The sequence below is a fragment of the Mycobacterium angelicum genome, assembly GCF_002086155.1.
GTDB classification, from domain to species: Bacteria; Actinomycetota; Actinomycetes; order Mycobacteriales; family Mycobacteriaceae; genus Mycobacterium; species Mycobacterium angelicum.
This window is the reverse complement of record NZ_MVHE01000013.1, coordinates 57,672-112,480: the sequence shown is the minus strand read 5'-3', so window position 1 is coordinate 112,480 and position 54,809 is coordinate 57,672. Positions and strand designations below refer to the sequence as shown.

General features: G+C 64.6%; 62 protein-coding genes (1 of these 62 only partly in view). 41 read left to right on the top strand and 21 right to left on the bottom strand.

What is annotated here, in order from left to right; genetic code table 11:
• Positions 1-226: 226 nt before the first annotated feature.
• The 3 genes from BST12_RS11710 to BST12_RS34235 all read left to right on the top strand — a co-directional run bounded on the left by BST12_RS11710 (position 227) and on the right by BST12_RS34235 (position 2,722).
• Positions 227-1,120 (top strand): hypothetical protein, encoded by an 894-nt coding sequence (locus BST12_RS11710; protein ID WP_139801625.1) that lies wholly within the window; start codon positions 227-229, stop codon positions 1,118-1,120.
• Complete coding sequence (locus BST12_RS11705) at positions 1,117-2,055, top strand: hypothetical protein (RefSeq protein WP_083113280.1); 939 nt, start codon at positions 1,117-1,119, stop codon at positions 2,053-2,055. Before BST12_RS11710 ends, BST12_RS11705 begins: the two co-directional genes overlap by 4 nt.
• A gap of 82 nt (positions 2,056-2,137) precedes the next feature.
• Entirely contained in the window at positions 2,138-2,722 is a 585-nt protein-coding gene (locus BST12_RS34235) for an NHL repeat-containing protein (RefSeq protein WP_083113279.1), read from the top strand.
• A gap of 74 nt (positions 2,723-2,796) precedes the next feature.
• Here BST12_RS34235 and BST12_RS11695 read toward each other — a convergent pair whose 3' ends face one another.
• The 5 genes from BST12_RS11695 to BST12_RS11680 form a co-directional block, all read right to left on the bottom strand.
• Positions 2,797-3,165 (bottom strand): sensor domain-containing protein, encoded by a 369-nt coding sequence (locus BST12_RS11695; protein ID WP_170062104.1) that lies wholly within the window; start codon positions 3,163-3,165, stop codon positions 2,797-2,799.
• Positions 3,166-3,354: 189 nt separating this feature from the next.
• Positions 3,355-4,230: an NHL repeat-containing protein gene (locus BST12_RS11690; protein WP_245850259.1), complete on the bottom strand. Its 876-nt coding sequence runs from the start codon at positions 4,228-4,230 to the stop codon at positions 3,355-3,357.
• A gap of 428 nt (positions 4,231-4,658) precedes the next feature.
• Positions 4,659-5,183 carry a hypothetical protein gene (locus BST12_RS11685; RefSeq protein WP_083113276.1) on the bottom strand — a complete coding sequence of 175 codons (525 nt, stop codon included), beginning with the start codon at positions 5,181-5,183 and terminating at the stop codon, positions 4,659-4,661.
• Positions 5,119-5,565, bottom strand: coding sequence for a hypothetical protein (locus tag BST12_RS30805; RefSeq protein ID WP_139801624.1), 447 nt, complete (start codon positions 5,563-5,565; stop codon positions 5,119-5,121). Before BST12_RS30805 ends, BST12_RS11685 begins: the two co-directional genes overlap by 65 nt.
• A 2-nt stretch (positions 5,566-5,567) precedes the next feature.
• Positions 5,568-5,870: a WXG100 family type VII secretion target gene (locus BST12_RS11680; RefSeq protein ID WP_083113275.1), complete on the bottom strand. Its 303-nt coding sequence runs from the start codon at positions 5,868-5,870 to the stop codon at positions 5,568-5,570.
• 176 nt (positions 5,871-6,046) lie between these two features.
• Here BST12_RS11680 and BST12_RS11675 point away from each other — a divergent pair, with 176 nt between their 5' ends.
• The 13 genes from BST12_RS11675 (at position 6,047) to BST12_RS33370 (ending at position 24,092) form a co-directional block, all read left to right on the top strand.
• A complete protein-coding gene (locus tag BST12_RS11675; RefSeq protein ID WP_083113274.1) occupies positions 6,047-7,885 on the top strand; it encodes an AAA family ATPase in 1,839 nt (612 codons plus the stop codon).
• A 20-nt stretch (positions 7,886-7,905) separates the two neighbouring features.
• The gene (eccB, locus tag BST12_RS11670) at positions 7,906-9,492 is read left to right on the top strand and encodes a type VII secretion protein EccB (RefSeq protein ID WP_083113273.1); all 1,587 of its coding nucleotides are present in this window, start codon (positions 7,906-7,908) and stop codon (positions 9,490-9,492) included.
• Complete coding sequence (gene eccCa, locus BST12_RS11665; RefSeq protein ID WP_083113272.1) at positions 9,492-13,670, top strand: type VII secretion protein EccCa; 4,179 nt, start codon at positions 9,492-9,494, stop codon at positions 13,668-13,670. Before eccB ends, eccCa begins: the two co-directional genes overlap by 1 nt.
• A gap of 313 nt (positions 13,671-13,983) precedes the next feature.
• Entirely contained in the window at positions 13,984-14,280 is a 297-nt protein-coding gene (locus BST12_RS11660) for a PE domain-containing protein (protein ID WP_170062102.1), read from the top strand.
• Between the two features lie 8 nt (positions 14,281-14,288).
• The gene (locus BST12_RS11655; protein ID WP_083113270.1) at positions 14,289-15,629 is read left to right on the top strand and encodes a PPE family protein; all 1,341 of its coding nucleotides are present in this window, start codon (positions 14,289-14,291) and stop codon (positions 15,627-15,629) included.
• Positions 15,630-15,740: 111 nt separating this feature from the next.
• A complete protein-coding gene (locus tag BST12_RS11650) occupies positions 15,741-16,055 on the top strand; it encodes a hypothetical protein (protein ID WP_139801623.1) in 315 nt (104 codons plus the stop codon).
• A 30-nt stretch (positions 16,056-16,085) separates the two neighbouring features.
• Positions 16,086-16,379, top strand: a complete 294-nt coding sequence (locus BST12_RS11645; RefSeq protein WP_083113268.1) for a WXG100 family type VII secretion target — start codon at positions 16,086-16,088, stop codon at positions 16,377-16,379.
• A 63-nt stretch (positions 16,380-16,442) separates the two neighbouring features.
• Complete coding sequence (locus BST12_RS11640; protein ID WP_083113267.1) at positions 16,443-17,291, top strand: ESX secretion-associated protein EspG; 849 nt, start codon at positions 16,443-16,445, stop codon at positions 17,289-17,291.
• A 42-nt stretch (positions 17,292-17,333) separates the two neighbouring features.
• Entirely contained in the window at positions 17,334-18,695 is a 1,362-nt protein-coding gene (locus BST12_RS11635; protein WP_139801622.1) for a CpaE/TadZ family protein, read from the top strand.
• A 23-nt stretch (positions 18,696-18,718) separates the two neighbouring features.
• Positions 18,719-20,278: a type VII secretion integral membrane protein EccD gene (eccD, locus tag BST12_RS11630; RefSeq protein WP_083113265.1), complete on the top strand. Its 1,560-nt coding sequence runs from the start codon at positions 18,719-18,721 to the stop codon at positions 20,276-20,278.
• A gap of 4 nt (positions 20,279-20,282) precedes the next feature.
• Positions 20,283-21,710: a type VII secretion-associated serine protease mycosin gene (gene mycP, locus BST12_RS11625; protein WP_139801621.1), complete on the top strand. Its 1,428-nt coding sequence runs from the start codon at positions 20,283-20,285 to the stop codon at positions 21,708-21,710.
• Positions 21,707-23,701, top strand: coding sequence for a type VII secretion protein EccE (gene eccE / locus BST12_RS11620; protein WP_083113264.1), 1,995 nt, complete (start codon positions 21,707-21,709; stop codon positions 23,699-23,701). The genes mycP and eccE overlap by 4 nt, the downstream gene beginning before the upstream one ends.
• A gap of 70 nt (positions 23,702-23,771) precedes the next feature.
• Positions 23,772-24,092: a helix-turn-helix domain-containing protein gene (locus tag BST12_RS33370; RefSeq protein ID WP_245850252.1), complete on the top strand. Its 321-nt coding sequence runs from the start codon at positions 23,772-23,774 to the stop codon at positions 24,090-24,092.
• A 6-nt stretch (positions 24,093-24,098) separates the two neighbouring features.
• Here BST12_RS33370 and BST12_RS11610 read toward each other — a convergent pair whose 3' ends face one another.
• From BST12_RS11610 to BST12_RS11590, 5 genes are all read right to left on the bottom strand, one after another.
• The gene (locus BST12_RS11610; RefSeq protein ID WP_083113263.1) at positions 24,099-24,737 is read right to left on the bottom strand and encodes a maleylpyruvate isomerase family mycothiol-dependent enzyme; all 639 of its coding nucleotides are present in this window, start codon (positions 24,735-24,737) and stop codon (positions 24,099-24,101) included.
• Positions 24,734-25,222, bottom strand: coding sequence for an SRPBCC family protein (locus tag BST12_RS11605; RefSeq protein ID WP_083113262.1), 489 nt, complete (start codon positions 25,220-25,222; stop codon positions 24,734-24,736). Before BST12_RS11605 ends, BST12_RS11610 begins: the two co-directional genes overlap by 4 nt.
• Positions 25,219-25,542 (bottom strand): ArsR/SmtB family transcription factor, encoded by a 324-nt coding sequence (locus tag BST12_RS11600; protein WP_083113261.1) that lies wholly within the window; start codon positions 25,540-25,542, stop codon positions 25,219-25,221. The genes BST12_RS11605 and BST12_RS11600 overlap by 4 nt, the downstream gene beginning before the upstream one ends.
• 40 nt (positions 25,543-25,582) lie before the next feature.
• Complete coding sequence (locus tag BST12_RS11595) at positions 25,583-25,879, bottom strand: DUF3349 domain-containing protein (protein ID WP_083113260.1); 297 nt, start codon at positions 25,877-25,879, stop codon at positions 25,583-25,585.
• Between the two features lie 133 nt (positions 25,880-26,012).
• Positions 26,013-26,303 carry a type VII secretion target gene (locus BST12_RS11590; protein ID WP_264063306.1) on the bottom strand — a complete coding sequence of 97 codons (291 nt, stop codon included), beginning with the start codon at positions 26,301-26,303 and terminating at the stop codon, positions 26,013-26,015.
• Between the two features lie 101 nt (positions 26,304-26,404).
• Here BST12_RS11590 and BST12_RS11585 point away from each other — a divergent pair, with 101 nt between their 5' ends.
• The 12 genes from BST12_RS11585 (at position 26,405) to BST12_RS11530 (ending at position 36,511) form a co-directional block, all read left to right on the top strand.
• A complete protein-coding gene (locus BST12_RS11585) occupies positions 26,405-28,228 on the top strand; it encodes an alpha/beta hydrolase (RefSeq protein WP_245850251.1) in 1,824 nt (607 codons plus the stop codon).
• Between the two features lie 77 nt (positions 28,229-28,305).
• Entirely contained in the window at positions 28,306-29,142 is an 837-nt protein-coding gene (locus BST12_RS11580; protein WP_083113258.1) for a DUF3097 family protein, read from the top strand.
• 574 nt (positions 29,143-29,716) lie between these two features.
• A complete protein-coding gene (locus BST12_RS11575) occupies positions 29,717-30,241 on the top strand; it encodes an OsmC family protein (protein WP_083113257.1) in 525 nt (174 codons plus the stop codon).
• A 14-nt stretch (positions 30,242-30,255) separates the two neighbouring features.
• The gene (gene cynS / locus BST12_RS11570) at positions 30,256-30,711 is read left to right on the top strand and encodes a cyanase (protein WP_083113256.1); all 456 of its coding nucleotides are present in this window, start codon (positions 30,256-30,258) and stop codon (positions 30,709-30,711) included.
• Positions 30,708-31,781, top strand: coding sequence for an acyl-CoA dehydrogenase family protein (locus BST12_RS11565; RefSeq protein ID WP_083113255.1), 1,074 nt, complete (start codon positions 30,708-30,710; stop codon positions 31,779-31,781). The genes cynS and BST12_RS11565 overlap by 4 nt, the downstream gene beginning before the upstream one ends.
• Before the next feature lie 19 nt (positions 31,782-31,800).
• The gene (locus tag BST12_RS11560; RefSeq protein WP_083113254.1) at positions 31,801-32,424 is read left to right on the top strand and encodes an RNA polymerase sigma factor; all 624 of its coding nucleotides are present in this window, start codon (positions 31,801-31,803) and stop codon (positions 32,422-32,424) included.
• A complete protein-coding gene (locus tag BST12_RS11555) occupies positions 32,421-32,690 on the top strand; it encodes a hypothetical protein (RefSeq protein ID WP_083113253.1) in 270 nt (89 codons plus the stop codon). Before BST12_RS11560 ends, BST12_RS11555 begins: the two co-directional genes overlap by 4 nt.
• Positions 32,683-33,240, top strand: a complete 558-nt coding sequence (locus BST12_RS11550; protein ID WP_083113252.1) for a flavin reductase family protein — start codon at positions 32,683-32,685, stop codon at positions 33,238-33,240. The genes BST12_RS11555 and BST12_RS11550 overlap by 8 nt, the downstream gene beginning before the upstream one ends.
• The gene (locus BST12_RS11545; RefSeq protein ID WP_083113251.1) at positions 33,240-34,100 is read left to right on the top strand and encodes a formate/nitrite transporter family protein; all 861 of its coding nucleotides are present in this window, start codon (positions 33,240-33,242) and stop codon (positions 34,098-34,100) included. The genes BST12_RS11550 and BST12_RS11545 overlap by 1 nt, the downstream gene beginning before the upstream one ends.
• A 178-nt stretch (positions 34,101-34,278) precedes the next feature.
• Positions 34,279-35,175: a universal stress protein gene (locus BST12_RS11540; RefSeq protein ID WP_083113313.1), complete on the top strand. Its 897-nt coding sequence runs from the start codon at positions 34,279-34,281 to the stop codon at positions 35,173-35,175.
• A 74-nt stretch (positions 35,176-35,249) separates the two neighbouring features.
• Positions 35,250-35,606 carry a ferredoxin gene (fdxA, locus tag BST12_RS11535; RefSeq protein ID WP_083113312.1) on the top strand — a complete coding sequence of 119 codons (357 nt, stop codon included), beginning with the start codon at positions 35,250-35,252 and terminating at the stop codon, positions 35,604-35,606.
• Between the two features lie 5 nt (positions 35,607-35,611).
• Positions 35,612-36,511 carry a universal stress protein gene (locus BST12_RS11530; protein ID WP_083113250.1) on the top strand — a complete coding sequence of 300 codons (900 nt, stop codon included), beginning with the start codon at positions 35,612-35,614 and terminating at the stop codon, positions 36,509-36,511.
• Between the two features lie 9 nt (positions 36,512-36,520).
• On the opposite strand, the gene folE is transcribed toward BST12_RS11530, so the two are convergent.
• Positions 36,521-37,198, bottom strand: a complete 678-nt coding sequence (gene folE / locus BST12_RS11525; protein ID WP_245850249.1) for a GTP cyclohydrolase I — start codon at positions 37,196-37,198, stop codon at positions 36,521-36,523.
• A gap of 288 nt (positions 37,199-37,486) precedes the next feature.
• Here folE and BST12_RS11520 point away from each other — a divergent pair, with 288 nt between their 5' ends.
• Positions 37,487-37,675: a hypothetical protein gene (locus tag BST12_RS11520; RefSeq protein ID WP_083113248.1), complete on the top strand. Its 189-nt coding sequence runs from the start codon at positions 37,487-37,489 to the stop codon at positions 37,673-37,675.
• A 6-nt stretch (positions 37,676-37,681) separates the two neighbouring features.
• On the opposite strand, the gene BST12_RS11515 is transcribed toward BST12_RS11520, so the two are convergent.
• Together BST12_RS11515 and BST12_RS11510 are read right to left on the bottom strand one after the other, a co-directional pair.
• The gene (locus BST12_RS11515; RefSeq protein ID WP_083113247.1) at positions 37,682-38,374 is read right to left on the bottom strand and encodes a PAS and ANTAR domain-containing protein; all 693 of its coding nucleotides are present in this window, start codon (positions 38,372-38,374) and stop codon (positions 37,682-37,684) included.
• Positions 38,375-38,482: 108 nt separating this feature from the next.
• Positions 38,483-38,941, bottom strand: coding sequence for an Hsp20/alpha crystallin family protein (locus BST12_RS11510; protein WP_083113311.1), 459 nt, complete (start codon positions 38,939-38,941; stop codon positions 38,483-38,485).
• 142 nt (positions 38,942-39,083) lie between these two features.
• Between BST12_RS11510 and BST12_RS11505 the strand changes: the two genes are divergently transcribed.
• Positions 39,084-39,449: a MerR family transcriptional regulator gene (locus BST12_RS11505; protein WP_083113246.1), complete on the top strand. Its 366-nt coding sequence runs from the start codon at positions 39,084-39,086 to the stop codon at positions 39,447-39,449.
• A 16-nt stretch (positions 39,450-39,465) separates the two neighbouring features.
• Here the strand turns inward: BST12_RS11505 and BST12_RS11500 are convergent, their stop codons facing one another.
• Positions 39,466-40,926, bottom strand: coding sequence for an aminotransferase class I/II-fold pyridoxal phosphate-dependent enzyme (locus BST12_RS11500; RefSeq protein ID WP_083113245.1), 1,461 nt, complete (start codon positions 40,924-40,926; stop codon positions 39,466-39,468).
• A 64-nt stretch (positions 40,927-40,990) separates the two neighbouring features.
• Between BST12_RS11500 and BST12_RS11495 the strand changes: the two genes are divergently transcribed.
• From BST12_RS11495 to BST12_RS11480, 4 genes are all read left to right on the top strand, one after another.
• Positions 40,991-41,632, top strand: a complete 642-nt coding sequence (locus tag BST12_RS11495; RefSeq protein ID WP_245850247.1) for a flavodoxin family protein — start codon at positions 40,991-40,993, stop codon at positions 41,630-41,632.
• Between the two features lie 126 nt (positions 41,633-41,758).
• Positions 41,759-42,199: an oxidoreductase gene (locus BST12_RS11490; protein ID WP_083113244.1), complete on the top strand. Its 441-nt coding sequence runs from the start codon at positions 41,759-41,761 to the stop codon at positions 42,197-42,199.
• A 21-nt stretch (positions 42,200-42,220) separates the two neighbouring features.
• On the top strand, positions 42,221-43,711 hold the full coding sequence (locus BST12_RS11485; RefSeq protein WP_083113243.1) for a molybdopterin-dependent oxidoreductase: 1,491 nt from the start codon (positions 42,221-42,223) through the stop codon (positions 43,709-43,711).
• Between the two features lies 1 nt (position 43,712).
• Positions 43,713-44,006 carry a hypothetical protein gene (locus tag BST12_RS11480; RefSeq protein ID WP_083113242.1) on the top strand — a complete coding sequence of 98 codons (294 nt, stop codon included), beginning with the start codon at positions 43,713-43,715 and terminating at the stop codon, positions 44,004-44,006.
• Here BST12_RS11480 and BST12_RS11475 read toward each other — a convergent pair.
• Positions 43,972-44,319 carry a hypothetical protein gene (locus BST12_RS11475; protein ID WP_083113241.1) on the bottom strand — a complete coding sequence of 116 codons (348 nt, stop codon included), beginning with the start codon at positions 44,317-44,319 and terminating at the stop codon, positions 43,972-43,974. The two genes, BST12_RS11480 and BST12_RS11475, sit on opposite strands and share 35 nt — an antisense overlap.
• A 42-nt stretch (positions 44,320-44,361) precedes the next feature.
• On the bottom strand, positions 44,362-45,444 hold the full coding sequence (locus BST12_RS11470) for a YncE family protein (RefSeq protein ID WP_372511109.1): 1,083 nt from the start codon (positions 45,442-45,444) through the stop codon (positions 44,362-44,364).
• A gap of 128 nt (positions 45,445-45,572) precedes the next feature.
• Between BST12_RS11470 and BST12_RS11465 the strand changes: the two genes are divergently transcribed.
• From BST12_RS11465 to BST12_RS11455, 3 genes are read left to right on the top strand one after another with little or no spacing between them, the layout of a single operon-like run.
• Positions 45,573-46,112, top strand: coding sequence for a DUF1360 domain-containing protein (locus BST12_RS11465; protein ID WP_083113239.1), 540 nt, complete (start codon positions 45,573-45,575; stop codon positions 46,110-46,112).
• Positions 46,113-46,127: 15 nt separating this feature from the next.
• Positions 46,128-46,541: a ChaB family protein gene (locus BST12_RS11460; RefSeq protein ID WP_083113238.1), complete on the top strand. Its 414-nt coding sequence runs from the start codon at positions 46,128-46,130 to the stop codon at positions 46,539-46,541.
• A complete protein-coding gene (locus BST12_RS11455) occupies positions 46,525-47,187 on the top strand; it encodes a UdgX family uracil-DNA binding protein (protein ID WP_083113237.1) in 663 nt (220 codons plus the stop codon). Before BST12_RS11460 ends, BST12_RS11455 begins: the two co-directional genes overlap by 17 nt.
• A gap of 26 nt (positions 47,188-47,213) precedes the next feature.
• On the opposite strand, the gene BST12_RS11450 is transcribed toward BST12_RS11455, so the two are convergent.
• A complete protein-coding gene (locus BST12_RS11450; protein WP_245850257.1) occupies positions 47,214-48,233 on the bottom strand; it encodes an SDR family oxidoreductase in 1,020 nt (339 codons plus the stop codon).
• A gap of 310 nt (positions 48,234-48,543) precedes the next feature.
• Between BST12_RS11450 and BST12_RS11445 the strand changes: the two genes are divergently transcribed.
• Together BST12_RS11445 and BST12_RS11440 are read left to right on the top strand one after the other, a co-directional pair.
• Positions 48,544-48,927 (top strand): hypothetical protein, encoded by a 384-nt coding sequence (locus BST12_RS11445; RefSeq protein WP_083113235.1) that lies wholly within the window; start codon positions 48,544-48,546, stop codon positions 48,925-48,927.
• 71 nt (positions 48,928-48,998) lie between these two features.
• Positions 48,999-49,691, top strand: coding sequence for an HAD family hydrolase (locus BST12_RS11440; RefSeq protein ID WP_083113309.1), 693 nt, complete (start codon positions 48,999-49,001; stop codon positions 49,689-49,691).
• An 84-nt stretch (positions 49,692-49,775) separates the two neighbouring features.
• Here the strand turns inward: BST12_RS11440 and mbp1 are convergent, their stop codons facing one another.
• The 3 genes from mbp1 to BST12_RS11425 all read right to left on the bottom strand — a co-directional run bounded on the left by mbp1 (position 49,776) and on the right by BST12_RS11425 (position 53,060).
• Positions 49,776-50,009 carry a microaggregate-binding protein 1 gene (mbp1, locus tag BST12_RS11435; RefSeq protein WP_083113234.1) on the bottom strand — a complete coding sequence of 78 codons (234 nt, stop codon included), beginning with the start codon at positions 50,007-50,009 and terminating at the stop codon, positions 49,776-49,778.
• A gap of 177 nt (positions 50,010-50,186) precedes the next feature.
• Entirely contained in the window at positions 50,187-51,989 is a 1,803-nt protein-coding gene (locus tag BST12_RS11430) for a thiamine pyrophosphate-requiring protein (RefSeq protein WP_083113233.1), read from the bottom strand.
• A 126-nt stretch (positions 51,990-52,115) separates the two neighbouring features.
• Positions 52,116-53,060, bottom strand: a complete 945-nt coding sequence (locus BST12_RS11425; protein ID WP_083113232.1) for a fumarylacetoacetate hydrolase family protein — start codon at positions 53,058-53,060, stop codon at positions 52,116-52,118.
• A 160-nt stretch (positions 53,061-53,220) separates the two neighbouring features.
• Here BST12_RS11425 and BST12_RS11420 point away from each other — a divergent pair, with 160 nt between their 5' ends.
• Complete coding sequence (locus BST12_RS11420) at positions 53,221-53,871, top strand: TetR/AcrR family transcriptional regulator (RefSeq protein WP_083113231.1); 651 nt, start codon at positions 53,221-53,223, stop codon at positions 53,869-53,871.
• Between the two features lie 40 nt (positions 53,872-53,911).
• Positions 53,912-54,736, top strand: coding sequence for an alpha/beta fold hydrolase (locus tag BST12_RS11415; RefSeq protein WP_083113308.1), 825 nt, complete (start codon positions 53,912-53,914; stop codon positions 54,734-54,736).
• 9 nt (positions 54,737-54,745) lie between these two features.
• Here BST12_RS11415 and BST12_RS11410 read toward each other — a convergent pair whose 3' ends face one another.
• On the bottom strand, positions 54,746-54,809 hold the final stretch of the coding sequence (locus tag BST12_RS11410; protein WP_083113230.1) for a universal stress protein. The gene runs 815 nt beyond the window's last position; the window shows 64 of its 879 coding nt (coding positions 816-879); its start codon lies off the right edge, out of view — the gene reads right to left on this strand; it ends in the stop codon at positions 54,746-54,748.

Genomic DNA, 54,809 nt, shown 5'->3' with positions numbered 1-54,809 from the left:
GCCTGCTGCACCGGCTCAGTCCGGGACGCACATGCCCGCGTCCGCCTCATCGGGTGCGCCGACTGCCATACCGGGCACACCAGGGCCGCATTCACCCTCAGGGCAGCATCCATCGACATCGTCGAGTGTTTCGCCGGCGTCGCACGAGACCGATGGTGCCGCTGACAAGTATGGGGCGGGCCCCGTGCCGCTGTGGGCGCCCGTTGACGACGCTGCGATTGTCCCAGTGCCACTGATAGTTCGGGGCGCTGACGATTCGCGAGCGCAGCTCGTGGACATGGATCTGGCGATGGTGCGCACCGTGCTCGAAACTGCTGGTGGTGGATCCACGGTGCGGTGGGCCGCCGGAATGGTTGTGACGGGAGGTCGGCGCCAGGTCGTCATCACGACCGACCGCGGCCGTAGCTGGCTTCCGCCGAACGTGCTGCTGCCAGAAGATGCCGTATTGCCGTGGAAGCACGAGGATTCCGCGCGCTGGGAAGGTCTATTGGATCCCGCCCGGGTGATCGTCGAGTACGCTGCTGCGACCTCGGGGACGCTCACGGCGCTGGCATCGACGCACAGCAGTGCGCCCGGCGTAGCTGCGGGGGTGCCCTTCGTGTTCGCGGATGCGGTGCAGCGGCCACGACCCGATCTATTGGCTGGGCCCGGCGCCAGTCGTGAGGCGTTCGCAGTGTCGGCCACCCGGCTGGCCGCAGCCGACGAAATCACCGATGCCGCCGACCAGCGGCGTCAGGCATTGTGGATCGCCCATGATGCGGTGGAGAAGGCCAACGATGCCAGCGCGGTAAGGCGGTCAATTCTGGCGGCTCTGAATGCGGACCCAAAGTTGTTGGAAGCTGGAAAGATTGACCGTCTGGGCTGGGACGCGTTGGCGAATGAGAACGAAGTTTTGTGGGAAAAGGACTTCGCTGCCAGAATCGACGTACGCAACGTCGATATCGGCCGGTTAGACACTGGCGGGGGAGCGTGTCGGCCGTTCTTGATTCAGTCTTATGCGACCGAGACGGTATTGGCTTTGCGCAACGCATCACCGCGTCAGGCTCTGCTGGACGCCGTGTATTCGTGGTCGATGTTGCTGGAACTTATCGATACCGATAGGGAGGCGGTACCCGCATGAACCAGCCAATGCATTTCGACGTCCCGATGTTTCGAGACTTATCGGGTCAGTTGGCCGAGAACGGATTTGAGGCCGGCAACATCGCCGAGGACGTCACCTTCGGGTTTGTGCCGGTGCCGGGTGACAGTCCGTTCGGAGGGGCGCTCGGGCCTCGACTGACGGGGCTACACGGCGGCCTGGCGCTGACGCCTCCGCAGCTCACCGGAGGAGCCACTCAGACTGACCAAAACGTCCAAACGGGTTTGTCGAACATCGAGAGCCGAGATCAGGTCAATGCGGGGCGAGCCCGTCTCGCCAAGAATCCAGGTGACCCGGAGTCGCTCGAGCAGCAGGCCCAGGACAAGGCCAAGCAGGGCGCCGAAAAGCCCGAGCAGATGATGCAGCAGATGATGCAGCAGATGCTGCAGATGGCTGCTCAAATGGGCGGACAGTTCGGTCAGCAATTTGGTCAGCTCAGTCAACAGTTCAGCCAGCTGTTCGGTCAGGCAACGCAGCAAGTGAGTCAGCTCTTTTCCCAGGCCGGTAAGGCAGGCGCCAGCAGCATCGAGCCCATGGCGGGCACCGCTGCGACGGGACTAGATGCCGCTGGAGGTGCGGGTGCTGGTGGTGGCGGCCTGGGCGCGACGATGCCCGCCGGTCTGGATGAGCCAGTAACCCCGATGACGACCTCAAGTGCGTTGGCGCCTAGTGCCATCCCGGCTGCGGCTGCGGGGACGTCGACCTCAGCCGCGGCAGGACGAGGCACAATGCCGATGATGCCGGTGATGCCGATGGCGCATCGCGGGAGCGGTGAAGGCGGCGCGTCGGTCAAGCGGAATCCAAAGATCTTCCCGGAAAGCAAGATTTACGATCCGCCGAAAGGCACCGAACAGAACTTTGGGGCGAACCCCGAAATAGAGGCCGAAGAGCCACCGTTCGGCACAGCTAAGCCCTAGGTTTGCGCGGCAGAATTTGAGACGATCGCGAGAACCTGGCACGGCGGCACCGCAGCGATTCCGCCGGGTTCACCAGAGATACATGTTGGCCTTCGTTGGGATCGTCATAGTGGTCGCCGCTGTTCTCGTGTGTGAGCACTATCCACAACTATTGGTCCGCCACCGCCCAGTATCCGGGACCCGTGAACCCAACCAACCGTGGACGCCCACCCAGACCGTAATCCCATTCATTGGCCTGTCCGGTCCGGAAGGCGTCGCCGTCGATTCTGCGGGCAATGTTTACGTCGCCGACAGCGGAAATAGCCGGGTAGTGAAGTTGGCCCCTGAATCGGGCACCCAGCAAGTGGTTGGTTTCACCGGTCTCAATAGGCCCCTGGGAGTGGCGGTCGATTTAGCAAACAATGTGTATACATTTGACCAAGAAAATCGGGTGGTGGAACTGGTAGGAGGGCGTAGTGCACAGCGTGTGTTGCCGTTTTCCGGCTCGCCCAGCGGGATGGCGGTCGATTCGGGGGGGAACTTGTATATATCCCAATGCGTTGATCATCGAGTAATAAAGCTAGACACCAGGTCGAATGCCCAGCAAGTACTGGCATTTTCCGGCCTCGCGTGCGCCTCCTGCCCAACCCCCTGCCCACGCTCCGGCAAAGCCGCCGGCAGCTTTTGATCCAATTCCGACAACGAATCCCAATGCCGCTGAGGTAACGAGCATAATCAGCGGTTTGCCAATCACGGGAGCCACTATCTAATGCGATCGGTAATCGTTCGAAGCACTGCGCTGGTCACCGCGTCTGAATCTGGATAACCCAGAGTCTTAACAGCAACGAATACCGAGGATTTTACGCCATAAATGACTTTCCATCGATCAGAATTGGGCACCACCGTGCCAGGATCCTTTGTATTCACGGCGAAGTCATAGTTCTCAGCATGTAGGGCGGAGCACGCCTTCAGCTCGGGGATGAGACGATCGAATACGGCGCGTGCCGCAATGTCATTCCGGTAGACGCCGACGCCCTGGATGATGTCGCCTGCGGGATATGAGTTGAGCCCGTTGACGTTTGTGATTCGGCGGGCGTCGTCCAGGCTGACGATCAACGATTCGGCACTCACGTCGGACACCGGCGCGCCAGTTGAGTTGAGCGGTGCGTCCCTGTGGGTGCACGCCGATAGCAGCGAGCACGACGCTACATCCGATGGCGAATAACTGGCGGGCCCTGATTGGGCTTGGACGCGCCGACTGGAGGTTTGGCCCCGACCGTCGCTCCAATGACCAATCGGTCCCGAACACCGAAGTATCCCCTAAGCTTTCGCGAATTTCATCACCAGATTCTGGTCCCTGTCGGTGACATAGAGATTGTCGGCCTGATCGACTGCTAATCCGCCGGGACGCCGAACACCGTTTAGGGGCACCACTCGCTGTGCCCTGGTTCCCTCGGGCAGTACCAATACCTCTCGAATCAAGTGATCAACGATATAGACATTGCCGCGCGAGTCAACCGCCACATTGCCAGGATCTGTCATATCCGTGGACAGGTCGCCTCTGCGGGCGAACGGTACGATCCGTTGGGTGTTTGACGCCAAATGCAGCTCAACTACTTGACCTTTTACTAGGTCTACGACGTAGACACTTCCCGCAGAATCAACCGCCACGGGGCCGGGGACCTCAAGACTCCTGAAATCAAGTACTTGCTGCGTGTTCGACCCTGCGGCGATCCTCACCACTCGTTTGCTGAGTTGTTCAGAGACGTACACATTCCCAGCTGAATCCACCGCCGCCGCGACTGGCGACTCTTGGTGCGGAAACGCGATCACCCGCTGAGAGTTGCTGGCGGCTACCCACTCGACCAGCCGATCATCGAAGTCGACGACGTAAACGTTGCCGGCTGAGTCGACTGCCAGGTCGAACGGGTGGTTGAGGCCGATGAACCCAATCACCTGTTGCGCCGCTGATTCGGGCGCCAATTTCACCACTCGGTTGTTGCCCGTGTCGGCCACGTAGACATTCCCCGCCGGATCCACCGCGACCCCGCCAGGATCGGACAGGCCAACGAAGGGAATTACCATCTGAGCGGCCGGTGCGGGCCGCCGACCCGCGCCGCCCGCGGTGTGGAAGGCCTGCCCAGGTAACCGTGGGTTCGGGTAGTGCAGGTGGTTGACCATTGCGATGCCCAGCACCAAGATGACGCATGTAAGGACCAGTGCTGCCTGTCGACGCGAATGCCGCGATTTCCACGAACTTCGACCAGGGCGTAAGGGCAGTGAGATTCGCCCCATCATTTTAAGAGGATCACAGTATGGGGGGATCGAATCGCTACGCCGATGCATCCGTACAGGAGAAAACTTAGAATTCCACCCAGGAATGTCACGACGAATTTGGTGGCCTGGGGCCGGAGTCGTCGCGTCCGCAGATATACCAGTGGCGTTCCGGCGAGCGCGATCCCTAGACCCAAGAAGAGCCCGGTGGACGGTGCGTAAAAAGCTAATCCCGCTATGAATAATACGAACCCCGATACGGTCCAAATGGCAACTCCCACAACAAAGCCCAGCACCGCTGAGATGACGTATCCGAATCCCGTTTTGGTCATCACGCTGCGGTCTGACGCTCAGCGGGCCGGCGTCGGTGTCGGGATCGGAGTGGGCGTCGGGGTCGAGGTAGTGGCCCCATCCGGGAGCTGAAGTTTGCCATCGACGATCTTTGCTCCGCACTGCACGGCATCGTTAATGAGCGTTCTTCGGTCTTCAACCAATTTGTTCTTTTCGGCTCGAAGACGGTCCTCTTCGGCTTGGTATTCGATTGCCTGGGCTAACTGATCTGGGTCTTTGAGGTTGAAATCACGTTTCTTGCGGTTGTGTTCAAGTATTCGACGGGTGAGGTCCCGGTCCCGACTATTCCACTCCTCAATTTTTTTCATCAACTTTGCTATGTCTTCGGATTTGCATTCGGGCGGGGGCGTCGTGGTCGTTGTCGTTGTGGTCGGGTCTTGCTTCCAGTGATGGTCGACCAACTGGATGCCGCTGCTCTTAGCCGGGGTGTTAGCCGTCAGCGCCGCGCTGAGCGCGCCATCAACCCGGTTGGCGTCGGCGACGGCGGCGACGAGCTGAGTTTGGAGTCGTAGCGCCGCCGCCATGAGCAGAGGAGACCGCATTCCCCCGGGGCGGCAAGGTGACCTGGTTGGTAGCTGGATTGATCACCAGCCCCAATTGTGCTGCGGCGCTGCGTAAGTCTGCGATGCGTTGCTTGATCTGGTCAATCCCGCCGGCTGCCGCATCGGTTGCTCCGGCGACATTGAGTGCTTGCCCGTGGTGTTGCAGCAGTGCCGAGCGGGTCTGGCCGATCGACTCATGTGCAGCATCGCGCACGACGCCTTGCCAGGTCGCGAACGTGGGCAGGGTGGCTAACGTTTCCGCGCTGGTTTGAGCGGCCGACGCGCGCTGGCGTGCCGCGGCTGCCACTTGGCGCACCGCAGCCGAGGACCATCGGTCGATGTCTGCGAGCGAAGCCACTGCCATGGCTACACCGTGATCGTGGTCAGCGGAGCGGCATTCTTGGCATCCGTGCTCGCCAAGGCCCGACCAGTGGTAGCCAGCCCAGTGCCGTCGGTGGCAAGCCGGCCGCCAAGAATCGCGGCCTCGGCATCCCATCCCTGAATCAGCGCGGCCAGCGCCGCGGCCGAGGTGCCGATCCATCCTGGTTGCGCGGCTTCCATCTGCCCTAGCGAGCTAGTGTGCGCGGCCACAAAAGCCGCATGTTGGTCCTGAACCTGTCCCGCCGAGGTGGCCAGATCCGCAAGATTGACGCGAAGCGGCGTTGTCATAAGTAAACCCCCTAACTAAGTGCATTAGGACGAGCTTAAGGCCGATGTGGACCCCCGTGCCATTCATGCCGTCGGCCCCACCGCGGAGGCCAGCTAGTATCGCAACATAGCTGCGCCCCAGCGTGCGCGCACGATCCCGGCTGCCAGCAAAGGATCGGACAGAGGATTGGTGAGGTATGTCCACAGGTGTCGCCCGGCCGCTCGACGTGTTCACGATCGGGCTGCGGCACCTGCGTAACCGTGAGACGCAGCAGGCCCGGGCGGCCTTCGCGCACGCGACCGAGGGCGACCCGACCATGTGCGACGCCTGGCTGGGCCGGATGGCCGCCGGTGAGCAAACCGTGGAGGTCACTGCCGGCGCCTACAACAACCGCGGCAACCTCGGCGCCGCACTTCGGCACGCGCAGATGCGTGTCGACCAGTTGGGCGTCCAGATCACCCTGACCCTGGGCACCATCGCCTTGCGGCTGCCGCTCAACGGGGATTCTGATCTCGCCATCGCTTATGCCGTCGCGCTGGCCGAAAGTAACCCGCCGCGCCTAAGCGCGGCCAACGAGGTCGTCGAGCGTCAGCTGCGCCGCTCTACCTCGACGGCCTTCGAACTCGACATGCTCGACTACGTGCGCCTGGGTCTGCTTGGTTTGGCGCGGCGCTGGCCGGATGTGCTCAGTTTCGAAAACTCGCAGCAGTGGCGCTCGGATCGCCCGGACCTGGTCAAGTTCCTCAACGCCGGAATGCTGGTCTGGAAGGTCTGGGCGCTGATCGGCATGGGAAATCCGGTGGAGGCGCAGCGCTTTGCCGAAAGCGGTCTCGAATCACAAGGCTTGCCAACGGATATGCACGCCAAACTCCGCCTGGCCCGTGGCTATGCGCTGCGCGCACAAGGTCAGCGCGAAGCGGCGATGACGGCGTTTCGCGAACTCAAAGCCTGGATCGCCTCACCGGAGGTCGACGCCGCCATCGCCGACCCGGACAAGGTGGTCGACCTCGTCACGGCCGAATCATTGGCTACCCGCACCGACATCTGGGACCCCGAGTCCGGCGAAACCGCTGCCGCGCTGGAAACCGCGGAACGTGACCGCAGCCGAGACGCGGTGCGCCAAGAAGCAATGGCATTGCTGGGCAAGCAGATTGGCATGGAAGGCGTCAAGAACCAGATCCGGCGCCTGGAAGCCAAAGTGGCGATGGATCAAAAGCGCGCCGAGATGGGTGTGGGCAGCAAGAAGGAGTTGGCGCTGTCCTACGTCTTCGTCGGGCCGCCGGGCACCGGCAAGACCACGATGGCGCGAGTACTGGCGAAGCTATTCTTCGGGCTCGGCCTGATTGCGAGACCCGACGTCATCGAGGCATCACGCCCGCAGTTCGTCGACGAATACCTGGGTAAGACCGCGCAGAAGACCAACGCCGTCCTTGACAAGGCGCTGGGTGGTCTGTTGTTCATCGATGAGGCTTATTCTCTTTATGCGCGTGGCTATTCCGACGGTGATGCCTACGGCGAGGAGGCGGTCAACACGTTGTTGGCCCGGCTGGAAAACGAGCGCAAAGCCGATCCCAACAAGAAGCTGGCCATCGTGATCGCAGGTTACGAACCCGACATCGACCGGCTGCTGTCGATGAACGAAGGTCTTGCGGGCCGGTTCACCACCCGGATCAGGTTCGAGTCCTACAGTCCCGCGGATCTGGTCAAGATCGCCGATTTGATCGCCATCGAGGAAGACGCGCTGTATTCGGCGCCGGCCCAGGATCTGTTGCTGGGCCACCTATCCAAGCTGGCCGAGGTCCAAATCGCCGACACCGACTCCGACGGACGGCCCCGGATGGTTCCCGCCCTGGACAAAGCCGGCAACGCCCGCTTCGTCCGCACCATCACCGAAAAGGCCGCCGAATATCGCGACTACCGCCTCAACACGTCCGGGGCGGCGCCCACCAAAGAGGCGCTGGTAACGCTAGAAGCCAGCGACGTCGACGAAGCGTTCCGCGAAGTCTGTGTCACCCAACGGATTTCGTTCGAATGAAGTAGTGGGGGTTGGGGGTAATGGCAGAGTTAGCAGGGCCTGAGCACCGGCGGCGCCGGCGCGGATTCCGGATGACCGCGAAGTATCAGGTCTCCGGTCTGCGTTTTCTGTACCGGCGAATGGCGCACGCGCTGGTCCGTCGCGACACCCGAATGATCGACGATCCGCAGCGGGCCCAGGCCGCACCGCTGATCCTTGGCCTGCTGCTCGCAGTCATCCTCGCCGTTGGCACCATCGTCTGGGGGTTGTTCTCGCCGGCCGGACTGGTCAGCAACGCGCGCATCGTGGTCGACCGCGACACCGGCGCAATGTATGTCCGTATCGGTCCTCGGCTGGACCCGGTCACCAATCTCACCTCCGCCCGGCTCATCCTGGGTTCTCCCGAAAATCCGGTGCGGGCCAGCGGTGCCGAAATCGCGAAATATCCGCGCGGCTCACTGGTTGGCATCGTCGGGGCGCCCACCGACATCCGCGACAGCACCGACCCGTCGTCGATCTGGACGGTATGTGACACGACCATGACCGGCGCCGCAGTCCCCTTGGACCCGGTGTCGGGTCTGCCGACCACGGCGATGTCGCCGGTCACCACCACCGCGATCGGTGGAAAGCTCGCAAAAAGCAATGACATCAACAAGCTTTCGGATAATCAGGCCCGATTGGTCAGCTACGACAAGCGGACCTGGCTGATCTATGCGCGCCCCGACGGCGAAGTCGTCCGCGCTACCGTCGAACTCACCAATTCGGTCGTTGCCGACGCGCTCGGCCTACGGGCGAACGACCTGATCCTGCCGATCTCGCAGGGCTTGTTCAATGCGATCCCGGCCGAGCCGCCGTTGGTGGCGCCACCTATCGCCGAGGTCGGCACGCCGCCGAAGTTCCCGGTCAATCGCCCGCTGACCGTCGGAACCATACTCAACGTGCGTGAATTATCCGGCGGGACAAAGTATTACGTAACATTATCCGACGGTGTACAGGAAGTCGGGCTGGTGCCCGCGACCATGATCCGGGCCGCCAACACCCAGGTGGGCACCAAGCCGGTGGAAATCGGGCCAGACGAGTTGGCGTCGCTGCCCAAGTCCCACCAGCTGGAGGTGTCCTACTATCCAGCCGCGCAAGTGCGGTTGGTGTCGGCCGCTCATGAACCGGTGACCTGCTGGTCGTGGTCGCGCGTCGGTGAGGAACCCACCGCCCGCACCGAGGTCATGGTCGGCCGGACGTTGCCCTTGACCGACAAACAGAACGCCGCGCTGACGCCGCTCGTCTCGGCGCCCAGTTCGAAGGGGATGACCGCCGATCGGGTCTATATGCCCTCAGGCGGTGGACGATTCGTTCAGATCACCGGCGCGGCAACCGATTCCAAGAACCGGGAAAGCTACTTCTGGATCGCCGACAATGGGGTGCGGTTCGGTCTGGACACCACCGACTCCAAGAGCGGGGACACGACGCTGTCGGCGCTTAATCTGCGCCACCCGGTGCCCGCGCCGTGGGTGGTGGTTTCGCTGTTCGCCCCGGGGCCGACGCTCTCGCAGCGCGACGCGCGAATCAAACATGACGGTGTGCCCGCGGATCGGGTGGTATCCAAGATCGACGACAAGGAGATGAAGTAGTGCGCATCAGCTTCTTGCGACCGGCCAACCCGGTGCCACCGCCCCGGATCATCCGCGATGAAATCGAGGTTCCGCCGCCCAAAGAGATAGAGCAGGGCGAGCCGGCCTCGCGGATCCGCACGGTTGGTCTGCCGATTCTGCTGATCGTTCTCATCGTCGGCATGGTCGCGTTGATGATCCGGTCCGGGCGCGCCTTCAGCCCGCTGATGATCCTCTTCCCGCTGATGATGCTTGGGGGAGTGGGCGGTATGGCGTTCGGCCAGCGCGGCGGTACCGGCACCTCGCGCGCTCAGGTGCTCGAGGACCGCAAGGCCGCCACCCGCGGGCTGGGAATGATCCGGGAGAAGGTGTTCGACCGTGGCCTGAGCATGCACGCCGGGCTGCAAAGCTCCTACCCAGACCCGCAGATGCTGGCCAGTCGCATTGGCGGCGAACGGATGTGGGAAGTCGTGCCGACCGGCGACGGCTTCACCGCGCTGCGCTACGGGCTGGGCGACGTCGAGTTGGCCGCGCGCATCGTCGCACCCGAAGCGCCGCCGGGGGAGTTCCTGGAACCGGTCAGTTGGGTGTCCACGGTGCGCTTTTTGCGCCACCACTCCACCGTGTCGTCGATGCCCGTGGTGGTGACGGCAGCGCGCTTTCCGGTGATCGGCTTCACCGGCGACCGCGACGGGACGCTCGGCATGGTCCGGTCAATGCTGTTGCAGGCGGCCGTTACGCACGGCCCGGACAACCTGGCCATGGTGGTGCTCACGGACAACCCCGATGCGCCGGAGTGGAGCTGGATGAAGTGGCTGCCCCACACCCAGCATCCTTACGAGCTGGATCGGCTGGGCAGCGCCCGGATGATGTACCGCGACTGGTCCACCCTGCAGACCAGTCTCGGCGGTGACGACGCCGATCCCGACGACCCCAACAAAGTCATCGACTTCACGATGAACTTCAACCCCGACCCAGAATTCAGCACCGACAACTACCGCCACGTGCTGGTGGTGGTGGATTCGGCCGTCACCGACAAGCTCGTCGACTCGGTGATCGCCCCCCGCGCCGGCGTTACCTGGCTGCTCATCGGCCCACCCGAGAACGCCCTCAACGCCGAAGAAGGCATCACGTTGCGCTGCGATCCAGACGGCAGCGTGTGGCGCAGTGAGGCGGATCGGCCGCTGGCCGATCCAGTGAAAGTCGCTGTCGCCGACAATGTTTCGTTGATCGACGCGCGGACCGTAGGCCGGCAACTGGCCCGCTACGAAGTCGCCACCCTGGCCAACATGGGCCGCCAAGCCAAACAAGCCGAACGCGGCCGGGACTGGCAGACGCTGATGCGGGTGCGCGACCCGGGCACCTTGGAACCGCTGGATTTGTGGTCGGTCATCAACCGCTACGACGACAAGCGGCGGCTGAAGATTCCGATCGGGTTCCTGCAGAACGGCGACCGTCTCGAACTGGACATCAAACAAGCGGCCGAAGGCGGCACCGGGCCACACGGACAGCTGCTGGGCACCACCGGTTCGGGAAAGTCGGAATTCCTGCGCAACCTGGTGATCAACGGCTGCGTCACCCATTCTCCCGATGTGCTCAACTGGTTGCTCGTCGACTTCAAGGGTGGCGCCACCTTCAACGGTCTCGATGAGCTGCCGCACGTGAGCGCGGTGATCACCAACATGGAGCAGGAAGCCCACCTGGTGGCGCGGATGAAGGAGATGATCAACGGCGAGATCGACCGCCGCTACCGCATCTTCCGCGAGGCCAAGGAACTCAACGCGCGCTACGACGTCAAGGACCTGCGCGACTACGAGAAGCTACGGGAACGCGGTGTCGATTTGCCGCCGCTGCCTTCGCTTTTCATCGTGATCGACGAGTGGGCCGAGTTGCTGCAGATGCACCCCGACTACGGAGAACTGTTCCGGCGCATCGGCCGGGTCGGGCGATCGGTCGCCCTGCACCTGCTCTACGCGTCGCAGAACCTCGACAATTCCGGACGCGCCAGTGGTCTGGAAACCAACATCGGCTACAAGATCGGCCTCAAGACCCAAACCGCGTCGGATTCCCGTGCGCTGCTTGATGGTTCCGATGCGGCCTACCGGCTTTCGGGCAGCCCAGGGCACGGAGTGCTGCGCCCCACCGGCGGGGACCTGATCAGCTTCTACGCGGGCTGGACTGGCGCGGCGTACTTCCCGCCGGTGGTTCCGACGGCGGGTTCGAATGGTCACCGCGGCATCGGCAGCACCACGGACCCGAACCTGGTGGAACCGCGAGCCTTCACCGCCGCGCCTCAACCATTGCCGGATACCGGTCCCGCTGAGCCGGAGTTCGTCGAGCCGGAACACACCGAAGAGGAAATCGAGAGCGCGCCAACGGTGTTCACCACGATGATCGGCCGCCTGAAGAGCGCTAGCTTCCCCCCGCCCTATCGGATGTGGCTGCCCCCGTTGGAGGCCACCACGCTAGACATCATCGAACCACAGCTGCGGGATTGGCAGGTCCCGACGAATGATACGATCGCCAATCTTGTTGTGCCCTTCGGGATGTTCGACAATCCGCTCAGGCATGAACAGCCCGAGTGGCTGCTCGACGCCGAGAAGAATCTGCTGATCCTCGGCGGCAGCGGCGCGGGCAAGTCCACCGCCGTCAAGTCGCTGGTGTGCTCGCTGGCGCTCGCCAATACCCCAGAGCAGATTCAGATGTACATCGTCGACTACGCCGGCGGCGGCTTGAGTCCGCTGGCCGACCTGCCCCATGTCGGGGCGGTGGTGACCCGCGCCGATCCCGACGCGATCAACCGGATCTTGATGCAGATGGGTACGCTGTTGACGGCCCGCGAGCGCCTGTTCCGGGAGAACCGCATCACGATCGGCGAGTATCGGCAAGCGCGTACCGACCCCGATTGCCCGTTCCTGGAACAGGATCCGTACGGCGACGTCTTCGTCATCATCGACGGGTGGGATGCCGCGGTAGCCCAGGACCAGGTGTTGCAGTTCCGCGGCGGCGAAGTCGAGGCGCTGATCGTCGGTGCCCGCAACTACGGGCTGCACTTCGTGCTCACCACGGCGCGAGTGGTCGAGATGCGCGGTATCGAGCCGAACCTGAACACCGTGGTCGAGCTGCACAACGAAACAGAGCTGTCCCGGGTGGGTTCGCAGCTGGCCAAGCAGCGACGCAAAGCCCCCGGCCACGCGATCACCACCGACTCGCAATTGCAGGGCCTGGTCAGCCTGCCGCGGGTGGACTCCATCGCCGAGTCCGCCACAGTCCCGTCCGGGATGACCGCGCTGGTGCAGATGGTCGCCGAGCGGTTCGAGGCCCGCGGAGCCGAACGACTCAAGACCCTGCCGACGTCGCTGACCCGAGATCAGTTGGCCGCCATGGTCGCTGCCGCCGACAAAGCCGCCGCCGCCGACCCGCGCCAAGTTCAGCTGGCCGACAAGCGCCGGCTACGGATCGCACTGGGCGTGCGGGAGGACACGCTGGGACCCGCATACGCCGAGATGTACCGGGAACCGCACCTGCTGATCCTCGGCGAGGCGAAGAGCGGCAAGAGCGAGCTCATCGGCACCGTCTGCGACAGCATCGGCCGTCGTTTCGCAACCAAGGACGATGCCTTGATCGTCCTGATCGATCCGCGGCGGCGCCACCTGGGCAAGGTCGATATGAAGAACGTGTTCGGCCACGTTCATCGAGAAGAAGACATTCAGGGCGTCAACGAGGCGCTCTACCACGAGCTGAACCTGGCCGCCCGCAGCGTGCCCCCGGACCTGGATGCGGATACGCGCGCCGCGCGCGCCTGGTGGAGTGGGCCGGAGATCTTCTTCGTCGTCGACGACTACCACCTGATCGTGGACCCGCGCGCCATAGAAAAACCCGTCTTGCACGCGATGGCGCCCTGGCTGCAGAACGAGCCGTTGGCCCGGGGTTTCCACTTCGTCATCGCCCGCGGCTCCGAGGAGCTCTACCTGGCGAGCAACCGGGACCCGCTGATCAAACGGATGCTGCAGGATCGCGCGCCCACGGTGTTGCTGTCAGCCGATAAGTTCGACGGCCAGATCGGTGAGACGAAGTTCGAGCGGTTCCCCTTCCCGGGCCGCGCGCGGTACCTCGAGGCGTCGCTGGGGCGCAAGAATCGCATTCAGGCCGCTTGGTCGGGCGTTCGGGAAAGCCGGGACACAGACTTCGAGGACTAGCCGGTTCGCGAGCCTGCAATTCTGCAGGCCCGCTCTCGCACTTTCCCTGCAGATTTGCAGTCTCGGCGAATTGCGCCCGCCTATTCAACATGCGTCAGCCGCCGCTATTCAACACGCGTTAGCCGGGCTATTCAACACATGTTAGCTAACTGATCGAGGTGGGTAACCACACCCAGCGCCGGACAACAGCACGGCCCAGCAAGGTGAGTTGCGGCTGCCAGCATCAAGAAGGCAATATTTACCACCAGAGGTAAAAATCGGCGCTAAGCTGTGGAATAACAGACGCTGCGCTGAGGGGCGAGGGGGTTTGCTAGTGATTACCCAAGTTGAGACAGAGGCTTTGCTGGCTGGGGTCGTAGACGTGGTCAGCAACGCTGCCACCACGGCTTCGGTGGTTGCTGGTGGTGCGCCGGCGGGCATCGCTCCGGCACCCGCGGGGGCCGACGAGGCATCAGCGCTGGCGTCGATGAATACCAGCGTGCACACCGCGGAATTTCTTGCCACCGCCGCGCAAGGCACTTTCCTGCTCGGGCACTATGCGGGCACCTTAGGCATCACCGGCCTTGGCTACGAAGTGGTCGACGACGGCAACGCCGCAATGCTGGCTTAGACCCGCCGATGGTCGCAGCTCCGCCTGAGGTAATCACCGGCCGATTGATGTCGGGCGCCGGCGCCGGTCCCATGCTGGGCGCTTCTGCATCGTTCACCGCCGCCGCGGCGGCCTACGAAGCGGCCGCCGACCGTCTCGAGGCACACCTGGCCTGGCTGATGAACGCCTGGCAGTCGCCCACGTCGCTGGCGGTGCTTTCGGCGGTGACGCGCTATGTCGTCTGGCTGCGCGTGGTGCAGGTGCAACTGGTTGCCTCGGCGGCACGAACTGCCGATCAGGCGGCTGCCTTCGCCACGGCCTACGCCACCATGGCCCAAATGGTTGAGATCGTCGACAACCGGGTCACCACCGCGATCTTGCACGCCACCAATTTCCTTGGCATCAACACGATTCCGATCGGTGTCCGGGAGGGTCAGTACGTCGAGATGACCATTCAGGACATCACCGTGCAGGAGACCTACCTGGCGGCCAGCATGGCTAACACCACATTCGAGGCCTTCGTGCCGGCGGTTCCGATCGTGGTGGGAATGCCCGTCCTCCCGCCGGTGATCGAACAAGCCGTCGTCGCGGCCGAGCGCGCGGGGGACACCCTGATGCTGGCCGCGGCCAAGGCCGAGTCGACCGCGCAGTTGATGGCCCAGACGTTCGGCCAAGGCGCATCGGTAGGCACCGCGGCAGCCCAATGGGCCAGAGGCGCCGCCCAGCAAGCCGATCCCCGCGACGCCCTGGACCGCTACCGCGACGCCCAATCCCGGCAGCAGAACATGGCCGACAAAATGGGCAACCAGCTGATGCGGCAGGTGCCACAGCAGCTTGCCCAGGGGGTGTCGCAGGCGGGGCAGATTCCCCAACAGGCGATGCAACTGGTGACGCAGCCCTTGCAACAGGTCGGTCAGCAGGTCCAGCAGTTCGGGTCGCAGATCGGCAACCTGATGTCGCAGGTGAACCCGGAGCATCGCGTCGATTCTCCCGGCTTCTTCGACACCCAGCCGTCATCGCCGACACTGGACCGCCTGGCCGGCAGCAACATCGGCGTCCCGGCGATGACGGCCGCGGTGCGGGTACCCAGCCTCGGCGGCCTCTCGGCCGCCTCGACCGGCTTCCGCTTCCCCAGCGGCTGGGACAGCGCGCTGCCGCCGTCGGCGGTGGGCGAACCCCCGATGACCGGCCGGCCGCTGACTTCCGGCATCGCCCCGCTGCACGCCCTGCACAACCGGGGCGACGACGAGGAGGACGCGAAGGCGACCCGGCCGACGCCCGAACTCGTTCCGGTGTGGGGCACCGAACCTATTGAACTGCAAACCGTTTCGGCCGGCGAACTGGTCGAACAACGGCAAGAGGCGGTATGACCCGGTGATCACACGCTTGCACTCAACGCTATTCGGAGTGCGCCATGCCATTTGGCACGGAGATAGCAGGAATGGCGATACACCCCTGGAATCACAAGATTGGAGATGCTGATGTCAGCCCCCTTGTCGGTGGATACCGCCAATTACCTCGCTCAGACGAAAGGGCTCATGAGCCTCGTCGAGGAGACCCGCACCAACAACCAGCACCTGCTGACCGCGGCCGGCAACTTCGAGCAAGCCAACCGCGGGCAGATGGGCAGCGTCGCGCAATCGGTGCTGGCCGACTTGTACTCGACGGCAAACCAGAACAACCAGGTCCTCGACAGCATCACCACCGGTCTGACCACCACGCACAGCCAGTTCGACGGCCAGGAAGCGACCAACGCCTCCGCGGTGCTGCACGCCGGCGGCTCGATCTACTCGTAATCACCCCCAAGTCTTAAGGAGCAACACATCATGGCCGATGTTCTGTACAACTACCCCGCGATGCACGCGTGCATTGGCGAGATGAGCCAGATCCACGCCACCGCTATCGCACTGAAGATGGCCGGCATAGGGCACCGCCAGGCGCTGGCCGCAAGCTGGACGGGTACCACGCAGGGTTCATTCGACGACGCGTACAACGCGTTTCTCCGGGTCAACGAGAACCTCGAGCACGCCACGCAACGCGTCATCCACGCTCTCACCACGGGCACCATGGACATGCAGAGCACCGAAATCCAGGCCTGCGGGAACTTCTCCGGAGCCTAAGCTGTCCAAAAGCCAAGTTGCGCAGGCCATCTGGACGCGGACCCGACGGTAGGATCCCAACTCATGGCAAAGCGATCGCAGCTGCTGGCGGCGGCGCACCTCAGCGTCGACGGGGTGTTGTTCCTCAAACGGCTGCTGGGCATCGAAAGCCTGCCAGCGGTGCTGGCCCTGCTCGACAACGTCTACTACGCCGCCGATCAGGCCGTGGTCGATGACCAAACGGTCCCGGTGCTCGTCGGCAGCGGACTGTTGTCCATCGACGGCGCGGTGGAGCCCTCGCTACTGAGGTGGCTGCGGGTGCTCGAACGGCCCGACATCGACGTGTCGTTGCGGGCGGTGGACGGCGAACGGATGCGCCGCGCGGTCCTGGCCCGCAGCGGAGAAGACCACGTGCTGGCGTTGCGGCGCAACGACGAAGTGGTCATCCAGGGCGTGTGGTCGCACGGACAGTCGGTAGACGACGTGCTGTGCGCGCCGCTGTGGGCGGCGATGCGGGTCAGCCAGGAGCAGCTCGCCCCGCCGCCCGCGGACATGGAATCGGTGACGTTGCCCTGGGCGGAGGTGAAAGAACTGGCTGCGGGGGAGCCGGGTAAAAACCTGCGGTGGCTGCGCGACCACGGGGTGGATGCGGCGTCGGCAAAGATCCTCAATGACATGTCGACGTATTCGGGCCAGCGCGCTGAACTCGTCATCCGGCAAGACCAGGGCATCACCTCGTTCCAGGCTCCGGCCGGTGTCGGTGTGGCCGACACGGCTGCGGGCAGGGTTGTATCGGCGGTGCGGCGTCAAGGCAGCCAGTTCTATGTGACATTCGGGCCCGGCACATACGCGCGGTTTCGCGCCGCGATGGCCGATTTAGTTGAATTGACTCCGGCTAAGAATTGGTTCGCTGCGACTTCGAGGTCGAACTGATGAGGGGTATGCTCGCGCAGCTAACAAGGAGGATAAGTCCTGGTGAGTGACGATCTCGAGATTGCGAATGCACGACATCAGCTACCCAGACCGGATGAGTCTCAGGTGCAGGACGGCCAAGACAGTGCGCCACCGCCGTCGCTGGTTCCGGTCGATCAGCCGGCGCAGCCACCATCACCGCTGCCGGGCCCGCCGCCGGGGCCACTGACCGCGGCGGCTCCGCCGCCCGGGCAGCGCGAGACGGTGGCCCAGCGAATTCCGCCGCCGCCTCCCGGTGCCTTGTGGGGCAATCCGCAACACCAGCCGTCGCAGTGGGGTCCGCCGTCCGGCCCGATCGCGCCGCATGCCGCACCCCCAAGGAACGCGGCCGTCGACACCCGGATGCAGGTCCCCGCGCCCGGGCCCCGGCCCGATGCCGCGCCCGACAGCGATCAATACCGCCGTCCGGCGGCCCCAATTCAGGCCGCTGCCACCGGTATTCGTCAGGAACTCATCCAAGTTGCCACCGAAGAGCGTTCCCCGCGGGCCAACACCGGCGTACGCGGAGCGCTCAACAACCTGGGCTTGGCGCTGCCGCCGAGCGCTAAGGAACAGGCGCACCGCGACGTGCTGCGCCGCATCCGGGCCAGCAAGCAGAAGATGTATTCCATTGCGGTCCTGACCCTTAAGGGCGGCGCCGGCAAGACCACGGTGACTTCGGCGCTGGGGCAGGTGTTCGCCTCAGTCCGCGGCGACGGGGTCATGGCCGTCGACGCTGACCCGTCCTCCGGTGATCTGCCGATGCGCACCGCGCCGCACCCCGAGAACCTGTCGATGGTCGATCTGATCCAGGAAGAAGATCTCACCCAGCGCGACTTCGTCATGCGGTTCCTGTCGACCACCGACACCGACCTGCAGGTTCTGGCCAACGGCTGGCGCGCCGACGACGACCGGGTACTCGAACCCGAGGACATCCGCGACGTCCACGAAATCGCCTCGCATTACTACAGTTTGCTGCTGTGGGACGGTGACACCAACCTGCACTCGCCGCTGGTGCGCGAGGTGCTGTCCAAGTCGGATGCGGTGGCGCTGCTGGTGCAGGCATCGCCGCAGGGGGCGGTGGCCGCCGGCAACGCCATCGACTGGCTGCGGTTCCACGGATTCGAGGGTCTGCTGGCCCGCACGGTGCTGGTGGTCAACGAATCCACCGCCAATACGCGCGTCAATATGAATTCGCTGTTGACCGTGCTGCGGCGACAGCAACTCAAGATTCACCGCATTCCGTTCGACAAGCACCTCGACGAGGGTCTGGCCGTGGACCTGGCCAAACTGCGCAAGAAGACGCTGCGGGCGTTCGAAGAACTGGCGGCCATGCTGGCCGACGACTTCACCGTCCCGCAACCGCCCGTTGCGGTACCGGCTTGAGCTAATCGGAAGAGGGACAACCGATGTCAGTGGTATTGCCCGCCGCCCCGCTGCCGGCCGAGCCGGCCCCAGACCACGGCTCTGGGCACGGGCCGGTGGCCGCGGTGCCCGAGCAGCTGCGGCTGTGCATCCATGTCGGGAACTACTTCGTCGACACATCGGTGTCGGCGCACGCGCCGCTGTCGGTGGTGATGGAAGGGCTGGTGCCCTTCCTGGTGGAGACACTGCGCAATGAAGGCCTGACAATCGATTTCGATCGCGCCGCGGTCTACTCGCTGGCCGCAGAGGGCGCGACGGCGTTTCCGCGCACGACGACGCTGGCCGACGCCGGTGTGCTCGACGGTGCCCGGCTGATCCTGCGGGAAGTGCACTCCAACGAGGTATTCCGGCCGATCATCGAGGACTCGGCCGATGCTATGGCCGAATTCAATGCGGCCAAGTTCGCGTCGTTCAGCGCCGCCACCGCACGGACTTTGGGCCTGGTCGGGTTGATCGCCGGCTCGGTGCTGCTGGCGGTGCTCAGTATCGGGGCGTGGTGGGCGAATTCGAGCATCGTGTGGTGGTTGCCGCCGACCGCGGCGCTGACCTTGATCACGGTGACGGGCGCGGTCATCGCCGCCCGGCGTGGGGCGTCCCAGATCAGCTACACGCTGGGGCTGGCCGCGCTGCCGCTGGCGCTGGCCGCGGGTTGGGTGGCCGTTCCCGCCGATGACGGTGTCGCCGGGCACTGGACGGCGGCCAACATTTGCGCCGGCATCTTCACCGTCGGTGGCGTGTCGCTGATTGTGTTGTGGCTGACCGGGATTGGCGTCACCGCCCATACGGCGGTGATCACCCTTTCCGTTGCCGGGGCCGTCGCCGCCGCGGTCCGCGTTTACACCGGCTTCGACGGACGCCAGATCGCCGCGGTAGCGGTGCTCGTAGGTGCCGTTCTGATCAGCTGCGCTCAGGCGCTGGCGCTGGGTTTGGCGCGGGTGCGGCCACCGAGCTTGCCACCGCCGGGGGAGGATATCGACCGCAGCGAACTCGAGGAAGCGGCGCTGGTAGTCGAGGTGTTCGATGACCCGAGCGGGGTCCGATCGGTGGCGCTGGCCGAAAGCGAAGACGCCCAATTGGAGCGGCGCTCAAGGGCTTCCAACAAATACCTGACGGGTCTGTTCATCGCGGCGGTGATCATCACCGCCGTCGGGGCGGTGGCCGCCGTGCACCCGCAAACCCACTACTTCTACGGCGAAGTCGCCCTGGCGATCATCACCACGCTGGTGCTGGGGCTGCGCGGCCGCTCGTTGACCGACCGCGTGCAGGCGGTCACGTTTTTCCTCGGCGCGTTTGCCGTCGCCGCCGGGCTGGCCATCACGGTGGTGCTGGGGGCACCCAATCCGGTGGTCCAACTCAGCGTCGTGGCCGGAACCGCCCTCGCGGTTCTGCTGGCGGCGCTGGCAGCGTTGCGGCTGCCCGGAGCCAAGGTCTCCGAGCTGACCGCGCGCCGCACCGAAAACCTGGAATTCCTCCTCATTTTGGCCGGGCCGCCGTTGGTGGTCTGGATAACCGGCACCTTCGCAGCCCTGCGGAATCTGTTCTGACGCAATGAGAACTCTCACCTTGGCGCGCGGGCTGGCAGTGCTGGTCACCGTCGCGGCTCTCGTTGCGGTGACGCCGGCCGGCGTCGCCGTCGCGGTGAACCCACCGAATCCCGATATCGGTGCCGCCCCGCCGGACGGTCCGCCCAGCCCCGACGTGTCCATGCGCAAGAACGGCGCCTGCGTCGTCGGCGGCGTGCTACCCAATTCCGATCTGTCCAAGCCACCGCCGCCGTCGGTGTCGCTGCAGCTGGACAAGGCGCACACGTTCTCCACCGGAGCCGGCGTGGTGGTCGCCGTCATCGACACCGGCGTGCGGCCGCAGCCCCGGCTGCCGGGCATGATCCCCGGCGGCGACTACGTCGACCCAGCCGGCAACGGCTTCGACGACTGCGACGGGCACGGCACCATCGTGGCCGGAATCATCGGCGCCGCACCGGCTTCCACCGACGGACTGGTCGGTGTGGCACCCAACGCACAGATTCTGGCGATCCGGCAGACCTCGGCCGCCTACATTCCCGAAACCGGCTCGGCCAACCCTGACGATCCCACCGCGTCGCGCACCGCCGGCGACATCCGCACGCTGGCGCGCGCGATCGTGCACGCCGCCAACCTCGGTGCGCGGGTGATCAACGTGTCCGTGGTGTCCTGCGTGAAGGCCACCACCCCGATTGATCAGGCAACTTTGGGCGGGGCGCTGAAATACGCCGTCGATATCAAGGATGCGGTCGTGGTCGCCGCGGCGGGCAACATCAACGGCGTCGACGCCGGGGCCGGTCAACAGAACAACTGCCGCGCCAACCCGGATGTCGATCCCGCCCATCCCGAGGACCCCCGCAATTGGGCTGGTGTGACGTCGATTTCGACGCCGTCGTGGTTCGACGACCAGGTGCTCTCGGTGGGATTCGTATCGCCGGACGGAGTGCGGGCGCAGAACTCGATGTCGGGTCCCTGGGTCGACGTGGCGGCACCGGGCTCGGGCATCGTGTCGCTGAGCTCTGCCGGGGAGACCGTCATCAACGGAGTACCCGGCAGCGAAGGGCCGCTGGTGCCCATCGCCGGGACCTCGTTCGCAGCGGCCTACGTGTCGGGCCTGGCCGCCCTGCTGCGGTCGCGCTTCCCGACGCTGACGGCCCATCAGGTCATTACCCGCATCATCACCACCGCCCACGCGCCGGCGCGCGGGGTGGACAACGTGGTCGGGCGCGGAATGATCGACCCCGTAGCGGCTCTGACGTATGAGATGCCGATTGAGGGCCGGCCCGCCGCGACGGTTCAGGCGGCTCAATTGGCCGTGCCGCCGCCACCTCGCCCCCCCGACCTCAAGCCCAAGTACGGCGCGGCCATCGTGATGGGAACCGTTGTGGCGGTGCTCGTTGTCGTTGGCGTGGTGGTCGCGGCGACCGGTGTGCGCCGGCCGGGGCGGCCGCGATGAGCCGGCGCGGCCGGGTGCAGGCGCACCGCACCGGGTGGCTGCGCTTCGGCCTGCCCTCGGCGCTGGTGTTCACCCTCGTGATCTGCGCCCTGGTGCCCACCACGACCGGGCCGCACGGCGACGGGCTACTCGTATGGCCGTCGGCGCTCATCGCGCTGGCAGCGTTCGTGGCATTGTTCGTGCCGATCCGGGGCCGGGTGCTGCTGGTCGAGTGGATCGCGGTGGTGCTGGCGTTCTGGCAGCGCCGCAACCGCCCGCTGGTCGGCGAATTGCCGACAGCCACCGACGTCAATGCCATCGCCGGTAGTGCCGGTGTGCGGTGGGACGGCTACAGCGTGGTGTCGGCTGTGGAGATCGTTCCCGCGCCGGCGCTGACTCACGAAGCCGGCGGCCGTGCAGTCACCGACAGTGCGCTGCCGCTGGATCTGGTGGTGTCGCTGATGCGCCACTACGATCTCAACCTCGATATCGACATCGTGTCGACCGGCCGCCATGTGCCGTCCGGATCGGCCTATCGCACCGTGTACTCCGAAATCGTCGGTCCGCGACCGATAATCGGGCAGCGACGTACCTGGCTGGTCCTGCGCCTGGACGCCGAGGACAACCTCGCCGACATCGTGACGCGCGGGCCCTCGGGCAGTGCGGCGCCCAAGGCGTTGGTGTCGGCCACCCATCGCGTGGTGCAGCGCTTGCAGCAGGAGCGGATCCGCGCCTACGCCCTGTCCGCCGCGGAACTCGACGACCTCGGCGCGATTCTGCTCCAACCCGTCGGGACCAAGGGCAACCGGGAACGTTGGGGCACAGTGGAATCCGGCCCCAACTACATCAGCAGCTACGTGGGCGACCCGGCCACCCTCAGCGCCGAACAACTGGACCGCTGGTGGTCATGGCGCACCGAAGATGCGGTCGTCATGCTTCGGCTCTCGGGCATGGGCACCGGCACGGTCAAAGTTGGATCGGTGGTGCGATATGTGACCCACGGTAAGGCCTACCGGCCGCTGGCCGGGTCGAACCTCGCGCTGCCCACCGGTGTGCAACGGCTGATGCTGACGGCCCCACTTCCGGCCGGCGACCGCAGCCTCGAAGTCGCGCTGCCTTCAATCAGCGTTTCGCAGCTCAGTGGACTTCGCATCCCGGTCGGGCCATCCGGGCAACTGCTTGGCCAATGCGACGACGGCACGATGGTTGCCCTGGCGATGTGGGACCAAAGCGGCCAGCCACAGCGGCGCCGGATCGATGCGAGGGTCAGTGTCGCGCTGGCGCACCAGCTGGTGTTGCGGGCGATCGTGACGGGTGCGGTTGTTGGCATTCACACCAATTCGCGTCCGCACTGGGACAACCTGGTGGCCGCGGTGGGCGACACGTCGCGATTGTTCTATGCGACCGCGGGCGCATTCGCTTGTGACATAGCCGTTTTCGATGGGCGTCCGGTTACCACGGTGCCGGCGCGCACGGTGATGCGCCTGCTCGAGCCGGCCGCGCCGGCAGTCGGCGGCGCCGACGTCACGATGGTCGAGGTCGACGGCCAGGCCTTGCAGATCAGCGTGGGATCCGCCGAGCCCGAGCTGGTACGGATCATCCGCAGCCGCGAAGAAGACCGCTATCTCGCACACGGTGAGCCCGAAGCCGTTCCGCGCCGGTCGGTGTCCACCGAGCCCACCCTGACCCGCACGGCGCGCCAACCGCAACCGCAGACTCCCGAACCGGCGCCGGTCCGCACGCCCACACCACCGGAAGCAGCTGCCGACACCGCGGCGCTGGCCCCCGCCGGCGGCCCTTCGCGACAGCGCAATATCGCAGGGCCACAACGCGTTACGCGCGTCCCGTGGCCCGAGTCGGGTACGCAACCTGGGCAGACCCAGTCGCGCCCGCAGCGGCCGCGCCGCCAGTTCACTCTGCCGCAGGATCCACCCGCGGCGCCGGCCGACGGGCAGTCCGATATCACGCAGCCGAATCCGGAGCGACGGGTTCGGTGGCGGGGGCGCGAATAGATGCCGCACAAGTGATGGGGAATGGGATGCAGGGGAGGACGAAAGATTATGCGGAGCGAGGTTGTCGGCCATGACTGATGGAGCCGAGCGTTACCAGTTGCACGACGGGTCGCGGGCGGACCCGCCACATCCGGCCACGACTTATTTCGCCCAGCGCTTACAGGAATTGGCGGCAACCACCAACGTTCGCACGCTGGACGCCAGCGCGCGGGTGCGCCGGTTGACACCCCTGCGGTTGCAGAAGCTGCTCAAAGAGCAGGCGCCGGACCTTCCGGTCTCCCAGACGCAGATGTACCGGTACTACCACGGCGAGGCGGCGCCAAGGCTGGACGTGGTTTGGGAGCTCGCGCGACTCTTCGGCGTATCACCGCGCGATTTCCTGCCGGACTGACCCCCGCTACTTGATTCGCTTTGCCAGCGTTGGTTTTCCGGGACCGGACAGGTCGTCGATCGCCGCGGGCCTACCGGTCATCGCCATGAGAAGTGCCTCGCCCGTGCCGGTCACCTCGGGCCCGTTGCCGTGCGTCCAGTCGATGTCGGTTGCGCGCAGTCGCAATCCCCGTATGCGTCGGCCGGCCCCTAACCGGGGGTTACCCGGGACCACTTCGAGAACGCGTTTGAGTCGTTCGGCGGGGATGGTGCGAGGCTGGCCGAGCGCGCGCCGGATGTCTTGGTGGTGGACCACGCCGTCGACCAATGCGATCGTGCCACCGAAACCCGCGGTCAGGCCGCGGGGTTGGAGATGCTTATCCACGTAATCAAGCAGCTGTTGCGGGCTCAGCCCGGCGAACTCGGCAACGCCGACCTCGTTGGCCCGCACTACGCGTCCTTTCAAAAACCGCATGACCAACCCTTTGGTGTCCAGCTCCTCATAGCTGAACATATGGGCGACAACGTCTTTGACACTCCATCCGGCACAGAGGCTGGGGGCCTCCCACTGCTGCGGAGTCAGGGTCGCCAGAAATTCCGCGAGTTCGGCCCGCTCGGTGCGGGCCATCTCCATCGTCGTTCCCGGTGTCGAATCTGCCGGGCTCATGGTCGCACCTCGGCGCCGAACAGGTCGGCGTAGCGGCGTAGGTAGAGCGGCCACCCGGCCTGGTTGTCGACACCCTTGGCAACGGACTCCCAGCCCGGGCCGTGCCGGTGGAGATGGCGGTGTTCGAGGTCGAGGCGTGTCGTGTCGGCGGATTCCGCGGTGAAGCGGACTTCGACTTCACTGGTCTTGGATAGATCGGTTTCGGGCTGCCAGGTTGGGCCGATGTCCCAGGTGAACACGACTCGACTCGGTGGTTCATAAACCAGGACGCGTGCCCATCGGCACACGCTGCCGTCCACGCCGCGGTCGTAGATGTACCCCCCGGAGTGGCATTCGAATATCGTCTCGGCGATCGGCGCTGCGAGCAGATTGTGTTCGCGAGGCTTGAAATCACCGAAGCGAGCGGTGAATACGGCGAAGGCCCGTTCGATGGGGGCGTTGACCACAATGTGGTGCCGGATTGCTTCGGGTTGCATCTGTGTCATGCGCCGTCTCCTTCTGTATCGATGATCTGTGCGTAGGCGCTCAGCGCTTGTGTCCAGAACCGGTCGAGGTCGGCGCGCAATGCCTGAAGGCCTGCCGGGTCAAGCTGGTAGACGCGCCGCGTGCCGGCTGAACGATCGCAGACAAGCCCGGCGGACTTGAGCACCTTCAGATGCTGAGACACTGCGGGTCGGCTGACCGGCAGCTCGCGGGCCAACTCGCCGACCGCCAACGGCCCATGCGCCAGACGTTCCATGATGGCCCGCCGAGTCCCGTCGGCCAGGGCCTGCCACGCCGCACCGGTGCCTTGGTAAGTGGGCACGAACCGTAAGTCTAGACTTACGGATGCGCCTAATCAATACCTACCTCTGACGGCCGCGCGCGCACCCGAGTGTGTCGAGTCGATCGTGTACGCGTTCAATGTCGTCCAACGCGGGCATGTCCTGCGTCAACCGGGAGATGGCGACCCCCACGTCGGCGTTGCCGATCAGCCAGCAGCCCTGCGCTATGAGTTCCTCTGTGACCTTGATGATCTCGTCGTCGGCCAACCGACGCCGGGACAGAGCGACCATGGGCACATAGCCCGTGATCGGCATGCCGGTGGGATAGCCGGTTCGAAAGAAGGCGACGATCTTGGGCATCCACTCGGCCAGAGCCATGGGACCACCTCGCTAACGGAGCGCTGAGTATCGACTGCGGTTCTGGCGCAGGCAAGCAACCTAACAGCGGGGCTACCACCGGGCTGGCAGCGCCACACGGTCCGCAGGCCGTTGTTGCCGATTCGTTAGCGCGTTACCGGTGGGGGACGCGCTGGGCGTTGTTCAGGTCGGTGGCGACGACCGCCTGGGCCGCGACGCGAATGGCCGCGGCATGGGTGTGGTAGCGCTGAGCGAGTTGCTCGCCGCTCATCTGCAGCTTTGCCAGGTACTGGCTGAGGGCGACGCTGAAGACCGCGCCCGCGGCCCCGTACGCCGGGATCGAGGCGACCAGTGCCGGATCGGGTTCGCACGCTGTCATCACTTCGGCCGCCAGGGCATCATTGGCATCGCCGAAGGCCGTCACTCTGGCCGGGTCCATGGACATTGCTTGCGTCATATGCCTTCACGCCCCCTGATTCGCACCATAAACGCTTCCCCAACATTACCTGCCTTGTCGCTGCTGCGGGGCTTGGTTAGGTTGGCAAAGTGGGGACTTCCATCGATGCCGCTCTGGCGGCGTTGAAAGCTTTGCTGGGATCCGGTGATCCGGTGGCTCCGCGCGTCCCTAATCTGCCGGCAGAGCCGCCGCCCTGGCCCCCATGGACCGGCGATCTGTCCGACGCGGCCCAGATCAGCAGCGCCGACCTGGACGGCCAGCGCAAGCGCCTGTACACCCAGCAGGTAAACGCGTTTCCCGTCATCACCGCTGCCGGGCAGACCCTTACCCACGCGCGCAAGCAGCTCGACGCAGTCATTGCGGCCTGGCAGGCCGACAAGTTCAGTCTCAGCGGGCTGGCGAATACACCCGCGGGTCAAAAGGCACTGCTGGCCGCCGGCCGGATCAGACTGGGCGAGGCCGGTGGCGTCATCCGCGATGCCATGCACGAATTCGCCCGGGCCGCACAGCAACTCAACGCCATCTCCGATGACTTTCCGCTCACTGCCGGTCAAGGCAGGACGGCCCAGCTGGAGATGCCGCAATTGCCGCCGGACGGCGCAACCACCCAAGACGTCGAGAACTGGTGGAACTCGTTAAGCCAGGAGGACAAGGAACGGCTCATCGCCGCGCACCCGCAAAAGCTGGGGATTCTCAACGGTATTCCGGCGGCGGTGCGCGATCCGGTCAACCGTGCGGTGCTCAACGACGACCTGCACCGGGTGCAGGACCTGGCCAAGCTCAACGGTGTCGACCCCAGCGCGGTCGTCAGCGACCCCGCCAAGTATGGGTTGACCGCAGACGATATCACTAGATACACCAACGCGATTCAAACCAGGAACGGTCTAGAACACGACCGTACCTGGACCGCGGACGGCCAAAACAACGGCGACCGGCCGGTGATGTTGTGGGCCTATGACCCCCTGGCGTTCCAGGGCAGAGGCAAGGCCGCCATCGCGATCGGCAACCCCGACTGGGCCCGCAACACGGCGGTGATCGTGCCGGGTACCGGCAGCAGCGTGAAAGCCGGTTGGCTGGCCGGAGGGCGCAACGACGCCGCCGTGCTCTACGACCAATCCAGGCTGGCCGACCCGGACAGCACGTCGGTGATCGCGTGGATGGGCTATGAAACACCGGACAGCTTCGGTGACCCCGACATCGGCAACACGACCTTGGCGCGCCAGGGTGGCAACCTGCTGGCCGCCGACGTCAACGGTTTGACAGTGACACACAACGGTCCGGCCAACATCACCGTGATCGGGCACTCGTACGGATCCACCACGGTGGCCGACGCGTTCGCCAACAGCGGCATGCACGCCAACAACGCGATCCTGCTGGGCTGCCCGGGAACCGATCTGGCCCGCAGCGCCGCCGATTTCCACCTTCCCGATGGCGGACATGTCTACGTGGGTGCGGCCTCCACCGATCCCATTAGCTGGGTGCCCGAGCTGGGCTCGACACTGCAGAACTATCTCAACGACGAGCTCGGCAACCTGGTGGGTGCCTCGGCAGGACTGGGTTCCGACCCGGCGGCAGACAGCTTCGGGTCGATCCGCTTTCGCGCCGAAGTTCCCGGTGCCGACGGACTGAATCCCAGCGACCACTCGTATTACTACACCGTGGGCAGCGAATCGTTGCGCAGCATGACCGACATCGTCAGCGGGAACCCGGGCCGCCTCATCGACGACAACTTGATCGCCGAAGGACGGCACCTGCCGCATCTGACGACGCCCAGCCAGGTCAATATTCCCGGGCTCGGCCGGGTCGAGATCCCCCACATCGACATCCCGTTGCCCGGTCTTGGGGGTATCGACATCGAGCCCGAAACGGGCCGCGGCGGTGTCGGCAGCAATCACGAATACGTGCCGAAATAACACCGGCGCAAGCATTTTCGATAGCAGGACGGCGCGCCGCCACCCGTAACCAGGCAGTCACTTCCTAGACTGCCCGCGTGGACGATCGCTATGGAACCGATGTGCTCGCCGACGGACCGCGGCGCAAACCCCGCTCGGTCGAGCACCCGGTCGAGATCGGGATGGTCGTCGAAGATGCCCAGACCGGATACGTGGGCGCAGTGGTCCGAGTCGAATACGGCCGCGTCGACCTCGAAGACCGGCACGGCCGTACCCGCGGATTCCCGCTTGGCCCAGGGTATTTGCTCGACGGCCAGCCGGTGATCCTCACCGCCCCGCGCCGGCGCGCCCCGGCGGCCGCAACGCGAACGGCGTCGGGGTCGGTCGCGGTGCGGGGCGCGCGGGCGCGGGTGGCGCGCGCCAGCCGGATCTACGTCGAAGGCCGTCACGACGCCGAACTCATCGCCCAGGTCTGGGGGGAGGACCTGCGTATCGAGGGCGTCGTGGTCGAACACCTCGGTGGCGTGGACGACTTGGCGGGCATCGTGGCGCAATTTCGTCCGGGTCCGCGGTGTCGGCTCGGGGTGCTGGTCGATCACCTCGTTGCAGGTTCCAAGGAATCGCGCATCGCCGACGCGGTGCGCCGGGGCCCGGGCGGCGCGGACACGTTGGTGGTCGGTCATCCGTATGTCGACATCTGGCAGGCCGTCAAGCCACAGCGGCTCGGTCTGGCCGCCTGGCCCACTGTGCCGCGCCACCTCGAGTGGAAGCACGGGGTTTGCGATGCGCTGGGGTGGCCGCATGCCGACCAGACCGACATCGCCCAAGCCTGGCGGCGCATCCGCTCGACGGTTCGCGACTGGAATGACTTGGAACCGGAGTTGATCAGCCGGGTCGAGGAACTCATCGACTTCGTCACGGCGCCGGCGGCCTAAAGCCTGTCGACGGCCGCGTCCCCCGATCTGGGGACGCAGCGGGTCGTATTGCTGCGGGATCCGGAATTCAACCCGCCGTTCACTGTTCGGGGGACAGTCGAAGGATTCAAATGAGCGCAGGATGGGGCACCGCGGATTCGTAGCAAATCGAATCTCGGTGATCACAACCCAGCCCGCGAAGGAGGTGACCGCTTGTCCCACGAACTTCTGTTCTGCGAGACCGAGACCACGTGCTCGAACGCATTTTTTCGTGCTGAGGACGCCGAATGAGCGCTGAGCTCAATTAGCGCCACACTGAATAAAAACCCGCACATCATCGCTACCTTGCCGATGGTGTGCGGGTTTTCGTATAACGGCCGTTGGCAACGTGTTTCGGCATCCGGTGCCGAAGTCATTCCCGCGACCGGACGGTGCCAAAAAAACCGCCCGTCACCGTCGCTTTGTTTCATTCATGTAAATCAATTGGGGAAGCCGTCACGTTTGCGTACCCGCCGAACACTAACGACGTGAAAGGCCATGAAAGGCCTGAGTAAGACCCACCAACACCTAGCCGTAATGGAACGGAGGAAATTTGATGACCGATGTGCTTGTCATCGATGCTGAGGGGCTCGACCGACTGTCCTGCAACGCCAAAGCTGACCCCAGCACGGGCAAGAAGACCCTGAAGGCGAAAACGGTTTGTGAGGCCGGGTTCCGCAACATGACTTATGTGCGCGACCTCGCCCCGATGCTGGTCGGCGAGCCACCCGCGCTGCTGGGTGATGACTCCGCCCCCAACCCGTCGGAAACCACGCTGGCCGCGTTGGGTTCGTGCATCTCGGTCGGCCTGTTGGCCAACGCCACCCACCGGGGCGTGACCCTCACCAAGATCGAGGTCGAGATGGAGGGCGACATCGACATCTCCGCGGTGTGGGGCGTCGGCGACACCCCGGACGGCAAGGTGCTGGGCTTTACCGCGGTCCGGTGCAACGTCACCCTGGCCGGGGATGCCGACGACAAGACCCTGCGGGAGATTCACGACAACGCGATCGCGTGGTCGCCGGTGGTCAACACCTTCCGCCGCCCGGCAACCGTCGATTCCACGCTCGCCATCGGCTAGGCATCGGGTCCGACATGCAGCTGGCCGAAACCATCAAGCTTGCGCGGGTGGAAAAGGGATTGACCTGGACGAAGATCGCCGAGGCGATCGGCAAGGACCGGGTGTGGACGGTGGCCGCCCTGCTGGGTCAGCATCCGCTCTCGGCCCAGGACGCGCAAACCGTTGCCGCGCTGCTCGACCTCGGTGCCGACGCCGTCACCGCATTGCAGATGGTGCCCTATCGGGGCAGTGATCCGTCACTGGTGTCGGATCCGACCATCTACCGATTTCATGAGGCGCTGTCGGTGTACGGGCCGGCCCTCAAAGAACTGATCAACGAGGAATTCGGCGACGGGATCATGAGCGCGATCAACTTCCGGATGAGCGTCCAGCGTCGGGCGGATCCACAGGGAGATCGGGTGATTGTGACCTTCGACGGCAAGTTTCTCGACTACACATGGAACAACACCGAACAGGAGGTGTCGCCGTGACCGCGACCATGAATGCCGCGATCGACCTGCTCGATTCGCAGGTCCTGGCAGACATTCGTGCCCACGCCGGCGCATTGGACCGCGGCGAGCACACCACCCGCCGCAGCTTTGCCGCGCTTGGGGCGGCCGGTCTGCTCGGGGTGGGTGCCCCGGGTAACGCCGACGGCAGGCTGCCGCAGATGGCCGAAGTGATCCGGCTGATTTCCGGGGAATGCATGAGCACCGGGTTCTCGGTGTGGGCCAGCCGGATGACAATCGAGTACTTGCTCACGGCGGCAACACCACTCAGCGAGATGACGGCGCGGCCCCTGCTGGCCGGGACCGCGTTGGGAGTCACCGGCATGGCTGCGGCGTTCAAGGAGGCCGCCGGTTGCGGGAGCCTGGAACTGACCGCCGCACGGGTCGTCGGGGGCTACCTGCTGAGCGGTTCCATCAGGTGGGCCAGCAACCTTCACGACGACTCGCTCCTGGTCACCGCGGCACGCACCGAGCGTGGCGACAAACTGATCGTGGCGCTGCCGTTCTTCTTGAACGCCCCGGGCGTCACCGTCGGTGAGCATTTCAAGCTGCTGGCGATGGACAGCACGGCCTCGTCGTACCTGGAGCTCAAGGATGTCTACGTCGCCGACGAGCAGGTGCTGTCCACCGACTTCACCGGCTTCCTGGACGCGGTGCGCCCCACCTTTCTCGTCCTGCAATCGGCCATGTGCATCGGGCTGGCCCGAACCACGTTGACCCAGACCGGGATCGGCCTGACGGGAGTGAACTCGGTGTTCACTTCCGACGTCAACCTGATCGAGGGCAAGCTGGCTTTGGCCGAGACGACGTTGGCCAGTCTGGCCGGGGCCGTCGGTGGGCCGCGCCCGCCCAGCAAGAAGGAATTGTTGTCGTTGCGGCTTACCGCGGCCGAGATCGCCAGTGCCAGTGCGGCTTTGGAGATCCGTACCGCCGGTGGCAAGGGGTACGCGAGCAGAACGCCGGCCAGCCGGCGTTACCGAGAGGCCGCGTTCATTCCCGTGCAGTCGCCGTCCGAGGCCCAATTGCGTTGGGAACTGGGCGGGTGCCCCTGAACGACAAGCCGGGTCAACGATGACCCCGCTCGCGGATCCTCCCGAGCCCACAGCCGAGCTGACGGTCGGCGGTATTCCGCTGGCCGGCTTGGTGCGCGATTTCCACCGACCGATGGTGAATTTCGCCTGCACAATGGTCAATTCACCGGCAGCGGCCGAAGAGGTGGTACAGGAGGCCTGGGTGCAAGTGCTCAAGTCATCGGCCACGTTCGAGGGTCGCTCGTCGGTGGCCACCTGGCTGTTCGGCATCGTCAAACGCACCGCATCGCGTCATCGTCGCCGCGATGCGCGGATCCGCGAGCACGAGGTGCTGGGCACTTCGGACACCGACGCCGCCGACCCGCTGTCCGGCCGGATGCACCCGGCCGGACACCCCGATGCCGGTCACTGGAGTGTCCCGCCGTCGCGGCGGTTCCTGCCCGAGGACCAAACCGTGGAGCGGGAACTCGTTGGATATGTGCGGGCGGCGCTGGACGCGCTGCCGGTGCGGCAGCGACAGCTGGTCATCCTGCGAGACCTGGTCGGTGTGTCCGCCGAAGAGGCGGCCGAGGTTCTGGAACTCTCCACTGACGCGCAGCGCGCGCTGCTTTATCGCGCACGAGGAAACCTTCGCAACCAATTGGAAAAGCGGTATCAACGATGACCGTCTACGACAACACGATTCCCCCGATCGACTGCGTCGAATTCGTCCGGCTGGTCGACGACCTTGTTGACTCGGATCCCGCGCGCTGGGGTCCGATCGTGGCCAAACACCTCGAAGACTGCCCGCCATGCCTGGTCTACCTACAGCAAATGCTCGACCTCAAGATTCTGCTCAACCGCGTCTTCGACGGGGAAAAGCTCAGCGACGAGCACATTGTCGGGGTTATCGGCACGATCAACACCCTCAGGAAGGGCCGCCATGACTAGTTCTGCGATCAATGCCAGTGCTGACCAACAACCGGACCGCGAGTGGGTCATCGGCGGCCCCGTCGATGCGGTCGCGATGCGCCACGCCATGGGGGCCTTTCCCTCCGGCGTCACCGTCTTGACCACTCGATTGGGTGAGCGCTCGGTCGGCATGACGATCAGCTCGTTCGCCTCGGTGTCAATCCATCCGCCACTGCTGCTGCAATGCGTGGCGCGCAGCGCGGGCAGCCTGCCCGCATTCCGCATGGGTAGTTCGGTGGCCGTCAACATCCTGGCGCGCGATCAGGCGGACCTTGCCCGCAGGTTTGCCAGCAAGAGCGAAAACCGTTTCGAGGGAATCGAATTCGACACCGATGGCAACGGCTGCCCGGTGCTTGCCGGCGCCGCGGCCTCGGTAAGTGGTTGCATAGACCGGATTTACGATGCCGGCGACCACGTCATCCTGCTCATTCGTGCTTGCGAGGTACGGCGCGACGACACGCTTCCGTTGCTGTACTACTCGGGACGGATGCACGACTGGGTGGACATGGTCAGCGCGTTGGCTTCCTGATGCGCGATCAACTCGCGCTGGCCGTCGATCGAACCATCGAGGATCCGTTCGAACCGCTCAGCGTGCGGGCCATGGTGTGCCGCATAGCCGACATGGCAGTCCAGAAATCGGCCCATCCGTGGGCTTTTCTGATGCGTTCCGTGGTAGGCGGAGCAATGGTCGGGTTCGGGACCCTGCTGTCGTTGGTGGTCAGCACCGGGGTGAGCACGCCTGGAATCGCGAGCCTGTTGATGGGTTTGGCGTTCGGGATGTCCTTCGTGCTCATTCTCGTCTCGGGAATGTCGCTGATCACCGCCGACATGGCTGCCGGATTCCTGGCAGTACTGCATGACCGGATGAATTGGGCCGGCTACCTCAGGCTGTTGGCGATCGGCCTGACCGGCAATCTCGTTGGGGTCCTGGTCTTTATCACGGTGTGCGCCGCCGCGGGCGGTCCGTACCTTGGCGCATTCGCGACACGGGCGGCAATCGTTGGCGCCGACAAGACCGGCCAACCACTGGTGACAGCCTTCTTGCTGGCGGTGTTGTGCACGTGGTTCCTGCAGACGGCTATGTGCCTGTACTACAAAGCCCGCAGCGATGTCGCGCGGATGGGTTTCGCGTTCTACGGCCCGTCCGCATTCGTCATGGGCGGCACTCAGCACGTCGTGGCCAACGTCGGCTTCCTCGGTCTTCCCATGTTGCTCAGCGCATTTCATGCTTCCGCGCCGCACACCGCGATCGGGTGCGGGTTCGGCAGCCATGGATTGCTGACCAACATATGCGTGACCGGTGCCGGCAATCTCGTCGGCGGTACTGTATTTGTCGCGCTGCCGTTCTACCTGATCGGGCGGCTTCAGCCACGCGGCATCGCCGGCTAGCCATTGACTCCACCACGGCTTCGACGTTGAAGTTCTTGGTAATAGGCCAATTTGGCGGCTTCTCCGCTAGCTCGGGCCCCCGTCAGATGCACACCGGGAACGCAACCGTCGCCGTGAAGTTGCTCCTAGGGTCCTTTGACCCTGTCGAAAAGCGGCCAAGTCCCATAGCGTGAGCTGCATGGCGTTACTGACCACAACGAAACACGGAATCCTGGTAGGCGTCGACGGCTCAGCAGAATCCGACGCGGCCGTGGTCTGGGCGGCGCACGAGGCAGTCATGCGCCGGTTGCCGATTACCTTGATGCATGCCGTCGCGCCCGTGGTGGTCGGTTGGCCGGTGGGCCAACTTTACGACGAGATGCCGCAGTGGCAGAAAGATGCGGCCCAGCAAGCCATTGACCGGGCCCGCACCGTGCTGACCGCCGGCCTCGGTGAGTCCGAGGCCCCCGAGGTTCGTACCGAGATGATTTACGCCGACGTGGTGCCGACGCTCATCGACGCGTCGAAGCACGCCTCGATGATCGTCGCGGGCAGCCAGGGCATGGGCGCGCTCGGACGTATGTTGATGGGCTCTATGACGACGGCATTGCTTCAACATGCGCATTGTCCAGTCGCGGTTATTCATTCAGACGAGGACGCGGTCATCGAGCCGAATGCTGCTGTGCTCGTGGGCATCGACGGATCGCCCGCGTCAGATGCTGCGACCGCATTGGCATTTGACGAAGCGTCGCATCGGGGGGTAGAGCTGGTCGCGCTGCATGCGTGGAGTGATGTCGGGGTGTTTCCGATACTCGGCATGGATTGGCGTGACCGTGAAAGTCAAGGCGAGGAAGTCCTTTCCGAGCGCCTGGCGGGCTGGCAGGAACAGTATCCGGATGTCCGCGTCCAGCGATCGCTGGTTTGCGACAGACCCGCACACTGGCTGCTCGAGGCGTCCGAACGCGCCCAACTGGTGGTGATCGGCAGCCACGGGCGCGGGGGATTCCCCGGCATGTTGCTGGGGTCCGTCAGCTCCGCGGTGGCTCACTCGGTGAAAGTGCCGGTGATCGTGGTACGGCCGCAGGAAAAAGGCTAGAAGGGTCTTTGGTCCCTGCCGGTGAGGCCTTTCGGTAGGCGCGCGGTCCGACACCGCGTTTGTACCTTGAAGTCATGACCTACGTCATCGGTAGAGAGTGCGTGGATATCGCGGAGAAGTCTTGTGTCCTGGAGTGTCCCGTCGACTGCATCTATGAAGGCGACCGCACGATGTACATCAACCCTGAGGAATGTGTTGATTGCGGTGCATGCAAGCCGGCCTGCCGGGTTGAGGCGATTTATTGGGAAGGCGATCTTCCCGATGACCAGGTTGCGCATCTCGTCGACAACGCCGCCTTCTTCAGCCAGGTCCTGCCAGGGCGTGACGCTCCGCTCGGTTCTCCAGGTGGAGCCGACGCGTTGGGCCGGGTCGGCGTCGACACACCTTTCGTCACGGCACTGCCGATAAACGACGCGTCATCGAAGGAATAGCTGAAATGTCCACCCGCGGTAGCACAAACGTCAAGCGCTTGGGCGTGGTCGTCGGGGTAGATGGCTCGCCGGCATCCAATGCCGCGGTCTGTTGGGCAGCTCGTGACGCGGCGATGAGAAACATTCCGCTCACGGTCGTCCACGTGGTGAGCACCGATGTGGCGACGTGGCCGCCAATGCCATACCCGGAAACGTGGGCCGTTTGGCAGGAGGACGAGGGCCGCAAGGTCGTCGCCGCTGCCGTCAAAATCGCCGAAGAGGCCGTCACCGCGGACCAGAAGCTCACCATCAACAGCGAAATCGTGTTCTCCGCACCGGTACCAGCGATGGTTGAACTGTCCAGCGAGGCCGACCTGGTGGTGGTCGGCAGCTCGGGGCGCGGAGCGCTGGCCCGGGCGGTGCTCGGCTCGGTCAGTTCGACTCTGGTGCGGCGCGCCGGCTGTCCCGTCGCCGTCATCCGCGACGAAGATCCGTTGATGCCGCATGCCCAGCGCGCCCCCGTGCTGCTGGGAATCGACGGGTCGCCGGCATCGGAGCTCGCGACGGCCGTGGCTTTCGACGAAGCTTCGCGCCGCGGTGTCGAGTTGATCGCCCTGCACGCCTGGAGCGACCTCGAGGTCGTCGAGTTGCCAGGGCTGGACTGGTCGAAGGTGAAGGCGGAAGCAGAGCGCAATCTGGCCGAGCGCCTGGCCGGCTGGCAGGAGCGCTACCCCGACGTGACGGTGTGCCGGGTCGTGGTCTGCGACCGCCCCGCGCGGCAGCTCGTCGAAAGGTCGGAATCGGTCCAGTTGGTAGTCGTGGGCACGCATGGCCGGGGCGCGCTCAGCGGGATGCTGCTGGGTTCGGTGAGCAACGCCGTCGTGAATTCGGTCCGGATGCCGGTGATCGTCGCGCGCTCGGCCTGATTTTGGGCGCTACCGCCCACCCGCGTGCAGGCGGTGGATGAGTGTGATTTCGTGATCCAGCCACATGCCTTTGCGCGCTTCGGTGGTCGCTTCGGCGATCGGCTCGCGCACACCCCGTAGCCGCATGCAGTCGTGTCGCGCCGTGATGACGCACATCGCCCCAGACGGGTTGAGCTTGCGCATGATTCCCGCGGCAGCCTGATGTCCGATGCGTTCCTGCACCTGCAGCCGCGCGGCGTAACCGTGCACCAAGCGGGCCAGTTTGGACAGGCCGACGATGCGCTGGCCGGGATGGGGTCGGTAGGCGATGGTGGCGGTCCCGGAGAACGGCAACAGGTGGTGCGCACAGGTCGAGGCGAACGAGATCCCGTGCATGACGATGAGTCCAGGGTCGTCGGGGGCGGGGAAATCGGTGTCGAGATGGTCTTCTGGGACCTCGTTGTAGCCCCACAGCATCTCGCGCCACGCTCGCGCGACGCGGGCGGGCGTCTGGGCGGTGTGCTCACCTTCGTCCACGCCTAGCGCGTCGATGAGATTTCGCACGGCCTGCTCGACGGCCATGTCAGGATTGCTGTCGTACCACGGCATCGGCGTGGCGGCCGGATCGCCGTAGTGCGGAGGGTAGTCCGAAGCGGGACCCATCTCTTCGTCGGTGATCGCCCAGCCGCCCAACCCAAATGGCGCCACCTGGTTATGGTGTTGCTGCGGTGCAGACGGGACGGCGGCCAAACCGTTCATGTGTAGTCCAGTGCGGTGGCCTGACCCATTCACACCGTTCACGTTGGAACCTTCCTTGCGGGTGTGGTTTTAAGTACGTCCGACATGGGCGTGACTACTACTTAGCAACCATGCCGTTATGCACTGGCCATGTCTGTCGGGTGATTGGTCACCGATAGGAGGAACGCCGTGTCCCCCGATTGAGGGAGCGAGCGGCGCGCATGATTGAAATTCATGAGACGGGATAATCACGCAGGCATGGCTGAATACCGAGTACTCAACCCGCGCGGCGAGGTCGTTGCGACCAAAGATATCGATACCGCCGCGGATGCGCACGCCTGGTTTGTCGATTCCGTGGCTGACAATTCCGAGTTGGGTTGGCGCATGGAGGTCAACGACGACGGCGACTGGTCGTTCTTCGACGACACCGAAGGCGCCCCGAACTGAAGCAGATTACTTCGCCACCGCAGTGTCATCGGCGCGGTGCACCCGCTGATGCGCGGTCAGCAGCAATTGGTCGAATTCCGATTGCATGCCAAAGGCGCTGCCCGCGGCGCGAAAGTCCGCACAGACCTGTTCGGCCAGCAGGCGCAATTTGATGTTGGCTTCTTGGGAGAGCCATTTCAGCAAGTTGAACGCCGCATCCTCGTCGATGTCATAGACCAGCATCAACATGCCCTTGGCCTGCTCGATGCCGGCACGGTTCTCGGCGATTTCGGCAAGCTTTGCCGTGACCAGGTCCTCATGTAGTTGCTCACGCAACGGAGAGACATCGACGTAAAAACCGCGCGTTCCGATTACCGCACCATGGTCGTCATAAAGACGATCACCCACTACGACGACGTGATGCACAGAACCTGCGGTGTCGATAATCCGGTGCCGGGTGCTGAATGCCTTTTGATTGTGCAGAATGTCGCCAATGGTGGCCGCGACCTGACCCCGGTCGTCCGGGTGTTTGTGCGAGAGCACCACATCGGTGGTCGGCGTCATGCTGCCCGGCTCATAGCCGTGCATCCGCTGCACCTGCTCGGACCATTCCCACCGCTGGTCGGCGAAGTAGAAGCGGAACGAACCTACCCGTTGCGGCGCACCGCCGGCCAATGCTTGTTCAACGGCCGCCGACTGGCCGTCGAGATCCCAGCTCATCGCGGATTATTCCTCCTCGGGTTTAGCACGCCTCGGGGATGCGGGGTGGTGGCTGCCGGCGCCTGCCTTCTCGGCGAGCGCCATTAGCCACCGCGCCGCCGACCAGCATCAAGCGTCTATGACCTCGCGTTTGGATTCGTTGTCGTTAATGGCCCGTTGGCCGTGTTGCCCGTTGCCGCGGCCGACGGAAATCTTGCGCGGCTTGGCCTTCTCGGCGACGGGAATATGCAACCTGAGCACACCCTCCTGATAGGAAGCCTCAATCCGCTCGGTGTCGAGGTTTTCGCCCAGCACGAGCTGGCGACTGAAGACCCCGCGGGGCCGCTCGGTGGCGAGCATCTCCCGGTTGGGGTCGACGGCCGGCCGCTCGGCACGAACCGTCACCACGTTGCGCTCGATGTCGATGTCCAGGGAGTTGGCGTCGATACCGGGCAGGTCGAATTCGACCACGAACTGCTCGCCTTCGCGCCACGCGTCCATCGGCATCACCGCTGGTCGCGCGGCTGTGCCTAGCACCTGCTGGGCGAAGCGGTCCAGTTCACGGAACGGGTCGGTACGCATCAGCATGGTGGTCACCTCTTACTCCAATCTGCTTTGTGGGGGTGGAATTTTCTATGTCTCACGACATAGGTTTTATATAACACTGTCGACAGGAGAATGCAAGTGTGATAAGCAGGTTTTCTACACGAGTAGGCAAGGAAGAGTCCGAATGACCGATCGCCCTGACCACAGCGGTGCGCCGGCCGCCGATCACGGTGTGTACGGCATCTCCGTGGCGGCCGAACTTTCCGGCGTCGCAGTGCAATCGCTGCGGCTCTACGAACGCCACGGATTGCTCACCCCGGCCCGCAGCGATGGCGGAACGCGGCGCTACAGCGCTGACGATTTAGCGCGACTGAAGCGGATCAGCGAACTCGTCGACGCCGGGATCAACTTGGCCGGCATTGCGCGCATCCTCAACCTCGAAGACGACAACGCCGCACTCTCGGCCACCAACACCGACTTGCAGTCCACCAATCGCGAATTACGTGATGCGGCAAAGACGAAGAGGCCGCGCGCCGAAGCCGGACAGTGACCAGGCCGGGCAACCGTCAGGCGACGACGCGGAAATTCTGTGCGCTCGGGTCGGAAGCATCCGGTAGGTTCATGCCCGCGTCCGCGCCGGAGCGCAGGTAGTCGATCACGGCATCGTTGAGGCGCTCACCCGGCACCACCGCCGGAATGCCAGGGGGATAAGGGGTTATCTGCTCCGCGGCGATACGGCCGGCGGCCTTTGCCGCCGGCACCGTTTCGATTGGTCCGAAGAAGGCATCGCGGGGCAGCTGCACGTTTTCCAGTTGCAGTTCATCCGGATCCGGCAGTTGTATCGACGGCGGCGGCTCGAATTCGCTTGCCGCCTTGCGCCATTGGGTCATCGCCGCCACGAGGCGGTCAGCGGTGTGCTTGTCGTCGGCGAATGACATCGTCGCCAGGATGCGGCGGTGATCGCTGAGGCCGATGTCCAGATGGCAGTTCTCCCTGAGCCAATCCGCGGCTTGGTAGCCAGATGTCCCAGTCCTGGACACGTCCATCAACACCTGTGTCACGTCGAGATCGCAGGAAGCCTGCGTGCCCAGCAGCTCGTCTTCGAGAACCAAGAGGTCCGGGATTTCCGCGAGCCGGTCGCGCAGGTGGCCGGCGAGGTCGAGTTCGGCGGTGAGCAGCTCGTGCCCCTGCTCGACCATCTGGCGCCGCCAACCGTCAAGTGCCGCATAGATCATCACGTTCGGGCTGGTTGTCATCAGCAGGTCGGCGCACGCCGATAGTTGCATGGGATCCACCAAGTCGCCTTGGAGGTGGAATACCGACCCTTGCTCGAATCCCGCTCCCATCTTGTGCACGCTCACCACGCACACATCGGCGCCGGCGTCCATCGCCCAGGCCGGCAGGTCTTCGTGGAACGGCAGATGCGCACCCCATGCCTCGTCGACAATCAGCGGCTTGTTGTGCTCGTGGCAGACGTCGGCAATCGCCGCTATGTCGGCACACGTACCGTACGGACTCGGACTGACGATGAGGGCCCCCGCCGCATCCGGATGCCGCTCCCAGCCCTTCCGCACTTGTTCGGGTGAGGGCGGATGAGAGAAGTGGCGTTCGGCATCCCAGCGGGGCGTAAGCCATCGGGGCCGCACCCCGGAAAAGATCAAGCCCGCGACCACCGACTTGTGGCTGTCGCGCGCCACCAACAGGCCGCCCTCATTGCCGCCGGCGACGGCGAGCATCGCCGCCTTCACCGACAGCGAACTTCCGCAGGTGGAGAAGAACGCCTTGTCCGCGCCAACCGCACTGGCCATCAAGTCCTCTGCCCGCGTCAGATATTCGCCGCGCGACAACCGGTCGTCGAGACCGGCACTGGCCAGTACGTCGTTGCGAAACGGGTCCTTGCCCAAGACCGCGAGCACCCGGGGGTCGGTTCCGGCGCCTTGACGATGGCCCGGCGGTGTGAAGCCGTAACGGTTGCTGCGGTGATAGTCGAGAAGCGCATCGAGCAGGGGCGCATGCGACTGATCCATGCGCGCTGGGTACCCGTGACCGGCAAGACCGAACCGTTCTGGTTTGCCCTGACCGAGGGCGGGTATGAACTCCGGCATGGTTGACCAGGCGCAAGTACCGTTGCGTGCCGTCGGGCTGGTATGCAGCCTCAAACCCAGCCCCGCGGCTTCGAGTAGCGCATTGATCGCCGAGCAGGTTTTCGAGGAGTTGCGGAAGGCGGGTGCCGAGTGCGAACTGATTCGCTGCGTGGATCATGCCATCAAGCCCGGGGTCGAGGACGATATGGGCCCCGGCGATGAATGGCCCGCCATCCGGAGCAAGGTGCTCGACGCCGACATCCTGCTGCTCAGCACGCCCATCTGGCTGGGCCACCCGTCGAGCATCGCCCAACGGGTGCTGGAGCGCCTGGATGCCGAATTGTCCAACACCGATGACGACGGGATACCGGTGATGGTCGGCAAAGTCGCGATTGTCAGCGTGGTGGGCAACGAGGACGGCGCTCACAAAGTGGTCGCCGACGTGTTTCAAGGACTCAACGACATCGGGTTCAGCATCCCGGCGCAGGGCTGCACATACTGGAACGGCGCCGCGATGGAAAGCACCGACTACAGCGACCTCGATGAGGTGCCCGACCAGATCGCCTCGACCACCGCGGCGGCCGCCCGCAACGCCGCCCATCTGGCGCGTACCTTGCAGCAGCGGCGATATCCCCCGTACGAGGCGTAACCGCTTGCGCCCGTACGCATCGGGCCCGCCGCGGTACCCCGGTGGTTTGCAGTGTTTGCGGCCGGGTATGCAGCACCGGTGCGCGCATTTATACGGCGGGCGTGGCAACGCAGCCGGATATACCGGATGCTCACCCTCAACGGTTACGTGGCGTTCAATCTGCCGCGGGCCGTGACCGCCGCGGGCAGCCTGCTGCTTGCCGGTCTGGTGCTGGTCCATGTGTACCTCTTGGTGGCCACTCCGGCTCCGCCCGGGTACTTCGTGGCCTATTGTGTGGCGTTGATCGCCGGTTGTGTGGCGGCGATGGCCGCGATGGCATTCGCGCTCAATCCTGCTGTGCCGCAACGTGGTTGGCAGCTCGGCAGCCTGATCGGTGTGATCTTCCTCGGCCTCTACCTGGTGAGCCGGGCGGCGAGCCTGCCCGGACTGGTGGGCCTGACCGGAAGGTGGGACCTGGCACCCGGGTCGCTGTCGGCTGCCTGCGCACTGGGATTCATCGGCTTGCACATGTCGGTTCTGTTGGGCATCAACGTGGCCTACCCACAACGGCGGCACTGGCATGACTGACAGTCGTTGGGAAGCCCGCACATGACCACGCTCGACTATCCACTCTGGTTGCGAATCGACCACTGGCTGAACTTTCTATTTCTCACCTTGATCATGCGCAGCGGTATCGAGATTCTGTCCACCCACCCCAAGCTGTACTGGAACGAGCACAGCAAGCCCGGCACCGAATGGGCGAGGTTCACCCGCAAGGTGATGCCGACGGACAAGCTCTACGACACTCTCGACGAAGAAGAGGACTATCACCCACTGGTCGCGCTGCCGGGGCGCAAGCAACTCGGAATGGGCCGCCATTGGCACTTTTTCGCGGTACTCGGCTGGATTCTGGTCGGGCTGTCGTACTACATCCTGTTGTTCGCCACCGGCCAGTGGCACCGGTACTGGCCTTATTCGTGGTCGATCTTCTCCGACGCGTGGAACGACATCGTGACCTACCTGACGTTCAATCTGCCGCCGCTGCTGCCCGGCGAACCGCTGGACGCCATCCAGAAGTTGACGTATGCCGCGGTGATATTCCTGTTGGCGCCGTTCATGATCCTTACCGGCGCGGCACAGTCGCCGGCGATCGAGGCGCGGTTCCCCTGGTATGTGCGGCTATGGGGCGGGCGTCAATCGGCGCGCAGCCTGCACTTCCTGGGGCTGCTCGCGTTCGCGCTGTTCATCGTGATCCACCTGTCGATGGTGTTCTTCTGGGGCTGGGGCCAGCTCACCGCAACGATGATCTTCGGGTCGGTCCGCAATATCGTTTGGGCCACTGTGCTTTCCCTGGTGATCATCGGGGTCGTCGTCGCCGTCCACGTGGCGGCGACGCTGTGGAGCCTGCGCCGGCCGTTTGCGGTTCAGCGGGTCCTGGGGGCCGTCGTCAGTGCGGCCCGCCACATTCTGTTGCGGCCGTTGGATTCCCGGCAGGATTACCCGCCGGACAAGTTGTCGCCAGAACACCGCGTGAACGGCAAGCCGCCGACATCGACTGCCTACAAGGTGATGGCGGTACACAATTTCGTGGACTGGCGGCTGCGGGTGGGGGGACTCGTCGAACGGCCCGTGACGCTGGATCTGGCAGCGCTGCGTGCACTGGCTGATCACCAGACCCAGCGGGTGCTGCACAACTGCGTGCAGGGCTGGACCAGCATTGGCGAATGGAGCGGAATTCCGCTCGCCCAACTGGTGGACCTGGTACGGCCGCTGCCGCAGGCCCGCTACATCTGCTTTCTGACCATGCAGAACAACAGCACCGACGAACCCAGCTCGGAGGGCGGCGGGCAGTTCTACGAAGTGATCGACCTTGAACTGGCTTACAAACCGCAGACGCTGCTCGCCTATGAGATGAACGGCAAGCCGTTGCCCATCAAACACGGTGCGCCGCTGCGGCTCCGGGTGGAAACCCAGGTGGGGTTCAAGATGGCCAAGTGGATCAACCAGATCGAATTCGTCGACGAATTTGCCGGGATCGGCAAGGGGAAGGGCGGCTGGCGCGAGGACAACGTCTACTACGACAAGGACGTGGAGATCTGAGATGGCAGACGACGCGATGGTGCGCCCAGAGCTGATCGCGCTGGAACCGGTGGCCCGCGACCGGGTACTGCAGCACATCGCCGCCAACGGCGGGCACTGCGAATCGTGCGGCACAACGGATTTCGACGTCGGAGACGCTTTGTATCTCGGCTTCTTGTTCCTCGACGAGGACAACGACGCCTACATGGTGGCGTTGACATGCCGCAATGGCGAGTGCGCGCGGCCGCGCACCGCTATCATCTTGCACGACAACGAATTCCTTACGCAGTCCGCAGATGACGGCGTGACGGGCTGACCTCTGTTGCCAGCCGCGGGCGGGACAATTTGAATCGATCGATCAGCGTCGAAACCTCGTTGAGTTCCTTGCGGAGTGTGTGAAACCCGACTTCGTCGGCCGCGTCGAGCAGGCCCAGCGCGCTGTAGTGCGCCAGCCGCCGCAGCCGCCCCGCCAGGGCCGTGCCCCATCGGATGCTGAAATCGTAGATTTGCTCGTCACTCACCTCGTCGTCGCGCTGCCCTAGTTCGCGCAATGCAGTTATCTGCTCACCGAGTAACTCCAGATCGTCGTCGACGCCGGTCGCGGTGCGGTGCTCGGATATCGCGCTCATGAATTCCTCCTGTGGTGGTCTTCTCGAGTGGCCCATCTGTCGTCATAGGTGCGGCTTGGCAACGCCGATCACGTACGGCTGGTCCTGCAGAGTGAGGTATAGCCGATCCGGTCCAATTGCCATGCCGGACAAGGGTGCTGATCTAACCGGGTCGTCGGGTAGCTGCTGCCGGTAGTCGACGGTCCTCAGCACCGGAATCGACCCCTGCGGATATCCGGTGAACGATGCCGTCTCGAACACCACCAGGTCCCGGTCGGTGGCCGCGTAGATGCGGGTGTCATCAGTGCCCAGGTAGCGAATCGGCGACGAAACCTGCGTGCATGCCACAATCCCCAGCCCGTCGCCGCCGCGGCGAGAGTCCACGGCGTACACAACGTTGCGATTGCGGTCGGCTACGTAGGTGCGGCTGACTTTGGTGCTATCGCCGGCCGCCGCCACCACATCCATGTCGAAATCGCCGCGCTTCTCCGGGGGCGACGACGATCCCTTGTAATAGCGGATCCCCGCCGGCCCGTACAGGTGGTACTCGATCTGACGCCCGCGATTGGAGCCGTCGATGGTGGTGGCCGAATCTTTAGCCCGTGCGGTCGCGAGTTTGCGGTACCCGTAGAGGTCCACCGGCGTCACCGCGTACCCGTCCTGCGACAGCGCAAGCAGCACCCGCATCCCGGCGTCGGCGGCGAGGTAGGCCGGGGCGGGACCGGCGTCGAAGTCGTCGATTTGGCGCAGACTGGCCAGATCGACGACGGCCACCCGTCCCTGTTCGGGTTGCGGCACGAACACGTGCCGCTCATCGGCATCGCTGATCTGGATATTGCGGCCCAATGACATTGGCGCGGAAAGCTTGGTCTGAGCGGTACCGTCACCGACGTGGCTCACCGCCGCGAGCCGGTGATCGTCGGTCGGCGCCACGAGCGCGTGCAGCGCATACGACCACACCGGATCGTGCAGCGTGGCATTGATCCGAGTGACGGTCACCGCAGGTGCGCTTTCCAGGGTCGAGCCCGGTGCCGAACACGCGGTCACACCGCCGGTCAGCAGGACGACGCAGGCGCCGACGACGATGCCGGTAAACCGGCCTGAGGCCCGCGGCTGGCGGCGGGCCGCGCGGTTGTTCACTACCACCCTTGAGCTGCACCCCTTAGCTGGCGCCCGGTACTCCCGGCGGGATACCCGGGCAACCATCGCGCTACACCTGGCCTGCGGGCATTCGGCGCCGGGATTGCCCAGAGTCGAAACGGGTACCCGCAGGCATGACCAAGGACAGCGCCGACGTAGCTGACAGGGCGCGCCGGGAAGCTGACGAATATCGCGGCGACAGTCCCAGGCCGCTGGCGGGCTATCTGGGCGCCATGATCGTCTACGGCGCGCTGGTGGTACTCACCACGTTGATGGCTGCCGCTACCGGACGCAAGCTACCGGAGCGATGGCACCTGCAGGATCTCGTCATCGTCACGGTGGGCACCCACAAACTGTCGCGAACCGTGAGCAAAGACGCGGTGACCAGTCCGCTGCGCGCGCCCTTTGCCCACTACGCGGGCACCGGCGGTCCGGCCGAGGTAATGGAGGAATCCAGGCAGGGCGGCCAGCTGCGGCATAGTCTGGGGGAGTTGTTGACGTGTCCGTTCTGCCTGGACATGTGGGTGGCTACGGGGCTTGTCATCGGCCTGGTCTTTGCCCCCAGATTCACCAGGCTGATCGCGGGCACCTTCACCGCGCTGGCCGGCGCGGACTTTCTCCAGCTTGCCTATGCCAAGGCTCAACAGTCGGCTCAAGGTCCGCAAGACTCTTAAGAGGGAGGTGATTCCGTGCCCAAGACGACGAAGAGCGGGGCGGCGAAAAAGGACGAATTGCCTAGCACGCTAAGGCGTTCCAGCGCCAAGGCTCAGCGAACGTTCGCCAAAGCCCATGACGCGGCCGCCGAGCAGTACGGCAGTGAAGAGCGCGCGCATCGCGTTGCTTATGCCGCCGTCAAGCACAGTTACGAAAAGGTCGGCGACCGTTGGGAAGCCAAAGAGGAGAAGGGCCCTTCGGACCGACGCGCCGAACGCGGCGACCTGAACAACCCGTTGCCGTCGGCCGAAGGCGTCGACGCCAATGCCAGCAAGAACCACCTGCTCGACGTCGCGCGCCGGCTCGACGTGCGCGGGCGGTCTACGATGACCAAGTCCGAACTCGTCGACGCGATCAAGAAGTACAACCGCCGTGCCCAAAGACGTTGAGACGCAATCAGCCATCGGCGCCGCCCGCTATGTGCCCGATGATCGGCAGCTGAGTTCCCTGGCGGATGCCGCGGACACCTGCCGCGGATGCGGACTGTACAAGGACGCCACCCAGACGGTCTTCGGTCACGGAAAGGGTGCCGCGCCAATGATGTTGGTGGGCGAGCAACCCGGGGATCAGGAGGACCAGCAGGGACTTCCGTTTGTCGGTCCGGCAGGACGACTGCTGCAACGGGCACTGGAAGAGGCCGATATCGATGTCGGTCTGACTTATCAGACCAATGCCGTCAAGCACTTCAAGTTCAGCCGGGCAGGCAAGCGCCGCATACATCAGAAGCCCGGCCGAATCGAAGTCGTCGCATGCCAGCCCTGGCTGATTGCCGAAATCGAAGCGCTACGACCGAAAGTGATCGTATGTCTTGGCGCAACGGCGGCTCAATCCTTGCTGGGCAGCACTTTTCGCGTCACCGCACATCGCGGTGAGCACCTGCAACTGCCGACAGCGCTCGGCATAGCAACCGAGCCGGAACCGCTCGTCACGGCTACCGTGCACCCCTCGGCTCTGTTGCGGGACCGCAGCGAACACCGCCGCGAGCACTATCAGATGTTCGTCGACGACCTGCGAAGTGCGGTCGCCTGCCTCTGACTGCCTCTGACTACCTCTGACTATGGCTACCGGCTCTTGCCGTCGAGCCGGCGGCGCCCGAGACCGGCAGCCGCGACGGCGCCCACCAGGGCGGCCCCGGACACCAGCGTGCCGACGTGCCTGGCGGCCCAGGACTGGGCACTGTGGGGGTGCGAACGATCGTCGAACACGCCGTGCGCGCCGAAGTCCTTGCCGTCGGGCCCGTCGAGGGGCGCCCACAGGTTAGCCGGTCGCTCGGCGCTGGTCGGCTGATCCGTCTGCTGCGAGTCGAACCCGGTGCGGGCCAGGTAACGGTCGAGCAATCCCGGTACCAGTCGTTGCGCCACAATGGTTCCCACGGTGCTGGCTCCCACCCAATAGTGTTTGCGGCGCGGGTGATCCAGCGCGTACAGCACACCGCGCGCGGCGACCTCTGGCTGATATATGGGCGGGACCGGTTGCGGGTGGTTCTTCATCCGGGATCGAACCCAGGAGAACTGCGGGGTGTTGACCGCGGGCATCTGCACGACGGTGACCCGCACGTTGCTGTGCTCATGCATCAACTCGGTACGCACGGATTCGGTGAACCCGTTGATCGCGTGCTTGGCGCCGCAATAGGCCGATTGGAGCGGGATGGCGCGGCAGCCCAATGCCGAGCCGACTTGCACGATCACCCCAGTGTCCCTGGGGCGCATGCGATTCAGCGCAGCCATGGTGCCGTGTACGTACCCCAGATAGGTGACTTCGGTGACCCGGCGGTACTCGTCGGGCTCGATGGCGGTGAAGGGGGCGAAGAGCGATGTGAATGCGACGTTGATCCACGCATCGATCGGACCGAACCGTTCCTCGACCTGTTGTGCCGCGCGCTCCACCGAATCGAAGTCCGCGACATCGGTGGGAATCGGCAAAGCTTCACCACCGGCGGCGCGTACTTCCGCGGCCGCGGCTTCCAAGCCCGCCTGTCCACGGGCCAGCAGTCCGATCTGCGCACCGCGTTCGGCCAGCAGGCGCACCGTAGCGCGCCCAATGCCGGCGCTGGCACCGGTGACTACGACCACTTTTGGAATGGCCGCTTTTGCACCCTGGTGTACCCCTGCTTCCGGCGATCCACTGGCGAGACGCCGAAAGGCCCCACCAACCCGTGCGGTGGCGCCGCCGATCTCGTCAAACGCGGACATCAGCTCTCCTGATTGGGTTTCTTGGTTTTCGAATTTGTGCTAACGCCCGATTACCCCGCCGGTTCGCGGGGGTAAACCTCGCTGGGCTTGCCATGTTTCAGGTCGACCGACATGGGTAGTCGGGATTGAGTTGCGCGCGCCGCGGTGGTCGGTGGCGCGGTCTCGCCATGAGCCGATGAGTCCCACGAAGGGAGGCGTAATGAGTCTCAATCAGGAAACCGACCAGTTGGTCCCCGGCGCGAAGGCCCCGCCGCCGGATGCGGGGGATTCTGTCCGCCGCAGTCGTGCGGTGATCAATTGGGTGCTTGCCCTATTGACCGTCCCAGCCGCGATATTGGTGATGATATTCGCCGTCGGCGCGGCGATGAGCGTCGCGGCATGCAGTGCGGCGCAATGTCCCCATCTGGGTCCGAGCGGGTTGGTCTACGGAATTTTGTTCTATGGCGCGCCAGTGGTTGCCGCCGTAACCATCATTGTTTCGTTCTTTACGGCGTTGCGGCGCTGGGGATTTGTCGTCCCGCTGTTCGGTTTGGCACTGCTGCTTGCCGATGTTGCGGTCACGGCGTTGCTGTTCAGGTCATAACCAATTCCTGCTCGCCGGAATTAATTGTGTTCGCCGGCAGTGGAATTGATTCACAAGATGTGGATAACTCGGTGGATAAGCGCAAGCCGGTGATACCGGCAGTCTTATTCGATGTTGACGGCACGCTCGTCGATTCCAACTACCTGCATGTCCATGCGTGGCAGCGCGCCTTCGCGGAAGCCGGAATCGATGCCGAGACTTGGCGCATCCATCGATCGATCGGAATGGACGGATCAACGCTGGTGCGGTCGTTGTCCGGCGATGCGTCCGACGACGCGCGAAAACGACTGAAGGATCTGCATTCTCAGTACTATAAAGAAGCCGGTCCGCTACTTCGAGTGCTGCCCGGGGCGCGCGAGCTGCTGCAGCGCGTCGCCGATCTGGGCCTGCAGGTGGTGCTTGCCACGTCGGCGCCCGAAGACGAATTGGCCTTGTTGCGAAAGGTGCTCGATTGTGACGACCTGGTCGCCGAGGTCACGTCGGCTGCCGACGTCGACACCGCCAAGCCCAAGCCCGACATCATCCGCGTGGCGCTGGACCGTGCAGGCGTATCGGCCGGGCAGGCCGTCTTCGTCGGCGACGCGGTTTGGGATGCCGAAGCAAGCGCCCGCGCGAGCGTGGCCAGCATCGGGCTGCTCAGCGGTGGGGTGTCCCGGGCGGAACTCGAAACCGCCGGTGCCGTAGCGGTTTTCGAAAACCCCTGCGAGTTGTTGTCTCACCTCGACGAAACGCCGATTGCCCGGCTGACCGCCAACCGGCGCTGATCAGCCTCTAGAGCACCGTCTAGAGCACCTGCGAAAGGCGAATGGGCCCAGTCCGATTCGGACTGGGCCCATCCTCCTGACAAGCTACTGGTTAGCCTTCTGCCGTTCCTCGGCGGCTTCTGCGCCCCCGCGAGCGGCTTCTGCTTGGGCTTCCTTCTTGGCCGCGTCACGCTGGGCATCGCCCTTGTCCTGCTGGGCCTGCCCCTCGCGCTTGACGTCATCACGGCCGGCTACGGCGCCAATGACTTCCTTCGCCTTGCCCTTAACACCCTCGACGACGCCCTCGACGGCCTCTTGCGGCCCACTCTTCTCCGCCATGAATACCTCCCGTTGCTTACTCGTTTACCATGGCGACCTCGCGCTGTAGTCGATTGCGCTCAGCCAGCAGGGAAACCACCGGACGCGATTCCTACGCGTCTCAGTGCAAAGAATTCCCCTACAAGATCAAGGGTTTCCGGATCGCCGAAGCCTCAAACCTGTGGCCTGTATCACCGGTCATCGGCGGCTGGTTTCGCGGTGCGGCAGGAACTCCTGTGCCTTGATTTTGATGCCCTCCTTGATCAGCCCAAAGGCATCCTCGTCGCCGTGCAGCACCGCGCTGGCAGCGGCCTTCATCTGGTCGAAGGTGGCGTGCGGTGGGACCGGCGGAATGTTGGGGTCACAATGCACGTCGAGCACCGTCGGCCGGTCGGCCTGTAGTGCCTGATCCCACGCCGAGGGAATCTGCCCGGGATCGGTCAGCTTGGCCGAAGCCAGGCCCAGGCTGGCGGCGAATCCCGCGTAGTCGACATCCGGAAGTGTTTGGGACTCAGCGAATTTCGGTGCTCCACCCATGGCCCGCATTTCCCAGGTTACCTGATTCAGGTCGTTGTTGTGCAAGACCGCGACGACAAGCCGCTGGTCGGCCCATTGCTCTCGATAGTGCGCGATCGTGATCAGCTCGGCCAAGCCGTTCATCTGCATGGCGCCGTCACCGGCGAACACAATGACCGGCCGGTCCGGGTGGGCGAACTTCGCACCGATACCGTAGGGGACACCCGGGCCCATCGTGGCCAGATTGCCCGACAACGAACCACGCATGCTGCCGCGGAACTTCAATTGGCGCGCATACCAATTCGCCGACGAGCCCGAGTCGGCGGTGACGATCGCATTGTCGGGTAGCTTCGGCGACAAGTCGGCGAATAGCCGCATCGGGTTGATCGGCTCGGCTGTCACGTCGGCTTCCATCGCCATGGTTTCCCACCAGCGTGCGACGTTTTTCTCGATCGTCTCGCGCCAGGAACGGTCGGACTTGCGCTGCAACAACGGCAATAGGGCGCGCAGGGTCGCGCTGGCGTCGCCGACCAGGTTCACCTCATTGGGGTAGCGCATACCGATGACCGTGGGGTCGATATCGATCTGCACACCGCGCGCCGAACCGAACGGCGGCAGGAACTGCGTGTACGGGAAACTCGACCCGATGGTGAGCAAGGTGTCGCAGTCCCGCATCAATTCGTAGCTGGGGCGCGTGCCGAGCAAGCCGATGGATCCGGTGACAAACGGCAACTCATCGGACAGGGCGTCCTTGCCGAGTAGCGCCTTAGCCACTCCCGCGCCCAGCAGGTCGGCGATTTCGGCCACTTCCGGGGCGGCGTTGCGGGCACCGGCGCCGATAAGCATCGCGACCCGCTCACCGGAGTTGAGTACCTCGGCGGCCTGCCGCAGGCCCTCGGGTGAAGCTTCGACGGTGGCCTTCTCGAACCCCAGGCTCGACGGCACCATCTTGAATTCGTGGGCCGGAGGTGAGTATTTGAGCTCCTGTACGTCGGCAGGGATGATGAGCGCGGTCGGGGCCCGCCTGGTCAATGCGGTGCGGATGGCGCGATCGAGGACATTGGGTAGCTGTTCGGGCACGGTCACCATCTGGACGTAATCGCTGGCCACATCCTTGTAGAGGCTCAACAGGTCCACTTCTTGCTGGTACCAGCCGCCCATGGCGCTGCGGTCGGTCTGCCCGACGATGGCCACCACCGGTACCCGGTCGAGCTTCGCGTCGTAGAGGCCGTTGAGCAGGTGGATCGCGCCCGGTCCGGAGGTCGCTGCGCAAACACCAAGGCGCCCACTGAATTTCGCGTAACCGACGGCTTCGAACGCGGCCATCTCCTCGTGGCGCGCCTGGACGAACATAGGCTTGTTGTCCGCGCGACCCCAGGCCGCAAGGAGGCCGTTGATGCCGTCGCCGGGGTAGGCGAACACGTGTGAGACCCCCCAGTCGCGCAGTCGTTCGAGCAAAAAGTCGCTGACTTCGGTCGCGGCCATTGCGCACCTCTTCCCGTTTTCGGCTTCAGATCCGTCAAACGGGTTACCCGTTTACGCGCTGATTAGGCCCCGAAAAAGCGCGTGCGCGGGGGATTCCCAGGAGGTTGACAGTCCACGCGCTGTCGCTCAAGCGAATCGCACGGTGGTGTGCTGGGTTCCCAGATCGATCGCTCCGTCGTCGGTGGCCACCGACGCTTCGACGACGTCCCCGTGTTGCAGGTAGTGCGGGTTGGCGGCCTGACGTTTGAAGAACGCCTTCCACTTGACGGCCGGCGGTAACAGGTTTCCGATGATCTCCACCGGCTTGGACGGCGCTCTCAGGGCGGTGCCCACCGGGGTGCCGGTGAGGATCAGGTCACCGGATGCGAGCTCCTGGAACTGGGTGAGCGATTGCAGCGCCTGCAGTGGGCGGTAAAGCATGTCGCCGTCGACTAGCGAATTCTGGCGCTCTTCGCCGTTGACGCGCAGGCGCAACCGCAGCTCGCCGAAGCGCCGTAGTTCATCGGCGTTGAGCAACACCAGCTTCGGCCCCACCGGGGTGAAGCTCGGGTAGGACTTGGCCTCGTAGAACTGGGTCTGCGGAAGCTGGATGTCGCGCGCTGACACATCGTTGGCAACCAGCAGACCGGCAATGACGTCGGCGAGGTTGGAGTCGGAAATGGCTGTCCCGACCGGAATTGCGCGTCCGATCACCAGCCCGATCTCGACTTCGTAGTCGAGCAACTGGACGTGTGCGGGTTTGACGATGTCGTCGAACGGTCCGCTGATCGACGCGGACGCCTTGCGGAAGAAAGTCAGCGGAACCGATGCCGGATCCATGCCGGCATCCTTGACGTGCGATTCGAAGTTGGTCATCTGCGCGACCACCCGGCAGGGTCGCGTCACCGGTGAGATCACATCCAGGTGCTCGACGGCGACGGTGTCGGTGTCGGTGTTACCGAGCGCGGCCTCGATCGCGCTCCGGTCGGCCAGCAGCCGTCCGGTGGTGGTTGCCGCGGTGGCAATCCTTGCCGCGCGGCCCGCGCTTTCGACCCACCAGGCGTCGGCGGTACGTAGTACGGAAACGGTCATGAGACAGGCACTTTCAGCGGGCCGGTCGTTTGATACGCCGAATGCAGGTACCGGTTGCCCATTACCATCTCCCAGGATTCACTGGCGAAATCGTCACACATGCCGGCCAAGGGGTCAAGAGGTTCTGACGAATGCCTCATAAGTGATGCATACTACTTAAATGACTTCGCTGAGTGAGGGGTCGGGTGCGGCGCCCAACCGGCTCGAACGGCGCAAACGACGCACCCGGGCGGCGCTGGTACGGGCCGCACAAAGATTGATCGCCGAGGGCAGGTTCAGCGTGCCGGTAGTGGAGATCACCCAGGCCGCCGACGTCGGCATGGGCTCCTTCTACAACCACTTCGACAGCAAGGAGCAGTTGTTCGATGCGGCCGTCGCCGATGTACTCGACACCCATGGGGCGCTGCTGGACCACCTGACCGCGGACTTCGAGGACCCCGCCGAAGTGTTCGCTACCAGCTTCCGGCTCACCGGCCGGCTGTTCCGCCAGCATCCGCAGCACAGCGAGATTTTCCTGACCAGTGGGCCGGCACTGCTATCGCCGGATCGAGGGCTGGCCCCGCGCGCCTTGCGGGACATCGAGGCCGCCTTCGCCGCCGGGCGGTTTCGTGTCGGCGACCCGTGTTCGGCGCTGGCTCTGGCCGGTGGTGCGCTGCTGGGGCTGGGCGCACTGCTGCGCGAAGACCGCCGCCGGGACGGGGCCGCGGCCGCCGACACGATGGCCGAAAACCTGTTGCGACTGTTCGGGCTTGACGCAGCAGAGGCACATGCACTCTGCCGACGCCCGCTGCCTGATCTCGACGCCGCGTAAGGTTTCGCACTACCCCGCACCCACCACCGAGAGGTTTGCGATGCCCACGATCACCACCGATGACGGAGTCGAGATCTACTTCAAGGATTGGGGATCGGGGCAGCCGATCGTATTCAGCCACGGATGGCCGCTGTCGTCTGACGACTGGGACGCTCAGATGCTCTTCTTCTTGAACCACGGCTACCGCGTTGTCGCATCCGATCGGCGTGGGCACGGGCGTTCGGCCCAAGTGGCCGATGGCCACGACATGGATCACTACGCCGACGACCTCGCGGCGGTGGTAAACCATCTGGATCTGCATGACGCAGTGCACATCGGCCACTCCACCGGCGGCGGTGAGGTAGTCCGCTATCTGGCGCGCCATGGCGAAAGCCGCGCTGCCAAAGCCGTTCTCATCAGCGCGGTGCCACCGCTGATGGTGCAGACCGAGGCCAATCCGCTCGGTCTGCCCAAGGCCGTTTTCGACGATCTGCAGGCGCAATTGGCCGCCAACCGATCCCAGTTCTACCGGGCGCTGCCGTCGGGACCGTTCTACGGGTTCAATCGGCCAGGCGTCCAGGCATCGGAAGCCAGCATCGCCAACTGGTGGCGTCAGGGCATGACGGGCGACGCCAAGGCGCACTACGAGGGGATCGTCGCGTTCTCCCAGACGGACTTCACCGACGACCTCACGAAGATCACCGTGCCGGTTTTGGTGCTGCACAGCAAAGACGATCAGATCGTGCCCTATCAGGCTGCCGGGCCGCGGTCGGCAGAGCTGTTGGCCAACGGCATTCTGAAGTCCTACGACGATTTCCCGCACGGGATGATCACCACGCAAGCCGAGACAGTCAACGCAGACGTGCTGGAGTTCCTTCGTTCGTAGGCGCTTCGGTCAACGCGTCTTGGCCAGTGATTCGCGCGCAACGATGACGGGCACGTGGGTCAACAACACCACG

What these genes read in the sequence shown, in the direction of transcription:
- BST12_RS11610 (WP_083113263.1), bottom strand. Translation starts at nt 24,737, where the DNA reads ATGAGCCCGGCAGATTCGACACCGGGAACGACGATGGAGATGGCCCGC.
- BST12_RS11495 (WP_245850247.1), top strand. Translation starts at nt 40,991, where the DNA reads ATGAACTCCGGCATGGTTGACCAGGCGCAAGTACCGTTGCGTGCCGTC.
- BST12_RS11685 (WP_083113276.1), bottom strand. Translation starts at nt 5,183, where the DNA reads ATGGCGGCGGCGCTACGACTCCAAACTCAGCTCGTCGCCGCCGTCGCC.
- BST12_RS11420 (WP_083113231.1), top strand. Translation starts at nt 53,221, where the DNA reads ATGACTTCGCTGAGTGAGGGGTCGGGTGCGGCGCCCAACCGGCTCGAA.
- fdxA (WP_083113312.1), top strand. Translation starts at nt 35,250, where the DNA reads ATGACCTACGTCATCGGTAGAGAGTGCGTGGATATCGCGGAGAAGTCT.
- BST12_RS11500 (WP_083113245.1), bottom strand. Translation starts at nt 40,926, where the DNA reads ATGGATCAGTCGCATGCGCCCCTGCTCGATGCGCTTCTCGACTATCAC.
- BST12_RS11445 (WP_083113235.1), top strand. Translation starts at nt 48,544, where the DNA reads ATGAGTCTCAATCAGGAAACCGACCAGTTGGTCCCCGGCGCGAAGGCC.
- cynS (WP_083113256.1), top strand. Translation starts at nt 30,256, where the DNA reads ATGCAGCTGGCCGAAACCATCAAGCTTGCGCGGGTGGAAAAGGGATTG.
- BST12_RS11485 (WP_083113243.1), top strand. Translation starts at nt 42,221, where the DNA reads ATGACCACGCTCGACTATCCACTCTGGTTGCGAATCGACCACTGGCTG.
- BST12_RS30805 (WP_139801624.1), bottom strand. Translation starts at nt 5,565, where the DNA reads ATGGCAGTGGCTTCGCTCGCAGACATCGACCGATGGTCCTCGGCTGCG.
- BST12_RS11530 (WP_083113250.1), top strand. Translation starts at nt 35,612, where the DNA reads ATGTCCACCCGCGGTAGCACAAACGTCAAGCGCTTGGGCGTGGTCGTC.
- mycP (WP_139801621.1), top strand. Translation starts at nt 20,283, where the DNA reads ATGAGAACTCTCACCTTGGCGCGCGGGCTGGCAGTGCTGGTCACCGTC.
- eccB (WP_083113273.1), top strand. Translation starts at nt 7,906, where the DNA reads ATGGCAGAGTTAGCAGGGCCTGAGCACCGGCGGCGCCGGCGCGGATTC.
- BST12_RS11605 (WP_083113262.1), bottom strand. Translation starts at nt 25,222, where the DNA reads ATGACACAGATGCAACCCGAAGCAATCCGGCACCACATTGTGGTCAAC.
- BST12_RS11705 (WP_083113280.1), top strand. Translation starts at nt 1,117, where the DNA reads ATGAACCAGCCAATGCATTTCGACGTCCCGATGTTTCGAGACTTATCG.
- BST12_RS11490 (WP_083113244.1), top strand. Translation starts at nt 41,759, where the DNA reads ATGCTCACCCTCAACGGTTACGTGGCGTTCAATCTGCCGCGGGCCGTG.
- BST12_RS11650 (WP_139801623.1), top strand. Translation starts at nt 15,741, where the DNA reads ATGTCAGCCCCCTTGTCGGTGGATACCGCCAATTACCTCGCTCAGACG.
- BST12_RS11430 (WP_083113233.1), bottom strand. Translation starts at nt 51,989, where the DNA reads ATGGCCGCGACCGAAGTCAGCGACTTTTTGCTCGAACGACTGCGCGAC.
- BST12_RS11560 (WP_083113254.1), top strand. Translation starts at nt 31,801, where the DNA reads ATGACCCCGCTCGCGGATCCTCCCGAGCCCACAGCCGAGCTGACGGTC.
- BST12_RS11415 (WP_083113308.1), top strand. Translation starts at nt 53,912, where the DNA reads ATGCCCACGATCACCACCGATGACGGAGTCGAGATCTACTTCAAGGAT.
- eccE (WP_083113264.1), top strand. Translation starts at nt 21,707, where the DNA reads ATGAGCCGGCGCGGCCGGGTGCAGGCGCACCGCACCGGGTGGCTGCGC.
- BST12_RS11675 (WP_083113274.1), top strand. Translation starts at nt 6,047, where the DNA reads ATGTCCACAGGTGTCGCCCGGCCGCTCGACGTGTTCACGATCGGGCTG.
- BST12_RS11655 (WP_083113270.1), top strand. Translation starts at nt 14,289, where the DNA reads ATGGTCGCAGCTCCGCCTGAGGTAATCACCGGCCGATTGATGTCGGGC.
- BST12_RS11425 (WP_083113232.1), bottom strand. Translation starts at nt 53,060, where the DNA reads ATGACCGTTTCCGTACTACGTACCGCCGACGCCTGGTGGGTCGAAAGC.
- BST12_RS11555 (WP_083113253.1), top strand. Translation starts at nt 32,421, where the DNA reads ATGACCGTCTACGACAACACGATTCCCCCGATCGACTGCGTCGAATTC.
- BST12_RS33370 (WP_245850252.1), top strand. Translation starts at nt 23,772, where the DNA reads ATGACTGATGGAGCCGAGCGTTACCAGTTGCACGACGGGTCGCGGGCG.
- BST12_RS11510 (WP_083113311.1), bottom strand. Translation starts at nt 38,941, where the DNA reads ATGCTGATGCGTACCGACCCGTTCCGTGAACTGGACCGCTTCGCCCAG.
- BST12_RS11505 (WP_083113246.1), top strand. Translation starts at nt 39,084, where the DNA reads ATGACCGATCGCCCTGACCACAGCGGTGCGCCGGCCGCCGATCACGGT.
- BST12_RS34235 (WP_083113279.1), top strand. Translation starts at nt 2,138, where the DNA reads ATGTTGGCCTTCGTTGGGATCGTCATAGTGGTCGCCGCTGTTCTCGTG.
- BST12_RS11515 (WP_083113247.1), bottom strand. Translation starts at nt 38,374, where the DNA reads ATGAGCTGGGATCTCGACGGCCAGTCGGCGGCCGTTGAACAAGCATTG.
- BST12_RS11645 (WP_083113268.1), top strand. Translation starts at nt 16,086, where the DNA reads ATGGCCGATGTTCTGTACAACTACCCCGCGATGCACGCGTGCATTGGC.
- BST12_RS11590 (WP_264063306.1), bottom strand. Translation starts at nt 26,303, where the DNA reads ATGTCCATGGACCCGGCCAGAGTGACGGCCTTCGGCGATGCCAATGAT.
- BST12_RS11575 (WP_083113257.1), top strand. Translation starts at nt 29,717, where the DNA reads ATGACCGATGTGCTTGTCATCGATGCTGAGGGGCTCGACCGACTGTCC.
- BST12_RS11465 (WP_083113239.1), top strand. Translation starts at nt 45,573, where the DNA reads ATGACCAAGGACAGCGCCGACGTAGCTGACAGGGCGCGCCGGGAAGCT.
- mbp1 (WP_083113234.1), bottom strand. Translation starts at nt 50,009, where the DNA reads ATGGCGGAGAAGAGTGGGCCGCAAGAGGCCGTCGAGGGCGTCGTCGAG.
- BST12_RS11540 (WP_083113313.1), top strand. Translation starts at nt 34,279, where the DNA reads ATGGCGTTACTGACCACAACGAAACACGGAATCCTGGTAGGCGTCGAC.
- BST12_RS11595 (WP_083113260.1), bottom strand. Translation starts at nt 25,879, where the DNA reads ATGGCTCTGGCCGAGTGGATGCCCAAGATCGTCGCCTTCTTTCGAACC.
- eccD (WP_083113265.1), top strand. Translation starts at nt 18,719, where the DNA reads ATGTCAGTGGTATTGCCCGCCGCCCCGCTGCCGGCCGAGCCGGCCCCA.
- BST12_RS11480 (WP_083113242.1), top strand. Translation starts at nt 43,713, where the DNA reads ATGGCAGACGACGCGATGGTGCGCCCAGAGCTGATCGCGCTGGAACCG.
- BST12_RS11520 (WP_083113248.1), top strand. Translation starts at nt 37,487, where the DNA reads ATGGCTGAATACCGAGTACTCAACCCGCGCGGCGAGGTCGTTGCGACC.
- BST12_RS11550 (WP_083113252.1), top strand. Translation starts at nt 32,683, where the DNA reads ATGACTAGTTCTGCGATCAATGCCAGTGCTGACCAACAACCGGACCGC.
- BST12_RS11545 (WP_083113251.1), top strand. Translation starts at nt 33,240, where the DNA reads ATGCGCGATCAACTCGCGCTGGCCGTCGATCGAACCATCGAGGATCCG.
- BST12_RS11680 (WP_083113275.1), bottom strand. Translation starts at nt 5,870, where the DNA reads ATGACAACGCCGCTTCGCGTCAATCTTGCGGATCTGGCCACCTCGGCG.
- BST12_RS11640 (WP_083113267.1), top strand. Translation starts at nt 16,443, where the DNA reads ATGGCAAAGCGATCGCAGCTGCTGGCGGCGGCGCACCTCAGCGTCGAC.
- BST12_RS11475 (WP_083113241.1), bottom strand. Translation starts at nt 44,319, where the DNA reads ATGAGCGCGATATCCGAGCACCGCACCGCGACCGGCGTCGACGACGAT.